This is a genomic window from Paenibacillus apii (genome assembly GCF_011043685.1).
Classification (GTDB): Bacteria; Bacillota; Bacilli; order Paenibacillales; family Paenibacillaceae; genus Paenibacillus_AQ; species Paenibacillus_AQ sabinae.
Window position 1 is genome coordinate 173015 of sequence record NZ_JAAKGU010000004.1, and the last position, 57671, is coordinate 230685.

Annotated in this window: 47 protein-coding genes, 1 riboswitch and 1 other annotated feature (1 of these 49 cut by a window edge); of the genes, 39 read left to right on the plus strand and 8 right to left on the minus strand. The window is 55.0% G+C overall.

Annotated elements, in window-relative coordinates:
* Positions 1–1639, plus strand: partial view of a peptidoglycan D,D-transpeptidase FtsI family protein gene (locus G5B47_RS11050; protein WP_165097834.1) — the 3' portion only. The gene continues 218 nt to the left of window position 1, outside the view; only the last 1639 of its 1857 coding nucleotides appear in the window; its start codon lies beyond the left edge, outside the window; the stop codon is at positions 1637–1639.
* On the opposite strand, the gene G5B47_RS11055 is transcribed toward G5B47_RS11050, so the two are convergent.
* Positions 1605–2798 (minus strand): AI-2E family transporter, encoded by a 1194-nt coding sequence (locus G5B47_RS11055; RefSeq protein WP_165097836.1) that lies wholly within the window; start codon positions 2796–2798, stop codon positions 1605–1607. The genes G5B47_RS11050 and G5B47_RS11055 overlap by 35 nt on opposite strands.
* A 348-nt stretch (positions 2799–3146) precedes the next feature.
* Between G5B47_RS11055 and G5B47_RS11060 the strand changes: the two genes are divergently transcribed.
* Both G5B47_RS11060 and G5B47_RS11065 read left to right on the plus strand, forming a co-directional pair.
* A complete protein-coding gene (locus G5B47_RS11060) occupies positions 3147–4529 on the plus strand; it encodes a polysaccharide deacetylase family protein (RefSeq protein ID WP_165097838.1) in 1383 nt (460 codons plus the stop codon).
* A gap of 276 nt (positions 4530–4805) precedes the next feature.
* Positions 4806–6143 (plus strand): GH1 family beta-glucosidase, encoded by a 1338-nt coding sequence (locus G5B47_RS11065; protein ID WP_165097840.1) that lies wholly within the window; start codon positions 4806–4808, stop codon positions 6141–6143.
* Between the two features lie 151 nt (positions 6144–6294).
* Here G5B47_RS11065 and ilvD read toward each other — a convergent pair whose 3' ends face one another.
* The gene (ilvD, locus tag G5B47_RS11070) at positions 6295–7980 is read right to left on the minus strand and encodes a dihydroxy-acid dehydratase (protein WP_165097842.1); all 1686 of its coding nucleotides are present in this window, start codon (positions 7978–7980) and stop codon (positions 6295–6297) included.
* 440 nt (positions 7981–8420) lie between these two features.
* On the opposite strand from ilvD, the gene G5B47_RS11075 reads away from it, so the two are divergent.
* The 4 genes from G5B47_RS11075 (at position 8421) to mgrA (ending at position 11897) form a co-directional block, all read left to right on the plus strand.
* Positions 8421–9170, plus strand: coding sequence for an alpha/beta fold hydrolase (locus G5B47_RS11075; protein ID WP_165097844.1), 750 nt, complete (start codon positions 8421–8423; stop codon positions 9168–9170).
* 83 nt (positions 9171–9253) lie between these two features.
* The gene (locus G5B47_RS11080; protein ID WP_328804514.1) at positions 9254–10021 is read left to right on the plus strand and encodes an HAD family hydrolase; all 768 of its coding nucleotides are present in this window, start codon (positions 9254–9256) and stop codon (positions 10019–10021) included.
* Between the two features lie 35 nt (positions 10022–10056).
* Positions 10057–10797, plus strand: a complete 741-nt coding sequence (locus tag G5B47_RS11085) for an NAD-dependent protein deacylase (RefSeq protein WP_206107327.1) — start codon at positions 10057–10059, stop codon at positions 10795–10797.
* Between the two features lie 95 nt (positions 10798–10892).
* Positions 10893–11897, plus strand: coding sequence for an L-glyceraldehyde 3-phosphate reductase (gene mgrA, locus G5B47_RS11090; protein ID WP_165097848.1), 1005 nt, complete (start codon positions 10893–10895; stop codon positions 11895–11897).
* Positions 11898–11912: 15 nt separating this feature from the next.
* Here the strand turns inward: mgrA and G5B47_RS11095 are convergent, their stop codons facing one another.
* The gene (locus G5B47_RS11095) at positions 11913–12770 is read right to left on the minus strand and encodes an AraC family transcriptional regulator (protein ID WP_165097850.1); all 858 of its coding nucleotides are present in this window, start codon (positions 12768–12770) and stop codon (positions 11913–11915) included.
* 267 nt (positions 12771–13037) lie between these two features.
* Between G5B47_RS11095 and galE the strand changes: the two genes are divergently transcribed.
* The 10 genes from galE to pulA all read left to right on the plus strand — a co-directional run bounded on the left by galE (position 13038) and on the right by pulA (position 27758).
* Positions 13038–14027 (plus strand): UDP-glucose 4-epimerase GalE, encoded by a 990-nt coding sequence (galE, locus tag G5B47_RS11100; RefSeq protein ID WP_165097852.1) that lies wholly within the window; start codon positions 13038–13040, stop codon positions 14025–14027.
* 44 nt (positions 14028–14071) lie between these two features.
* Positions 14072–15655 (plus strand): UDP-glucose--hexose-1-phosphate uridylyltransferase, encoded by a 1584-nt coding sequence (locus tag G5B47_RS11105; protein ID WP_165098291.1) that lies wholly within the window; start codon positions 14072–14074, stop codon positions 15653–15655.
* 152 nt (positions 15656–15807) lie between these two features.
* Positions 15808–16971: an iron-containing alcohol dehydrogenase gene (locus tag G5B47_RS11110; protein ID WP_165097854.1), complete on the plus strand. Its 1164-nt coding sequence runs from the start codon at positions 15808–15810 to the stop codon at positions 16969–16971.
* A gap of 213 nt (positions 16972–17184) precedes the next feature.
* On the plus strand, positions 17185–17700 hold the full coding sequence (locus G5B47_RS11115; protein WP_025334075.1) for a membrane protease regulatory membrane protein: 516 nt from the start codon (positions 17185–17187) through the stop codon (positions 17698–17700).
* 26 nt (positions 17701–17726) lie between these two features.
* On the plus strand, positions 17727–19241 hold the full coding sequence (locus tag G5B47_RS11120; RefSeq protein WP_165097856.1) for a flotillin family protein: 1515 nt from the start codon (positions 17727–17729) through the stop codon (positions 19239–19241).
* Positions 19242–19465: 224 nt separating this feature from the next.
* Entirely contained in the window at positions 19466–20335 is an 870-nt protein-coding gene (gene glcT, locus G5B47_RS11125; RefSeq protein WP_165097859.1) for a glucose PTS transporter transcription antiterminator GlcT, read from the plus strand.
* 313 nt (positions 20336–20648) lie between these two features.
* Positions 20649–22721: a glucose-specific PTS transporter subunit IIBC gene (ptsG, locus tag G5B47_RS11130; RefSeq protein ID WP_165097861.1), complete on the plus strand. Its 2073-nt coding sequence runs from the start codon at positions 20649–20651 to the stop codon at positions 22719–22721.
* 92 nt (positions 22722–22813) lie between these two features.
* Positions 22814–23089 (plus strand): HPr family phosphocarrier protein, encoded by a 276-nt coding sequence (locus tag G5B47_RS11135; protein WP_165097864.1) that lies wholly within the window; start codon positions 22814–22816, stop codon positions 23087–23089.
* On the plus strand, positions 23082–24794 hold the full coding sequence (ptsP, locus tag G5B47_RS11140; RefSeq protein ID WP_165097866.1) for a phosphoenolpyruvate--protein phosphotransferase: 1713 nt from the start codon (positions 23082–23084) through the stop codon (positions 24792–24794). The genes G5B47_RS11135 and ptsP overlap by 8 nt, the downstream gene beginning before the upstream one ends.
* A 594-nt stretch (positions 24795–25388) precedes the next feature.
* Positions 25389–27758, plus strand: coding sequence for a type I pullulanase (pulA, locus tag G5B47_RS11145; RefSeq protein ID WP_165097869.1), 2370 nt, complete (start codon positions 25389–25391; stop codon positions 27756–27758).
* Between the two features lie 104 nt (positions 27759–27862).
* On the opposite strand, the gene G5B47_RS26025 is transcribed toward pulA, so the two are convergent.
* Positions 27863–29476, minus strand: a complete 1614-nt coding sequence (locus tag G5B47_RS26025; RefSeq protein ID WP_165097871.1) for a diguanylate cyclase domain-containing protein — start codon at positions 29474–29476, stop codon at positions 27863–27865.
* An 866-nt stretch (positions 29477–30342) separates the two neighbouring features.
* Positions 30343–30620 (plus strand) — a binding site (T-box leader).
* Between the two features lie 56 nt (positions 30621–30676).
* On the opposite strand from G5B47_RS26025, the gene pheS reads away from it, so the two are divergent.
* From pheS to G5B47_RS11165, 3 genes are all read left to right on the plus strand, one after another.
* Entirely contained in the window at positions 30677–31711 is a 1035-nt protein-coding gene (pheS, locus tag G5B47_RS11155; protein ID WP_165097874.1) for a phenylalanine--tRNA ligase subunit alpha, read from the plus strand.
* Positions 31712–31762: 51 nt separating this feature from the next.
* A complete protein-coding gene (gene pheT, locus G5B47_RS11160; protein ID WP_165097876.1) occupies positions 31763–34207 on the plus strand; it encodes a phenylalanine--tRNA ligase subunit beta in 2445 nt (814 codons plus the stop codon).
* A gap of 200 nt (positions 34208–34407) precedes the next feature.
* Positions 34408–36498, plus strand: coding sequence for a cell division protein ZapA (locus G5B47_RS11165; RefSeq protein WP_165097878.1), 2091 nt, complete (start codon positions 34408–34410; stop codon positions 36496–36498).
* 115 nt (positions 36499–36613) lie between these two features.
* Here the strand turns inward: G5B47_RS11165 and G5B47_RS11170 are convergent, their stop codons facing one another.
* Positions 36614–37009 carry a cupredoxin domain-containing protein gene (locus G5B47_RS11170; protein WP_165097880.1) on the minus strand — a complete coding sequence of 132 codons (396 nt, stop codon included), beginning with the start codon at positions 37007–37009 and terminating at the stop codon, positions 36614–36616.
* A gap of 333 nt (positions 37010–37342) precedes the next feature.
* Here G5B47_RS11170 and G5B47_RS11175 point away from each other — a divergent pair, with 333 nt between their 5' ends.
* Entirely contained in the window at positions 37343–38443 is a 1101-nt protein-coding gene (locus tag G5B47_RS11175; RefSeq protein WP_165097882.1) for a GGDEF domain-containing protein, read from the plus strand.
* Positions 38444–38516: 73 nt separating this feature from the next.
* Here G5B47_RS11175 and G5B47_RS11180 read toward each other — a convergent pair whose 3' ends face one another.
* Positions 38517–38864 carry a phage holin family protein gene (locus G5B47_RS11180; protein ID WP_025334089.1) on the minus strand — a complete coding sequence of 116 codons (348 nt, stop codon included), beginning with the start codon at positions 38862–38864 and terminating at the stop codon, positions 38517–38519.
* 153 nt (positions 38865–39017) lie between these two features.
* Here G5B47_RS11180 and G5B47_RS11185 point away from each other — a divergent pair, with 153 nt between their 5' ends.
* From G5B47_RS11185 to G5B47_RS11200, 4 genes are all read left to right on the plus strand, one after another.
* On the plus strand, positions 39018–41387 hold the full coding sequence (locus G5B47_RS11185; RefSeq protein WP_165097884.1) for an endonuclease MutS2: 2370 nt from the start codon (positions 39018–39020) through the stop codon (positions 41385–41387).
* A 31-nt stretch (positions 41388–41418) separates the two neighbouring features.
* On the plus strand, positions 41419–41838 hold the full coding sequence (locus G5B47_RS11190) for a DUF350 domain-containing protein (RefSeq protein WP_025334091.1): 420 nt from the start codon (positions 41419–41421) through the stop codon (positions 41836–41838).
* A gap of 135 nt (positions 41839–41973) precedes the next feature.
* Positions 41974–42507 carry a hypothetical protein gene (locus G5B47_RS11195; RefSeq protein WP_235949831.1) on the plus strand — a complete coding sequence of 178 codons (534 nt, stop codon included), beginning with the start codon at positions 41974–41976 and terminating at the stop codon, positions 42505–42507.
* Between the two features lie 75 nt (positions 42508–42582).
* Positions 42583–43791, plus strand: coding sequence for an MFS transporter (locus G5B47_RS11200; protein WP_165097888.1), 1209 nt, complete (start codon positions 42583–42585; stop codon positions 43789–43791).
* A 130-nt stretch (positions 43792–43921) separates the two neighbouring features.
* On the opposite strand, the gene mscL is transcribed toward G5B47_RS11200, so the two are convergent.
* A complete protein-coding gene (gene mscL / locus G5B47_RS11205) occupies positions 43922–44296 on the minus strand; it encodes a large conductance mechanosensitive channel protein MscL (RefSeq protein ID WP_165097890.1) in 375 nt (124 codons plus the stop codon).
* Between the two features lie 192 nt (positions 44297–44488).
* On the opposite strand from mscL, the gene G5B47_RS11210 reads away from it, so the two are divergent.
* The 11 genes from G5B47_RS11210 to G5B47_RS11260 all read left to right on the plus strand — a co-directional run bounded on the left by G5B47_RS11210 (position 44489) and on the right by G5B47_RS11260 (position 53358).
* Positions 44489–44722, plus strand: coding sequence for a hypothetical protein (locus G5B47_RS11210; protein WP_165097892.1), 234 nt, complete (start codon positions 44489–44491; stop codon positions 44720–44722).
* 104 nt (positions 44723–44826) lie between these two features.
* Positions 44827–45213: a spore coat protein gene (locus G5B47_RS11215; RefSeq protein WP_165097894.1), complete on the plus strand. Its 387-nt coding sequence runs from the start codon at positions 44827–44829 to the stop codon at positions 45211–45213.
* Between the two features lie 341 nt (positions 45214–45554).
* Complete coding sequence (locus tag G5B47_RS11220) at positions 45555–46055, plus strand: Lrp/AsnC family transcriptional regulator (protein WP_165097896.1); 501 nt, start codon at positions 45555–45557, stop codon at positions 46053–46055.
* A gap of 18 nt (positions 46056–46073) precedes the next feature.
* Positions 46074–47300: an aminotransferase class I/II-fold pyridoxal phosphate-dependent enzyme gene (locus G5B47_RS11225; protein WP_165097897.1), complete on the plus strand. Its 1227-nt coding sequence runs from the start codon at positions 46074–46076 to the stop codon at positions 47298–47300.
* Positions 47301–47544: 244 nt separating this feature from the next.
* The gene (locus G5B47_RS11230; RefSeq protein WP_165097899.1) at positions 47545–47802 is read left to right on the plus strand and encodes an aspartyl-phosphate phosphatase Spo0E family protein; all 258 of its coding nucleotides are present in this window, start codon (positions 47545–47547) and stop codon (positions 47800–47802) included.
* Positions 47803–47998: 196 nt separating this feature from the next.
* Positions 47999–48562 carry a cob(I)yrinic acid a,c-diamide adenosyltransferase gene (locus G5B47_RS11235; protein ID WP_165097901.1) on the plus strand — a complete coding sequence of 188 codons (564 nt, stop codon included), beginning with the start codon at positions 47999–48001 and terminating at the stop codon, positions 48560–48562.
* A 2-nt stretch (positions 48563–48564) separates the two neighbouring features.
* Positions 48565–49581 carry an RluA family pseudouridine synthase gene (locus G5B47_RS11240; RefSeq protein WP_165097903.1) on the plus strand — a complete coding sequence of 339 codons (1017 nt, stop codon included), beginning with the start codon at positions 48565–48567 and terminating at the stop codon, positions 49579–49581.
* A 15-nt stretch (positions 49582–49596) separates the two neighbouring features.
* Positions 49597–49962 carry an arsenate reductase family protein gene (locus tag G5B47_RS11245; RefSeq protein ID WP_165097905.1) on the plus strand — a complete coding sequence of 122 codons (366 nt, stop codon included), beginning with the start codon at positions 49597–49599 and terminating at the stop codon, positions 49960–49962.
* A 15-nt stretch (positions 49963–49977) separates the two neighbouring features.
* The gene (locus tag G5B47_RS11250) at positions 49978–50958 is read left to right on the plus strand and encodes a 5'-3' exonuclease (protein ID WP_165097907.1); all 981 of its coding nucleotides are present in this window, start codon (positions 49978–49980) and stop codon (positions 50956–50958) included.
* A 244-nt stretch (positions 50959–51202) separates the two neighbouring features.
* Positions 51203–52084, plus strand: a complete 882-nt coding sequence (locus G5B47_RS11255) for an ROK family protein (RefSeq protein ID WP_165097908.1) — start codon at positions 51203–51205, stop codon at positions 52082–52084.
* 245 nt (positions 52085–52329) lie between these two features.
* Positions 52330–53358, plus strand: coding sequence for an HRDC domain-containing protein (locus tag G5B47_RS11260; protein ID WP_165097910.1), 1029 nt, complete (start codon positions 52330–52332; stop codon positions 53356–53358).
* An 86-nt stretch (positions 53359–53444) separates the two neighbouring features.
* Here G5B47_RS11260 and corA read toward each other — a convergent pair whose 3' ends face one another.
* Complete coding sequence (gene corA / locus G5B47_RS11265; protein WP_165098293.1) at positions 53445–54380, minus strand: magnesium/cobalt transporter CorA; 936 nt, start codon at positions 54378–54380, stop codon at positions 53445–53447.
* 44 nt (positions 54381–54424) lie between these two features.
* Here corA and G5B47_RS11270 point away from each other — a divergent pair, with 44 nt between their 5' ends.
* From G5B47_RS11270 to G5B47_RS11280, 3 genes are all read left to right on the plus strand, one after another.
* Entirely contained in the window at positions 54425–54619 is a 195-nt protein-coding gene (locus tag G5B47_RS11270) for a hypothetical protein (protein WP_165097912.1), read from the plus strand.
* 229 nt (positions 54620–54848) lie between these two features.
* Positions 54849–54976, plus strand: a riboswitch (SAM riboswitch).
* A gap of 116 nt (positions 54977–55092) precedes the next feature.
* Complete coding sequence (gene metA / locus G5B47_RS11275) at positions 55093–56010, plus strand: homoserine O-acetyltransferase MetA (protein WP_165097914.1); 918 nt, start codon at positions 55093–55095, stop codon at positions 56008–56010.
* A 137-nt stretch (positions 56011–56147) separates the two neighbouring features.
* Positions 56148–57332, plus strand: coding sequence for an aminotransferase class I/II-fold pyridoxal phosphate-dependent enzyme (locus G5B47_RS11280; RefSeq protein ID WP_165097917.1), 1185 nt, complete (start codon positions 56148–56150; stop codon positions 57330–57332).
* The last annotated feature ends 339 nt before the right edge of the window (positions 57333–57671 follow it).

Genomic DNA, 57671 nt, shown 5'->3' on the forward strand with positions numbered 1-57671 from the left:
TCATGGACTGCCGCTGGCCGGAGAGACAATATGGGCGGCGGCTTTTTATCCGCAGGAGGCAGGAAAGCGCGGAGAGAGTGGCGCCGGGACTGCAGATTCGCTTCAAGCGCTTCGCCGTTTGGCCCTGGTACTGGGCGTGCCCTATAAACAGCTTCAGGAAAAAAGAGAGAAGCTGGTCCAGCCCTTCCTCTGGCCCGCCAAGTCTGGCGGCGGCCCGCTTGCGCTTACGCCGGTGCAAGCCGCCGAAATCGGCCGCCTTCGGATTGACGGCGTCCGTGTGCTGCCGTACGCCTGCAGACCGGGCGGCAGTCTGACCGGGCGCCAGTGGCTCGGCCATTTGTCCGAAGCCCGGCCGAAGCAGATGAGCCGCGCGGCGGGCGGTAATGCGGCATCCGTCGGAAACGGCGGAAATGGCGGCTCCGGTCTGCGCGTGACGATGGAAGGAACGACGGGACTTGAGAAGACGCTGGAGCCGCTGCTTCGCGGGGTCGGGCATACCGAGGTCGTTGCGAGAGTCGACGCCGAAGGGAAGCGTCTGCCGGGCAGCGGATTGACGGTGCGGACGCCGTCCAATCCCTATTATCCGCTGAAGCTTCAGACCACTGTCGATCTGAAGCTTCAGGACAAGATTGAGAGGCTGGCTGCCGAAAGCGGCGTCAAGGAAGGAGCGGTCGTCGTGCTGGAGGCCGGGACCGGCGATGTGGCGGTGATGGTATCGCTGCCGTTCTATGATCCCGGCAATGTCTCGCCCGAGGGAGGCGAGTGGAATAACCGCGCGCTCCAGGCGGCGGCGCCCGGCTCGATCTTCAAAATCGTTACCGCCGCCGCCGCGCTGGAAGCCGGCGTGACTTCGCCGGGTGAGACGTTTCACTGTCATGGCGCCTATGGCAAATACGGGCTGTCCTGCCATAAGAAAGCCGGACACGGCGCGCTGACTCTGGAGCAGGGCTTCGCCCTGTCCTGCAACAGCGTGTTCGCCGCGCTCGCCGAGCGGCTGACGGCGAGCCAGCTCCAGTCCGCGGCGCTGGCGCTCGGCCTCGGCCGGGACATCGGCTGGCGGCAGGAGAAGGTTCTCGGCCTGCCGCTGCTCCAGCCGCTCTCCGGCGAACAGCGGGGGACCGTCTTTCGGACGCTGATCCCGGGCGACGGGGGAGCCCGCGTGCAGACGGCCATCGGCCAGCGCGACGCCATGGTCACGCCGCTGCAGGCGGCGAATCTGGTCGTCACGCTGCTGCACGGCGGCGAGGTGCGCGCGCCGCGAATCCTGCGCGAGGTCGATTTCGCCAATGGGCAGAAGCTGATGGACCTGCCCCCGCATCTGGCGCCCGCCCCGGAAGGGCGCATCTCGGAGCGTACCGCGAAGCTGCTGCGGTCCTGGATGCGCCGGGTGGTGACGGATGGCACGGGCCGGTCCCTCAGCGGCGCGCGCTGGTCGCTTGCCGGCAAGTCCGGCACGGCGGAGACGCTGGTCCGGAGAGCCCCCCGGACCAATCAATGGTTTATCGGCTTCGGTCCGGCAGAGAAGCCAGAATATGCGTTGGCGGTGCTGGTCAAGAACGCGGCTCCGGAGAGCCCCCACACCGCCACCCGGCTGTTCGGCGAGATCATGGACCTTCTTGCGGAGCCTTCCGGCGGCTGATCTCCGCATCGCTGCCGGCGGCTGATTCGCCCGGCTCATCTCCGTTTCCGTCACCGTAAGCGAACGGAGAAACGATGAATTCCTCCTGCGGCAGGGAAATCCACTTCTTAAGATAGCCCTGCTGGAGCAGCTCCTTGATCAGAATCAGCAGAATCGGCGAGAGAATCAGCCCGGCGACGCCGAAGGCGGAGGTTGACAGGATGACAAAGGACAGCATCAGGAACGCCGAGGAGACGCCAATGGAATTGCCGGTGATCTTCGGCTCCAGCAGCTGGCGGACAAGCAGCACAACGGCCAGCAGGACGAGAAGTCCGATCGCAAGCGGCGTGCTGCCGATGATGAACAGATAAATGATCCAGGGGACCAGAATCGTTGTTACCCCCAGAAGCGGCAGAATGTCGAACACTGCACAGACGAGCGCCATCGTGATTTCATTTCCGGTCTGCAGGATGAACAGGCCCACAAGTACAATGACGAATGTAATGGAAATCAGGATCAGCTGCGCTTTTAAATAGGAGCCGATGGCTTTGAAGACGTTGCCCTGCAGGAAGCTATAAGCCGTCTTGAACGTCTTCGGCATTTTATCATGCGCGACCCGCCGCCAATCCTTGATCTCCATGCTCAGGAAGAACGCGAGGATGATGGCGACCCCGAAATTGGCCATAAACGAGGAGAACGTGCCCAGAAGCCGGATCATATATTTAAAGAACACAATCAGCCAACTTGACAGCAGATCGGTAGCCGTTTTGAAATAGCTGTTCAGTTTGTCGGTGATATCGGGCGGGAGATTCGCTATTTTTTGCTGAAGCCAGGTCGTCAGCTCAATAAATTGCTGCTGCACCACATATGTATAATGGGGGAGATTTTCCTGAAGCTGCAGCGCCTGCGATGCAATCAGCAGTCCGGCGCCGAACAGCGTGCCGAGCAGCAGAATCAGGAACAGCAGCACGGAGATAGCGGAAGCGAACGGCTTGGGCAGCCCCCTGCGATTCAGGAAGCGCGCCAGAGGTTCAATCAGCATAAATACGAAAAAGGATAAAAACACGGGAGCGGCCAACTGGTACAGCTTGCTGAAGGCGAGCATGACCAGATAAACGGTAAGCACGAGCAGTCCGATATCGAAAAAGGTACGCCAATATTTTTTGTAAAGCGGCAGCATGAATTTAACGACTCCTTTGCGATTGGGATGGCATTTCTTTCACAGAACTGATTTCCATTGTACACGATTTTACCAAAAAACCATCTTTTTCTTTGACAGCTGTGGTAAAATGGGGAGTAACGGTTTTTAAAAGGATGCGGCTCGTTCAGCCCAGAAACAGATATTCACAAGACTCTGCACGCATCGCTGCATAGAAAGCGCAGGCTCTACAAATTCGGCGCTGCCGCTTCTTCATGCCTTGTCGCCGCTTAAGCCGGCATTCACCTCTATTTGGCCGTTTTCCGCCTGTCAGCTAACAGACGTAAGAGCGGCTCTCAAGTCAACTCTCGAGAAAAGCGGGGAAGAAAAATGGAGACTTTGCTGCTCTGGTTGTTTTACATCTCAACATTTTATGCGTTTATTCCCGGCATCATCAGCCGGATCTTCGGTTACCGCGTCTTTCGAAGAGGAATCGGAGTCAAGGATTTTGCCCTTACCTTTGACGACGGTCCTGACCCGAAGTACACGCCAATTCTGCTTGATTTGCTGAACAAGTATAACGCCAAGGCTACCTTTTTTGTCGTCGGCTCCCACGCGGAGCGCTGCCCCGAGATCATCCGCCGCATGCATGCGGAGGGGCATCTGATCGGTATTCACAATTATATCCACAAGAGCAACTGGCTGATGCGTCCCAGCACGGTCCGCAAGCAGATTCAGCTTACTGATGATATTATTTACGGAATTACCGGCGAGCGCAGCACGTACTACCGTCCGCCTTGGGGGATCGTTAACCTGTTCGATTTCTCGAAGCGCCGTCATGTCAAAATCGTACTGTGGTCCGCCATGTTCGGCGATTGGCGCAAGAAGCTCGGCGTGGATCGGCTGACGGAAAAAATGCTGGCCCGTCTGAATCCCGGCGAAGTGATGCTGCTGCATGACTGCGGCTTGACGCTCGGGGCCGATCCCGAGGCGCCGGAGCAAATGCTGGCTGCGCTGGAACGCACGCTGGAAGAAGCCAAGGTCAGGGGGCTTAACAGCATCCGGGTTGACGAGATGATCAAGGCGGCCGAGAAATCCTCGCTGGCCCGGATGTCCTTCGGCAAGCGTCTGCTTGTCGGTCTGTGGCTTCTTTGGGAACGGTGCTTTCACTTCCTGTTCCGTCTGCGGACGGTATCACCGGCGCTTCCGTTCCTCCATTACCGTCTGCGTGCTTATCAAGGCCATTCGGTTTCACTTGATGACGGAACGACGCTGAGCAAGGGCGACCAGGTCATTGAGCTTCATATCGACAATCACCAGCTGTTCGAGCTCGGGATGCAGTCTCGTTCGGCGGCCCAGCTCGCGATCCGGATGATTCGCCGGATGGATAAGGATATGCCGTATCTTGCGGAAATCATCGCCGGAGACGACGCCCTGTCGGAAGCGAAGGCGCTGTACGGCATCAGTATGATCAACCGGGGGCCGGAGAAGTTTGGCTTTACCGTCAAGGATATGCCGAAAGGGCTCTTTGCAAGCCTTACGAAATTTTATCTCAGCATTCTGATGAGTGTCATTCATCCGGCAGGCGGGGCGCGACTGAAGGAACGAAGCGAGGCGCTGGTTCCCAAGATCATCGTGATGCCGGTATCTCAGCTGCTTGATTCCTATGGGCAAAAATGCACCGGAGCCAAGCTACACAGACGGCAGGCCGCTGGTCCGGAGCATGAAGAAGATATGGCCGAAGCTGAGCTTCCCGGCGCTCACGCTCATTGATTTGGCAATTATCCGCGTATGGAAAATCCCTTTCTTGAAGACGCTCAGTCAGAACCCTTTGGCGGGATTTGGCGGTGTCCGACGGAAAGGGCTTTTTATTATGGCAACAGCTGGCACGGCTGCCCCTTTGTATTACTTGTTTGTACGAAGGACTTAAGTACCCGTTTCAAAAAAACAAAATGAGCTCCTTTCTCATTGACGCTTCAAAAAGGTAATATAGAAGTGTGGAAGTCATCATTTTTTTGTCACCCTAACGATAACAGGAGGTTCTTGCCAATGAAACCCGTACAGTTTCCGCAGGATTTTATCTGGGGCGCGGCTACCGCTTCGTACCAAATCGAAGGCGCTTACGATGAAGACGGCAGGGGGATGTCCATCTGGGACACGTTCGCCCGGATTCCCGGAAAAGTTGAGAACATGGACAACGGAGACGTCGCCTGCGACAGCTATCACCGGTTCCGCGAGGATATCGCCTTCATGAAGGAGCTCGGCCTGAAAGCTTACCGGTTCTCCATTGCCTGGCCGCGGATTTTTCCGGAAGGCACGGGGGAGCTTAACCCGGAAGGGCTTGCTTACTACGATGCTTTGGTTGACGCACTGCTAGAGAACGGAATCGAGCCCGTATGCACGCTGTACCACTGGGACCTGCCCCAAACGCTGCAGGATGCGGGAGGATGGGAGAACCGGGCGACTGTCGATGCATTTGTCGAATATGCGAAGACGCTGTTCCGCGCTCTGGGAGGCAGAATCAAGACATGGATAACGATTAACGAGCCTTGGTGTGTGTCGTTTCTGTCCAATTACCTTGGCTTGCATGCGCCTGGCAACAAGGATTTGCAGCTCGCCGTAACCGTTTCCCATCATTTGCTGCTGGCACACGGAAGGGCCGTTCGAACCTTTCGGGAATTGGGAATCCCCGGAGAAATCGGCTTTGCCCCCAATGTAACGTGGATGGAGCCATACAGCAGCCGGAAAAAGGATGCAGATGCCTGCAAACGGGAGAACGGCTGGTACATGGAATGGTTTATGGACCCGGTATTCAAGGGCGAGTATCCGTCCTTTCTGGTCAAATGGTTCCGGGAGAAGGGAGCGGAGGTTCCCGTACTGGAAGGCGATATGGAGCTTATCCGTGAGAAGATCGATTTTCTTGGCATCAATTACTACTCCGGCTCCGTGGCAAAATACGGCGAACAAGCGGGTCTTATGGCATGCGAACCGGTGGACATGGGGTATACCCGGACGGATAACGGCTGGCCGATTTACCCGGAAGGCTTTTACAAAGCGCTGAGCTATATAGGCGGCCGTTACGGCGATATTCCGATCTACATTACGGAGAATGGGGCCTGCTACAACGACGGACCGGACAGGGGAATCGTGGCGGATCAGAAGCGGATTGATTATCTGTACCAGCATCTGCTCCAGCTTCACCGCAGCATCGGCAACGGTATTCCGGTCAAAGGATATTTTGCCTGGTCGCTGCTCGACAATTTCGAGTGGGCTTTCGGATACAGCATGCGGTTCGGACTGATCCATGTGGATTACGATACGCTTGTCCGTACGCCGAAAGACAGCTATTACTGGTATCAGGATGTAATCGAAACGGGCGAGGTGTAAGGCAGGAACGCTGAGCGGAAACTGCATAAATGAGGATTCGCCTCAAAAAAAACAGCCCGGAAGGCTTTCGTCGATTAGACGATGCCTTCCGGGCTTGTTTGTTGAATGGCCGCAGCCAGTATCACAATCTGTTCCGCTGGCTGCGGGAAAATTAAATTTTGAGTACGCCGCCTTTGCTGGCGTTCGTAACAAGCTTGGAGTAGCGGGCCAGGTAGCCCGTCTTCACTTTGGGCTCGAACTCCACCCAGTCTTTGCGGCGGTCCGCCAGCTCCTCTTCGCTGACATGCAGCTCGATCTTGCGGTTGTTCAGATCCAGCTCGATGATATCGCCGTCGCGAACGAAGGCAATCGGTCCGCCTTCCGCCGCCTCCGGCGAGATATGGCCGATGCTGATGCCGCGGGAAGCGCCCGAGAAGCGGCCGTCGGTGATCAGGCCGACTTTGGCGCCAAGGCCCATGCCGACGATCTGCGAGGTCGGGGCGAGCATTTCCGGCATACCCGGTCCGCCTTTCGGACCTTCGTAACGGATTACGACGACATGGCCTTCTTTAACCTTGCCGCCCGCGATGCCTTGCAGCGCTTCTTCCTGGGAATCAAAGCAGATAGCCGGGCCTTTATGGTAGCCGCCCACGGATGGGTCTACCGCTCCGACTTTGATGATGGAGCCTTCCGGCGCCAGGTTGCCGTACAGCACGGACAATCCACCGACCGGAGAGTACGGGTTGTCCAGCGTATGGATAACGCTCGTATCCTGAATTTCATGTCCGGAAACATTCTCTGCAAGTGTCTTTCCGGTAACGGTCATGCAATCGCCGAACAGCGTGCCCGGCTTCTTCAGAAGCTCGTTCAGCACGGCGCTGACGCCGCCCGCCCGGTCCACGTCCTCGATGAAGATGTCTGAAGCGGGAGCCAGCTTGGACAGATACGGCGTGCGGTTGGCGACTTCGTTGATCCGCTCAAGCGGGTATTCGATGTCGGCTTCCTGCGCGAGCGCAAGGGTGTGCAGCACCGTGTTGGTGGAGCCGCCCATCGCCATGTCGAGGGCAAAGGCGTTGTCGATCGACTCTTTGGTCACGATATCGCGGGGCTTCAGGTCCAGCTTGATCAGCTCCATGAGCTGTTTAGCGGACTTCCGTACAAATTCCTTGCGCTCTTCCGCTACGGCCAGAATCGTACCGTTGCCCGGCAGGGCGAGGCCCAGAGCTTCCGCCAGACAGTTCATCGAGTTGGCGGTGAACATGCCCGAACAGGAACCGCAGGTCGGACAACCGTATTGTTCCAGCTCTGTCAGCTCTGCGTCGTTGATCTTGCCGACCTGATACGCGCCGACGCCTTCAAAGACGGAGGTCAGCGACAGTTTGCGGCCCTTGCTGTCCACGCCGGCCTTCATTGGTCCGCCGCTGACGAAGATGGTCGGGATGTTGACGCGCAGCGCGCCCATCATCATGCCCGGCGTAATCTTGTCGCAGTTCGGAATGCAGACCATGCCGTCGAACCAGTGCGCGGATACGACCGTTTCCAGGGAATCAGCGATAATCTCGCGGCTGGGCAGAGAGTAGCGCATGCCGATATGTCCCATGGCGATGCCGTCGTCAACGCCGATTGTATTGAATTCAAAAGGAACGCCGCCCGCTTCGCGGATCGCTTCCTTGACAATTTTGCCGAATTCCTGGAGATGCACATGGCCCGGGACGATATCGATATACGAATTGCAGACCGCGATGAACGGTTTGCCGAAATCCTCTTCCTTAACGCCTGCGGCCCGCAGCAGACTGCGGTGCGGAGCCCGGTCAAAGCCCTTCTTGATCATGTCTGAACGCATTTTCTTGGCTGCCATATTAAACAATTTCCCCCTTATTAATCAATTGTGATTCCGTATTTTGCCGCGTTAACGCGCTGCTCTCCGAAGAGCCGCGAGCCCGCGGTTTATAGAAAGAACAGGGTCCAGCTCTATACAAGAGGGTGGTCGACGCCGTTTCTATAAAAATATAAAGGCTGCAAACCGCCTGAAGGTCAGGCTAGGCTCATTTATTAGTAGAGTCTATCATAAAGGACCGCTTTTTTCTACCGGACGATGTTAAGTTTATCACAAACGGCGGCTAAAATATTTACCGTTTGCCTGCAGAGCTTCGGGTTGCAATAATCCGCTGCAACTTCATTCATTATAGCAAAGCTGATGGGCTGTCCGATTGTGGGAAATTGTAGAAGGTTGTTTGCTTGTAGCGATTCCTCTATAATTTTCCTTAAGTACAAGCGACGCATGCGGTAAATCCGGGAGTGGACAAATTGACTGAGACTCGTACGAAGCGCGGTTTCGCATTGTTGGTGCTGGCGTTCATCGCGGCTGTAGCGCTGGCTCTCTGGGTTTATTTGAAGCCTTACGCCTTGACAGGCCAGGCCGAAACAGCCCTGGTATCCGGCAAGGGAATCACCGTCGAGATGAATGACAACTGGATTTCCCTCAAGCCTTTGGCGGCAAGCGGTGCAGGCGTTATTTTTTATCCGGGGGGTCTCGTAAAAGCCGAAGCGTATGCGCCGCTAGCCAGAGGATTGGCTGCAGCCGGGCATCCGGTCTACATCGCCCGCATGCCGCTTAATCTCGCGATGACCCGCAGCGATGCGGCGAAGGAGATCATTCGCGTGCATCCGGGCCTGTCCTTTGTGCTGGGCGGGCACTCGCTGGGAGGTGTGATAGCGGCGCGGTATGCCGCAAGTCATCCCGACGAGCTGGCCGGTGTGTTCTTCCTTGCTTCCTATCCGGATGAGAAAGGGAGCCTGAAGTCGACAACGCTGGCTGTCCTGTCGGTGCTGGGTACGGAAGACAAGGTGGTCGATCCGAAAAAGTACCGCGAGGGCAGAGCCTACCTGCCGGACAGCACCGTGTACTATTCGCTGGAGGGCGGGAACCACGCCCAGTTCGGCAGCTACGGCCCCCAAAAAGGAGACGGAGAGGCAACGATAACCGAGAATGCCCAGCAGAAGGAGACCGTTCGCGCGCTGCTTGATTGGATGAGCAATTTACGCTGATCCCGGATGTATCCGCCAGGCGCCGGCTGCGGCCCTCCGGGATGCGAAGGCCGCAGTACATAAGGACGAAGGGAGATACGAAAGTGCCTCTACTGCATGCAAACGGCATTTCCGTGCCCTGCAAAGCCATCCTGTTCGACAAAGACGGCACACTGCTGGATCTGATGGAAATGTGGGGGACATGGGCAGAATCGGTGCTTCTCGCGATGGAGACCCATTTGGCCCTGGCCGGGTCCGGCTTTACCGGCGGTAAAAACCTGGTGCTCGGCACCGTCCAGAACGCCGAAGGCCGGATCACCGGCTACGATCCCGGCGGGCCGCTGCCGATGGCGACGGTGGAGCAGACCTACGGCATTCTGGCTTGGCAGCTCTATGCCGCAGGTGTTCCCTGGAACGATGCGGTAACCCGGGTGATGGGCATCGCCAAGGATGCGATGAGCGTGCTCCGGGAGCGACGCTCCGCAAGTCCTCTGCCCGGGCTGCTTCCCTTTTTAAGGCAGTGCGAAGCGGCTTCGCTGAGGATGGGTGTCGTTACATCGGATGAATCGAAGATGACTGCCGAGCATCTGGAGTGGCTCGGAATTGCCGGGTACTTCGGCTCGGTTGTAACGAGGGACAGAGTAAGCAAGGGCAAGCCTGCTCCGGAAATGGCAGAAACCGCCTGCCGGGAGCTTGGCGTTCTGCCCGAAGAGACGGTTGTCATCGGTGACAGCAACGCCGACATGCAGATGGGCAGGGGAGCCGGACTCCGGCTGACCATCGGTATATGGCCAGGCGCGGAGACGGCGGAGCATTTGACGGATGCGGATATCGTCGTCCGCGATTTTACCCGGTTGTCCGTCTCTATATAGCTCTATAAAATTTGAAAGAAAGGAAGATGCTAGCTATGGAAGATTTGGAGACTTTGGCTTCGTGGATACGGGAAAGCCGCAGCATCGTCTTCTTCGGCGGGGCGGGAACGTCCACGGAAAGCGGGATTCCCGATTTTCGTTCCGCGGCGGGACTGTACCTGACGGAGAAGCATTCGCCGTATCCGCCCGAGCAAATGCTTAGCCACAGCTTTTTCATCTCCAAGCCGGATGTCTTTTTTGACTTTTACCGCACCAAGATGCTCCATCCGGGTGCGGAGCCGAATGGCGCCCACCGTCTGCTGGCCCGCCTGGAAAGCGAAGGGCGCCTGAGCGCGGTCGTGACGCAGAATATCGACGGGCTTCACCAGAAGGCGGGCAGCCGCCGCGTGCTGGAGCTTCACGGGTCCGTGCACCGCAATCACTGCATGAATTGCTCCCGTTATTACGGGCTGGACGCCATTACAAGCAGCGCCGAAACCGTGCCCCGCTGCCCGGCCTGCGGCGGCATTATCAAGCCGGATGTTGTGCTGTATGAGGAACAGCTGGACGATCAGGTGCTGAATGACTCCGTCCAGGCGATTGCAAACGCCGATCTGCTTCTCATCGGTGGAACCTCGCTGACTGTTCAGCCTGCCGCGAGTCTGATCCAATTTTTCCGTGGCAAGCATACGGTGCTGCTTAACGGCGAGTCGACGCCCTACGATTCCCGGGCGGATCTGATTATTAAGGATCGGATCGGCCAGGCGATGGAACGCATAGGGGAGCTGTTGTCCTGACCGTTCTCTTAGGCTTTGTCGGCCAATGGCGATTCTGACGGCCCGCGTCAGTTTAAGAACAAGGTAGACACTTGACAAAAGAGGCAGGGATACGCATGGTATATGTGGCAAGCGACGAGCGGTATGAGGCTATGAGATACAACCGCTGCGGTAAATCCGGACTAAAGCTCCCGGCCATCTCGCTCGGATTGTGGCATAACTTCGGGGGCATCGACACTTACGAGAACGGCAGGGACATGATTACCCGGGCCTTCGATCTGGGCATTACCCACTTCGATTTGGCTAACAACTACGGTCCTCCTCCGGGTTCTGCGGAGGAGCTGTTCGGAAGGGTACTCGCCAGAGATTTGGCGCCGTACCGTGACGAAATGGTGATCTCGACCAAAGCCGGCTTTTATATGTGGCCGGGCCCGTACGGAGAATGGGGCTCGCGCAAATATGTGCTGTCGAGCCTGGACCAGAGCCTGAAGCGGCTCGGACTGGATTATGTGGATATTTTTTATTCCCACCGTCCCGATCCGGAGACGCCTCTGGAAGAGACGATGGGCGCGCTGGACCAGGCCGTCCGCTCCGGCAAGGCCTTGTATGTCGGGTTGTCTAATTATTCCGCCGAGCAGACGGAAGCCGCCATCGCCATCCTGCGGGAGCTTGGCACTCCGCTGCTGATTCACCAGCCCAGATATTCCCTGCTGGACCGCTGGATCGAGAACGGGCTGCAGGATGTGCTGGAGCGGCATGGCGTCGGCAGCATCGCCTTTACGCCGCTGGCGCAGGGAATGCTGACGAATAAATACCTGAACGGCATTCCCGGCGATTCCCGGGCGGCCAAGCCTTCAACCGCGCTAAGCGAGAGCCAGATCACGCCGGACACGCTGCGAAAGGTGCGGCTGCTGAATCAGATGGCCGCGGCGCGCGGCCAGAGCCTGGCGCAGTTCGCGCTGGCCTGGGTGCTTCGCAGCGGCAGAGTCACTTCCGCGCTGATTGGCGCGAGCCGGGTCAGCCAAATCGAAGACAATGTCGCTGCTTTGTCCAATCTGGAGTTCTCGCAGGAGGAGCTGGAACGGATCGAAGTGATTCTGGGGGCGGAGAACGACGGTTAACTAGGAGACTGCTTGTTAGCGGTCCTGCTGACGGGCCGTGACGGCGCGGTAAGCCGTCGGCGACAGCCCGCAGAAGCGCTTGAACTGGCGCGAGAAATACAGGGCGTCGGTCAAGCCGACCGAAGCGGCCACCTGCTCGACCGACAGCTCCGGCCGTTCGCGCAGCAGCTGGCGCGACTTGTCGATCCGCAGCTTGAGCAGGTAGGTAACGGGGGACAGGCCCGTCTCCTCTTTGAAAATGCGCGACAGATAAGCACGATTGTAGCCGAGACTCGCGCACATCTGCTCAATGGAGACAGGGTGGGCGTACTGGGAGGACATGTAATGGATCATCTGCTTAACGGTCCGCTTCACCTGTGAGTCCTTTCCCTGAGGGCCGGACTCGGCCTTCAGCTTTCCGGCCGCCTCACCCAGTGTGAGGTAGAGCAGCCCAAGCGAGGTTAAATGACCGCTCTCCCTGCCTTCGAAGAACGTTTCCATGATGCCGGCGAGCGCACCCGGAATGCCGCTTTCGCCGCCGCAGGCTGCGACCGGCTGCTCGGGAGAGAAGCCGGCTTCCCGGACAGTCCTGTCCGCCTCCTTGCCGGAAAAGGCCGCCCAGCGGTATTTCCACGGATTCTCGGGGTCGGATACGTAACTGACCAGCTGGCCGGGATGGATGAGAAAGCAGTCGCCGGGTCCAAGCTTATAAGTCCGCTGCTCTGTGCGGAACATGCCAGTCCCGGTTTCAATGCAGTGCAGCAGAAAATAATCGTAGATTTTTGGTCCGACCTGGTGCGTCGGGGGTGTCTGGCTTTCGCCCGCGAACAGGACATGAAGGTTCTGCTCTTCGTAATATACGGGGTTGGAAGCGACGGAGTAGGATTGTTCCATCCACGGATCCCTTTCTTTCTATACTCGGGTAAAGTCACATTTATCCATACTTTACACACATGATTGCATTACGGCAATAGTCTCCTTTAATTATACTATAAGCATAAAGGTGCTGAATATTCAGTCTGGAAGGAGATGCGGCAAAAGGGTGGATGCTATGGGTTTGCGGATACTCGGAGCTGCATAAAAAATGGTCCCTTAAGGGCCAAAATATATTACGTATGCGCATCGGAAACGGTGTTAGATAATCGGGAGGAGTGAAGGAAGATGGCTATTTTGGTAACAGGTGGAGCGGGTTATATCGGTTCTCACACGGTGGCGGAGCTGCTGGATCGCGGCGAAGAGGTGGTGGTGCTCGATAGTCTGGTGACAGGGCACAAGGAGTCCCTGCTGGGAGGCAAGCTGTACGTCGGCGATTTAAGGGACAAGGAGCTGCTGGCCAAGCTGTTTGCCGAGAACGATATTGAAGCGGTCATTCACTTTGCCGCAAGCTCGCTCGTCGGAGAGAGCATGAAGGACCCGGTAAAATATTACGACAACAACGTATACGGCACACAGTGCCTGCTGGAAGGCATGCAGAAGGCGGGAGTGGATAAAATCGTATTTTCCTCCACCGCCGCTACCTACGGAGAGCCTGAGAAGGTGCCGATCGAAGAGACCGACCGCACCGAGCCTTCCAACGTCTACGGGGAAACGAAGCTGACGATGGAGCGGATGATGTCGTGGTTCGACAAAGTGCTTGGAATCAAGTACGTGGCGCTGCGCTACTTCAATGCCGCCGGGGCCCATGCTAGCGGAAAAATCGGCGAGGATCACCGTCCGGAAAGCCATCTGATCCCGCTCGTTCTTCAGACCGCGCTGAAGCAGCGCGAAAGCATCGCCGTATTCGGCGACGACTACCCGACCGAAGACGGCACCTGCATCCGCGACTACATCCATGTCAGCGATCTGGCCGACGCCCATGTCCGGGCTGTAACCTATCTGCGCAGCGGAAGCGGAAGCAATTTCTTCAATCTCGGCAACGGCCTCGGCTTCTCCGTCAAGGAAGTTATCGAAACGGCCAAGGAAGTGACCGGTCTCGACATCCCGGTAGTCATCCAGGAACGCCGCGCGGGCGACCCCGCCGTGCTTGTGGCTTCTTCGGCCAAGGCCCGCAGCGTGCTGGGCTGGAATCCTTCTCGCGCCGACCTGAAGGAAATTATCCGCAGTGCCTGGAACTGGCATTCGTCCCATCCGCAAGGGTACGGAGAAGCCTGATGAACTCCCTTGGTACGGTATCCGCAATGAAGGAGTCGAACGTTATGGTTAGCGATAACACTGCAGCTTCCGCGGCCGATCGGGCGCTGCATGCCATTGAGCAGTTGGTGCTGTTCGCTGTAAGACGGCGCCTGATCGAGCCTGCCGACACTGACTACAGCCGAAATCTGCTGCTGGATCAATTCCGCTTCAGCGAACCGTATACGGGTGAAGTCGACGAGACGGAATTGAGCGGCCCGCAGGGTCCGCTTGATATCCTGATCGATTACGGCTTCGGCATCGGACTGATTCCGGAGAACAGCGACACGTACCGGGATCTGCTGGACGCCAAAATCATGGGGCTGCTCATGGCGCGCCCGTCGGAAGTGAACGCGGAATTTTACCGGCTGAGTGAAGAGCGGGGCGGCGCTGCCGCGACGGACCGGTTCTATCAGCTCAGCATTGATTCGAACTATATCCGCATGGACCGCATTTCGAAGAACGTCTACTGGCTGCAGCCTTCGCCTTACGGCGATCTGGAGATGACGATCAATCTGTCCAAGCCGGAAAAAAATCCGAAGGAAATCGCGGCGGCGCGCCTGCTTCCCCCTCCGGTGTATCCGAAATGCCTGCTCTGCAGGGAAAATATAGGCTATGCCGGGCGGCTCAACCATCCGGCTCGCCAGAATCTGCGTGCCATTCCGATTACGCTCAATGACGAGAAATGGTTTTTCCAATACTCGCCGTATGTGTATTACAACGAGCACTGCATCGTGTTCCATCACGATCATGTTCCAATGAAGCTGACGAAGGATACGCTGAAGCGGATGCTCGGATTTGTAAGCGAGTTCCCGCACTATTTTATCGGCTCAAATGCGGATCTTCCGATTGTGGGCGGCTCCATATTGACGCATGACCACTTTCAGGGCGGCCGCCACACCTTTGCGCTTCAAAAGGCGCCGATCGAAGAGACCTTCAACCATCAGAAGTATCCGGGAGTCGGCCTTGGGCTTGTCAATTGGCCGATGTCTGTCATCCGCCTTCAGGGCGATGAGCCGGACATCCTGCTTGAATGCGCCAACGACCTATACGATGCATGGAAAAGCTACAGCGACCCCGAGGCCGATATTCTGGCCTTCACCGAATTGGAGGGCGAACAGCAGCCTCATAACACGATCACGCCGATTGTCCGGCGCAGCGAAGGGGGCGGGTACGAGTTGGATCTCGTGCTGCGCAACAACCGGACCAGCGAGGAGCATCCCGAGGGCATTTTCCATCCGCACCGGGAGATGCACCATATCAAGAAGGAGAACATCGGCCTGATCGAGGTCATGGGACTGGCGATTTTGCCGGGAAGGCTCAAACAGGAGCTGGACGACATCGCAGACATTCTTGCCGGGAACTCGGCGGAGCTGGAAGCGGTTCGAATCGTTGCGGACCACCCTCTGGCCCAGCATGCGGACTGGATCGCGGAACTTACCGAACGATTTGGCACGGCAATGGATCGCGAGGAGGCCGTGCGGACGGTCCGGAATGAAGTCGGCCTTAAGTTCGCGCAAATTCTGGAGCATGCCGGCGTTTACAAACGCACGTCCGAAGGGCGCGAAGCCTTCCGGCGTTTCGTTAAGAGCTTTGGTGCGGTGGAATAAGTCAGACAGTAACGGCATGGCCGGTTTCTCTTAGCGGAGAAGCCGGTTTTTTGCTCTGACCGGGAGTGCGGACTTCCACCGGTTTGAACGGCAAAAATCAGAGGAATATAATAGAAAATGCAGGACCAATTCTAAAATGCGGAGGTCTACCAATGCGTAATTTCCAATTTTACAACCCGACGAAGCTTATTTTTGGCAAGGGCACACTGGAAGCATTATCTTCCGAAGTCCCCCAATACGGAAAAAATGTGCTCCTTCTCTATGGCGGAGGCAGCATTAAACGCAATGGCTTATATGACAAAGTCATATCGCAGCTTCAAAGCATCGGCGCGAATGTTACCGAGCTGGCCGGAGTCGAGCCGAATCCCCGCTTGTCCACCGTACATAAAGGCGTCGATCTTTGCCGGAGTAATGGCATTGAGCTGATTCTCGCCGTCGGCGGCGGCAGCGTGCTGGACTGCGGCAAGGCGATTGCCGTAGGCGCGAAATACGAAGGCGATATGTGGGACTTCGTAGAGCGCAAGGCTGCTCCGCAGGATGCACTGCCGCTTGGCACTGTCCTGACGATAGCGGCGACGGGCTCGGAGATGAATAGCAACTCGGTAATCACAAACGAATCGACGATGGAAAAAATAGGCTGGAGCAGCCCTTACGCTTACCCGGTATTCTCTATTCTCGATCCTGAGATGACCTTCTCCCTGCCGCGTGACCAGACCGTGTACGGTGTTGTGGATATGATGGTGCATGTCCTGGAGCATTATTTCCACACAGATGGCAACACGCCCGTTCAGGACGGCTTCTGTGAAGCGCTGCTGCGGACCATGATGGATGCCGGCTCTAAACTGGTAAACGATCTTGAGAATTATGAACTGCGCGAGACGATTCTGTATTGCGGCACAATGGCTCTGAACGGTATGGTGAGCATGGGCTTTGCCGGTGACTGGGCTACGCATAATATTGAGCATGCCGTCTCGGCTGTGTACGATATCCCACATGGCGGCGGCCTGGCGATTCTGTTCCCGCAGTGGATGAAGTATAACCTGGACGCCGGCCCTGAGCGGTTCCGCCAGCTTGCGGTAAACGTGTTCGGCGTAGATCATTCCGGCAAAACCGACCGCGAAGCCGGCCTGGAAGGCATCGAGGCGCTGAGCCGCTTCTGGAATTCCATTGGCGCTCCTGCCCGCCTGGCGGATTACGAAATTGACGGAAGCCATATTGGCGCTATGGCAGACAAGGCTGTCCGTTTCGGTTCGTTCGGAAATTTCCGCAAGCTACAGCGGGAAGATGTGGTTGAGATTTACAAATTGGCCTTATAAGCTCTCTTTCAGAGGAACCTGAATCTTTTTTCGAAATAGCTGATCGAATGCCAGTCTTTTACCGGAAGCAGCTGCTTCCGGTTTTTTGCGCTCCTTAAGCATGTCCTGCCACAACATCAATACTTTAGGTATTAATCCATAATTTGTGAAACCTTACACAACCTTTATGCGTTAATAAGATATGGAGTCGGGAACAAGATCGGAGGAGAAACAATGCAAACATTATACATAGGCTGCTTGTTTCTGGGGGTGTTATTTGCCCTGATCAGCTTGCTGGCCGGGGATTTGATCGGGCATGCGCTCGGAGGAATGCTTGATTTTCTGTCCTTTGACGCCTTAAGTCCGACGGTTCTGGCCGGGGGAGTGACCGTGTTTGGGGGAGCCGGGATTCTGCTCACGAGATACAGCGGGCTGGCGAACGAGGCTGTCCTCGTCCTGTCTTTGCTGATATCCGTTTTTATGAGCTTGCTGCTGTATCTCGGATTTGTGAGGCCAGCGAGTAAGAGCGAAGTATCGACCGGCTTCTCCATGCGGGAGCTTCCCGGCAAAATCGGCGAAATCACCGTTCCCGTTCCCGCGCAAGGCTACGGCGAAGTGATGGTGAAATTTGGCCCTGCCAATACGCTGCATACCGCCGCAAGCTTTGACCGCCGGACACTGCCCGCCGGGACAAAAGTGGTCGTGGTTGAAGTGATCGAAGGCGTGGCGCTCGTGTCCGAACTGGATTAACCCATGAGAAGAGGAGAGGATTCATAATGTTTGGTTTACCTGATTTTCTGTTGATACCCGCAGTCGTTATTGCCGTTTTGATTGTTCTTGGCCTGGCTTTTTGGGCTCGGTACAAAACGGTCGGTCCCGACAAGGCGATGATCGTAACCGGTTCTTTCCTTGGCAACAATCATATTTCAGATGATGGCTCCGGCAGGAAGATCAAGATCGTCCGCGGCGGCGGAGCGTTCATTTGGCCAGTGTTTCAAAAGGCGGAATTCATGTCGCTGCTGTCCCACAAGCTCGATGTCACCACTCCGGAAGTGTATACCGAGCAGGGTGTCCCCGTAATCGCAGACGGCGTGGCCATTATCAAGGTGGGCAGTGCGGTAGAGGATGTCGCAACGGCGGCCGAACAGTTCATGGGCAAGCCCATCGAATCGCTTCAGGCCGAGGCCCAGGAGGTGCTGGAAGGGCATCTGCGGGCCATTCTGGGGACGATGACGGTAGAGGAAGTGTACCGCAACCGTGACCGGTTCGCCCAGGAGGTACAGGGAGTGGCCGCGAGGGACCTTAAGAAAATGGGGCTGCAGATCGTCTCCTTCACCATTAAGGATGTGCGCGACAAGCATGGCTATCTGGAAGCTCTCGGCAAGCCGCGAATCGCCGCCGTCAAGCGGGATGCGGAAGTCGCCGAAGCGGAGGCGCTGCGAGACGCCAGAATCCAGAAGGCCAACGCGGAGGAGCAGGGCCAGAAGGCCGAATTGCTGCGCGATACGAATATCGCTGAGGCGTCGCGCGACAATCAGCTGCAGATAGCTTCGTTCAAGCGGGATCAGGACACGGCCAAGGCGGATGCCGATCAGGCCTACCATATCCAGGAAGCCCGCGCCAAGCAGATCGCGGTAGAGGAGCAGATGAAGGTAGAGCTGGTCCGCAAGATGCGTGAGATCGACCTTCAGGAGAAAGAAATCCAAATCCGCGAGAAGCAGTATGATGCGGAAGTGAAGAAGAAGGCCGAAGCGGACCGCTATGCGGTGGAACAGGCTGCGGAAGCGGAGAAAGCGCGGAAGATGAGAGAAGCCGACGCGCTGCAATACAGCATTGAGACGCAGGCCAGAGCGACCGCCGAGCAGAAACGTCTCGAAGGGCAGGCCGTCGCCGACGCCGAACGCGCCAAGGGTACGGCGGATGCGGAAATCATCCGGCTGCGCGGCCTGGCCGAAGCGGAAGCGAAAGAGAAGCTGGCCGAGGCGTTCCAGAAATTCGGCGAGGCGGCGGTGCTCGATATCATCGTGAAAATGCTGCCCGAGCTGGCAGGCCGCATCGCCGATCCGCTGTCGTCTATCGATAAGCTGACTGTAGTCGATACAGGCAGCGGTGAGGGAGCCGCCCGGGTGAGCAATTATGTGACCGGACTGATGGCGACCGCGCCGGAAATGCTGAAGAGCGTCTCGGGCATTGATCTGGAACAATTGATCAAAGGACTGACAAAGACCGGCACGCCCGGCAAGCAGGAGTCTCCGGCAGCCGTTCCGGTTCAAACTTCCCTTGCCGAATAAATAATTATCCGGTCCATGTTATGTTCAGAGCCGTTTCGCAAGCAAGGTCCTTTCCCCCCGCTCCGGCGGGGGGAATATTTCTGGACACAATTGCTTGAAAAATCGGCTCTCTTTTTTACAGATTTCTTGATGTTGAGAGCGTGCCAAAGTATAATTTAACCGTGCCGCTTCCATTTAAGCTGCTGCCAAATGATAGGGTATTCAGAAATAAAAGAGGTGTACACGTGAGCAGCATAACTGTGGCCAAGGTGTTGAATAACAATGTTATCATTGCAGATCATCCCCAATATGCGGAAGTTGTCGTGATTGGAAAAGGAATCGGTTTCAACCGCAAAAGCCGCGATCAGATCAACCTGTCCGCCGTAGAGAAGATGTTCATTCTCCGCAACCAGCAGGAGCAGGAACAATATAAACAGCTTGTGCCACAGGTTGAAGAGAAACTGATCGAAGCGATTCAGGAAATCGTGCTGTATATTGTGCAGCACAGCAATAAGCCAGTCAACGAGCATATCCATATCGCGCTGACCGATCACTTGTCCTTCGCGATACGGCGGTATGAGCAGGATGTCGCCTTTCATAATCCTTTTTTGTACGAGACCAAAGAGATTTACCCCGAGGAATATGCCATGGCCGAATACGCCATCGACAGGATAAACAAGGCCATGAACGTAACGATGCCGGCCGACGAGGTGGGCTTTGTAGCTCTGCACATTCACAGCGCGCTAAGCAACAGACATATTTCGGAGCTCAAGCAGCATTCGAAGCTGATCGGAGACTTGGTAAGCATTGTCGAGAACAGTCTCGAATATCGCGTTCCCCGGGATTCGCTGGATTACTCCAGACTGGTTACCCACCTGAGGTTCGTGCTGGAACGGCTGCGCCGCGGGGAGGCGGTCAGGGAAACGACCTCGCTTGACGGCTTGATGAAACGCGAGTACCCGGAAATGTATGCGCTCGCTTGGAAGCTGACCAAGGTGATCGAGCAGAGGGTGCACTTGTCCGTATATCCGGCTGAAGTCAGTTATTTGACGGTCCATTTGCAGCGTTTGGCGCAGAAAAAAGAGGACGAGGGCAATTTGAATAAATCGAAATAGCGCAATAGTGTTTTAGTCCATGGTTTTAGACCAATTTTGGAGTACGATTGAACGAATGTTTTTTAAGATTATGTATTGCAAGAAAACGTATTCAGTGCTACAATTATCAATGTCAATAAGTTGCAAAACAGAATACTAACGTGTAACTGATTCGATCAGGCATGAGTGATTTACGGTAACTTGGTTGTATTTCCCCTTGTCGGGGTAATCTAACTCTAGGGTTAGGGAACGACCGGTAGACTGTTTATACTCATGCCTTTTTTGTGCTCTGTTTTGCTTGTTGTTCATAATCGTCAAAGGAAGTGACTCTTTAATGTTTAAGAAGCTTTTCGGGGTTTTACAGAGAGTCGGTAAAGCGCTAATGCTTCCGGTTGCGATTCTTCCGGCGGCGGGCTTGCTGCTGGGGATCGGGAACATGCTGGTCAATCCGGACTTTCTGCAATATGTGCCGGCGCTTGAGAACCATACGGTTCAGGCCATTGCTAACGTATTGATGAACTCGGGGCAAATCGTCTTCAGCAACCTGTCGTTATTGTTCGCCGTTGGGGTGGCAATCGGACTGGCAGGAGGCGAGGGCGTAGCTGGCCTTGCAGCGATCATCGGGTTCCTCGTCATGAATGTGACAATGGGAACGGTCCTTGGAATCAACGATTACGTCCTGAGCAGACAGGATTACGCCTATGCCAGCGTATTGGGGATTCCGACACTTCAGACCGGGGTGTTCGGCGGTATTATCGTCGGCATATTGGCGTCATCCATGTACAAGCGCTTCTTCAATATTGAGCTGCCCTCGTATCTAGGTTTCTTTGCGGGCAAACGCTTTGTGCCGATCATGACGGCCGTTACATCCTTGATCCTGGGTCTTGTTCTGACCATTGTCTGGCCTCCCATCCAGCACGGACTGAACTACTTGTCCCAGAACATGATCAATACGAATTTGACGCTGTCGGCGTTCATCTTCGGACTGATCGAACGTTCGCTGATTCCGTTCGGATTGCACCACATTTTCTATGCGCCGTTCTGGTACGAGTTCGGAAGCTATGTCGACAAGGCGGGCGATCTGGTCCGGGGCGACCAGCGGATCTTCATGCAGCAGCTTCGTGACGGCGTTCCGTTTACGGCGGGTACGTTTACAACCGGTAAGTATCCGTTCATGATGTTCGGGCTTCCTGCCGCCGCTCTGGCTATCTACCATGAGTCCAGACCGGAGAACAGAAAGGTTGTCGGCTCCCTGATGGTATCCGCGGCCTTGACTTCGTTCCTGACGGGGATTACCGAGCCGCTGGAGTTCTCGTTCCTGTTCGTAGCACCGCTGCTGTTCGCGGTACACGTCGTTTTTGCTGGTCTCTCCTTTATGACAATGCAAATTCTTGGCGTCAAGATCGGCATGACCTTCTCCGGCGGGTTCATCGACTATACGCTGTTCGGGATTATTCCGAACCGCACCGCATGGTGGCTTGTCATTCCGGTCGGTCTGGTCATAGCCGTCATCTACTACTTCGGATTCCGTTTTGTGATCCGCAAGTTCAACCTGAAGACGCCGGGCCGCGAAGATGTGGTCGACAATGACGCCGACGGTACGGCTGCAGACGCGGCGGCGGTTTCCACCGCGGGCGACGATTTGCCGCGCAATATTCTTTCCGCTCTCGGCGGCCAACAGAACATTGTTCATCTGGACGCCTGCATCACCCGGTTGCGGGTTGAAGTTAAAGACAAAGTGAATGTCGACAAGAACCGGCTGAAGAAGCTGGGCGCGTCGGGTGTGCTGGAAGTAGGAAATAACGTACAGGCCATTTTCGGCACCCGCTCCGATACGATCAAGTCGCAAATTCAGGACGTCATCGCAGGCAGAACGCCGGCAGCAGCTCCTGTAGCCCTGGCTCCCGAGCCGGAAGCCGAGCAGAAGGCCGGTGAAGAGGGTCTGGCCATTATTCCTGAAGATATCGTTTCGCCGGTTAACGGTGAACTGCTGGATATCACTCAGGTTCCGGACGCCGTGTTCTCCCAGAAGATGACGGGCGACGGCTTCGCATTCCTGTCCTCCGACGGCAAAATCGCTTCGCCGGTCTACGGTAAAGTGTTCAATGTATTCCCGAGCAAGCATGCGATCGGCATTATGTCCGACGGCGGCAAAGAAGTGCTCGTCCATATCGGCGTCAACACCGTTAAGCTGAAAGGCCAGGGCTTTACCGTACTGGTAGAAGAAGGCGATCTTGTCGCCGCAGGCCAGCCGATTATGGAAGTCGATCTGGAATATGTGAAGGCTCACGCGCCTTCCGTCATTTCGCCGGTAATCTTCTCGAATCTGCCGGAAGGCTCTGCGGTAACGCTGAAGAAGCCGGGCAAAGTGTCCATTGGCGACAAAGACATCATCACCATCCAGTAAAAGTGCAAACCGGCTGCGCATCCTTTATAATATATGGAAGCGTTAGCCATTACCTTATACACTACAAATTAGAGAAAGCGAGTTGGATAATTATGCAAAAAACATTCAGAATCATCGACGAGGACGGAATTCACGCACGCCCGGCTACTGCCCTGGTAAACACTGCTACAAAGTTCAAAGGCACTGAAGCATTTGCAGAAGCAAAAGGCAAAAAGGTAACTTTGAAATCGATCCTCGGCGTTCTGTCCCTTGGACTGGAGCCTGGCGACAGCCTGACGCTGATCACGGAAGGCAGCGAAGAAACTGAAGCTTTGAGCGCGCTTCAGGAAGTGATGATCAAAGAAGGGCTGGGAGAGCTGAATGACTAAAATTTCAGGAATCGCGGCTTCGGCAGGTATTGCGGTAGCCAGAGCCTTTATCCTGGAACACCCCGACTATACCATCAAGAAGACCGCAGTAGCAGATGTAGAGGCGGAAGTTGCCAAGCTGGACCAGGCGCTTGAAGTATCGAAAGCGGAGCTCCAGCGGATTAAAGAGCGCACTTTGGCGGAGCTGGGCGAGAAGAAGGCTGAGATTTTCGAATCCCACCTGCTTATTCTGGATGACCCTGAGCTGATCAGCCCCGTCAAGGATAAAATCCGCGAGGAATCGGTAAATGCGGATTATGCATTAGACGAAGTGTCTGCCCAATTCATCGCCATGTTCGAGAACATGAAAAGCGCGTACCTTCAGGAACGCGCAGCCGATATGCGCGACGTGACCAAACGTGTAATGAATCATCTGCTGGGCATCCATTATGTGAGCCCTGCGGAAATCAGTGAAGAGGTTGTCGTCATCGCGGAAGACCTGACGCCGTCCGACACGGCTCAGCTGAACCGTCAATATGTCAAAGGCTTTACGACCAATATCGGCGGACGCACCTCCCACTCGGCAATTATGGCCCGCTCCCTGGAGATTCCGGCGGTTGTCGGCACCAAGAATGTGCTGTCCCAAGTAAAAGCCGGGGATCTCGTCATTGTAGACGGTCTGAGCGGCGATGTGCTCATTAACCCGAGCGACGCCGAGGTGGCTGAGTACACCACGAAACAGGAGGCCTATGCTCAGCAAATTGCGGAGTGGAAAAAGCTTCGGGACGAGCCGACGGTATCCGCCGACGGCACGCATGTAGAGCTGGCCGCCAACATCGGTACGCCGAATGATGTGGCGGGCGTAATTGAGAATGGCGGCGAAGCCGTAGGCCTGTACCGTACCGAATTCCTGTATATGGGCCGCGACAAGCTGCCTTCCGAGGAAATTCAGTACAATGCCTACCGGACCGTTCTGGAAAATATGAACGGCAAGCCGGTTGTTGTCCGGACGCTGGACATTGGCGGGGACAAAGAGCTGCCTTATCTGGATCTGCCGAAGGAAATGAACCCGTTCCTGGGCTTCCGCGCGGTTCGTCTGTGTTTGGACCGCCAGGATATTTTCCGCACGCAGCTCCGCGCTCTGCTGAGAGCAAGCGTTCACGGCAACCTGCGCATCATGTTCCCGATGATCGCAACGCTTACAGAATTCCGCGCCGCCCGCGATCTGCTGCTTGAAGAGAAAGCCAAGCTTCTGGCTGAAGGCCAGGAAGTTTCGGACAACATTCAGCTCGGCATTATGGTGGAGATTCCGTCCACGGCCGTACTCGCGGATCAGTTCGCCAAAGAAGTTGATTTCTTCAGTATCGGTACGAACGACCTTATTCAATATACAATGGCTGCCGATCGTATGAACGAACGGGTATCCTACCTGTATCAGCCGTACAATCCCGCAATCCTGCGTCTAATCAAGAACGTTATCGACGCGGCTCACGCCCAGGGCAAATGGACGGGAATGTGCGGTGAGATGGCCGGAGACGCAACAGCCATTCCGCTGCTGCTTGGCCTTGGGCTCGACGAGTTCAGTATGAGCGCCACTTCCATTTTGCCGGCACGCAGCCAAATTTCGAAGCTGTCTGTCGATGAAATGAAGACATTGGCCGCTAAAGCGCTGGATCTAGGCACAGCGGAGGAAGTAGTTGCTCTGGTGCGCGGCATCAGCAGCTAATCCGGCTATCGGCCGGGGCATTCCTTCGAGTTTACAATCAACCACTTTTCCAACAATGACTCAGCCGGTCCATCGGACCGGCCTTTTTATTTCTGCGGGGAAGCTCCTGAAAGAGGTGAATTTTTCCAAAAAATAAGGATTTTTAAGCTCTGCGCACTTATTATTTTGACTTATATTTCTACGAGAAATGGTACCGTCCTTAGAAGGTCGGCGAAGCCGTTTCTTCTTGTTTTGGCGAAGTTCGTGGCAAAATGGGGATGATGTTCGGAAATCTGCCATATTTCTTGGGCATTTGCATATATTTTCTAGTGAATTGCGTCTTTGTGCAGGGTATAATCATTAAAAATTGAAGATAATTTAGTTATTTATATACAGGAAATAGTCATTTTAACCGATAATAAAAGTAAGAGGTTTCATAAGAAAGCCAAAAACCCAAACCTGTGAACATACTGTTACATATTATATATTGGCAATGAGTTTTATGCCTTTATTATTCATCATTTGCCATGTATAAGGCATCCGGGTTTTGGGTATATCTGGATTTAAAAACTTCCGGCGGCTATAATGCACGGGAGCGATAGGATGGTGGATGCAATGAAAAACTATTATGTGAATGCGGAATCCGCAGCTGAAATATATGAGGGCAGAGATTTGGGCTTGAGCTATACTCCGGAAGGCAGCATCTTTAAGGTGTGGGCGCCGACGGCTTCGGCTGTGTCACTTGTGCTGTACAATTCGGGAGGAGAAGAAAGCGGAAATGCGGAGTGGTCGGAAGACGCCCGCTTGACTTATATGCTTCGCCGGGAAGGCGGGGTGTGGCAGACCAGAATTTCCGGCGATCTTAAGGGTAAATTTTACATGTACCGCGTTGTTTATGCGGATGGGACGATCCGGGAGGCGACCGATCCTTATTCATTCTCCGTTTCGGCAAACGGACTTCGATCGGCCATTATCGATATGAGAGAAACGAATCCCGAAGGCTGGGAGCTTGATGCATACCTCCCCTTGGAGCATCCGGCGGATGCGGTGATCTACGAGCTGCACGTTCGTGATTTCTCGATTCATGAAACTTCGGGCATCAGCGGAAAGGGAAAATATAAAGCGTTCACGGAGACAGGTCTTCGCGATTCGGAAGGGCATACGCTTGGAATTGATCATTTAAGCGAGCTGGGTATCACGCATGTTCATCTGCTCCCCGTGTTCGATTTTCAGACGGTGGACGAACTGCAGCAGAGAGACGCGGCTCCCGGAGAGAACAACTATAACTGGGGATACGATCCGCAGCACTATAATGCGCCCGAAGGCTCTTATAGCACGAATGCATCCGACCCCGCCGTACGCATCAGGGAATTTAAAGAGATGGTGCAGGCGCTGCACCGGCAGGGACTCTCGGTCGTTATGGACGTGGTTTACAACCATACGTATTCCGTGGATAAGGGACCTTTCGAAGCGTTCGCGCCGGGTTACTTCTACCGGCATGATTATGCAGGCCGTCTCTCTAACGGTTCCGGAGTCGGCAATGAACTGGCCACCGAACGGCCGATGGTGCGTAAATTCATCAAGGACTCTCTCCGGCACTGGGCTGCAGAATATCATATTGACGGTTTTCGTTTTGACCTTATGGGTCTTATCGACACAGCAACCATGCGTGAAATCACCGAGGAACTGCGTTTGGAGATTAATCCGAATCTGATTGTATACGGAGAACCATGGACCGGTGGCGATTCCCCTCTGGTCACCAAGACGCTTAAAGGCGCACAGCGCGGGAAGGGCTTTGCCGTCTTTAACGATAATTTCCGTTCAGCCATTAAGGGCGACAGCGACGGTTGGGGAAGAGGCTTTGTTACAGGTGAGATGGGCAAAGAAGGAGCGGTTGCGGCCGGAATTATCGGAGCCGTTCATGACTTTGCGGATTCTCCGGCAGAGACGGTTAATTATACGACTGCGCATGACAACTTGAATCTGTGGGATAAGATACTGGCGGTACAGGGAGTACGTCAGGATTGTCGGTTCCCCGATTTGGATAACGGAAGGCTCAAGAACGGCGGCAGTCTGGAGGAAGCGGTGACGAAAGCCGACCCGTATATTGGCATTACTGAAGAGAGCCTGCTTGATAATGAGACGGTGCGCCGTTCTTTGCTGGCCGGAGGAATTGTATTGACCTCCCAGGGCGTTCCGTTTCTGCATGCCGGTGACGAGATGCTTCGCAGCAAATTCGGCGACCATAACAGCTATCGGAGCGGCGACGCCATCAATGCAATCCGCTGGAGCAACAAGGCCAGATTCTTGCCGGTGTTTGAATACTACAAGAGTCTGATCGCGCTGCGGAAAAGTCACCCGGCCTTCAGGCTGCGCGGACGCCAGGAGATTGAGCGTTCGCTGGAAATTTACCGTTGTGACGGGGGCGTTGTTTCCTACATCCTGAAAAATCACGCCGGCGGCGACGTATGGAAAAATATCGTCGTTCTGTTCAACGCCAATCCGTGGGAAGTCATGACAGGTCTGCCCACATGCTCGGAACAATGGAATGTGGTTGTCGACCATACCCGTGCGGGCTTGGAAGCTTTCCGGAAGGTGGAAGGGACAGAAGTGCAGCTTGAAGGACTCTCAATGATGGTGCTCTATGACGAGTGTGGTGAGCCGCGTCCGCGTGCCAAAAGAGTCGAGGTGCATTATGAACGCGCCGACGGAGACTATAGCGGCTGGAATTTATGGGTGTGGGGCACCGGAATACAGGACGGTCAAATCAATTTCCGGTATATGGAGGACGGCCGGGCTGTCGCCGTGGTCGAGGTTCTGCCGGAGACGCGTTCCTTCGGTTACATTTTGCGGGTAAACGATTGGGAGGCACGGGACGGAAGCACCGACAAGTTCATCGATTGCTCGAAGAGCGACAAGGAGGTCAAGGTGCTGATCAGCGACACCAGCCCTGCCGTTGACAAGAAGCTCTCCATGACCAGTTGAACATTGAAGGACAAACCGATGCAAAAGGCTGCTGCAATCCGCCGTTCATCCCGGCGCTGCAGCAGCCTTTTTAAATTTAAAAAAAGTTTGCAGGGAAACAGGCTTTAATGCCTGGTATCCTCTTGCTCCGGGTATTCTTCGTCCATCCCTTTGACATACAGATTGGCTTCATTGCCGCCATGGCTTTTGGAACGATACATCGCCAGATCAGCTGCCCGCAGCAGTTCGTTAATAGTCTTTCCATGCTGGGGGTAGAGCGCGACGCCGATGCTTGCCGAAGTACGGAAACTCGATCCGTTATTCACCGACCATGACTTGTTGAACAGCTGGAGCAGCCGGTCCAGAATCTCATCCATTTTTTCGGGAACGGAGCCGAGATGAAGCACGACGGCGAATTCATCGCCTCCAATCCGGAATGCTTGCCCCAAGCCTTTTACGGCCTGCTGAAGCTCTCTGGACAACAGCTGCAAAAATTCATCGCCGGCCAGATGTCCCAGGGTGTCGTTAAGCTGCTTGAACCTGTCGCAATCGAGCAGAGCAAGCGCTAGCTTCTGCCTTCGGTCATCGGGATGGGAAATCAGGTTCTCCATATACATTTTAAAATGGGCCCGATTGGGGATCGACGTCAGATGATCATAGAAAGCCAGCTTGTGCAGCCTTTCCTCATACTGCTTGCGCTGCGTTATTTCCCGGGAAACAAGCATGAACCTCGCCGGAATGGGCAGGCTGCTTTTTACGGGAGAGACCCTCGTTTCCAGCCAGATCCAGTGTCCTTCAGAGCTCCTCATTCTCAGTTCCGCCATCTTCGGCGTGGCCTGAACTACACTTTTCAGTTTGGCCCAGGCAATTTCGGGCTCCCGGATGTAGAGGGAGAGGGGATCGCCCTTCTGGGGGATATAATTGAACCCTGCAAAATGCGACGGAGACGCATATAGAATCAGGCCGTTGGCATCCGTAAGCAAGATGAAATCGGACATCGTCTCCCCGATAAGCTGGTACAGCGCCTGTTCCTCCCGCATCTCGGTTTGCAGCGAGAGAATTCTTCGGCCCAGATAAATAATAAGGAGAACAAGCATGAACAGGATAAGGGAATAGAGCGCGAATACCGAGCTTTTCCGGCTCTGAAAATCGGCGATTACCTGCTCCGCATAACTGCCTAGCAGTTCTTCCGACCGGTTCAGATTCAGGAGCGCCTGTTTCAGCTGTACGCTGTCCGGAGCGGAAGAGAAGTTCTCCGGGACTTCGCCGCTCTTCGGCCTGCCGGTTAAGAGGAGCGCCTGCGCGTCTGCCCGCCATTCCCCGAAGGGTCCTTCAAAACCGGCAAGCTCCTGCCGGATATCAGCGAGCAGCTTTTCGCTCTTTTTCCCCCTCTGGTAGGGCTCCATCGAGTCCAGCTTCAGTCTAATGTCTTCTACATTCTGCTCGGTACCCATCAGATTGTTATCGAATTCCCGTCGGAAATCAGAGCGCTGCGCTTCGGGCAGCGAAGGGTTTAGAATCATCTGCAGAGCGATCGAGGCTTGATTCAAGTCCCGCTCGGCATTCCGGATAAGACCTGTGTTCCGGTTGATATCCTCGTAAAGGGTCGCCGAGAACCGGTTAATGGTATGGTTCAGATACAGCAAGGAGCCGATGCTTACGCCTATCAGAAGTATAGTTATAGCAGCGAACATGATGATTAATTTACGGGTTGTTTTAGCTTCGGTGAACCCAGCCACTGTCTTCCTCTCCTCGCAAAGACATAATAAAATCATACGATGAGCGCGCCCCATGACCGCCATAGAAGAAGTCGTTCCGAAAGATTGTCCGAGGCAGGGCAGCCCAGATTGTTGGATCTGTAATAGACTGATATTCGGTCCGTAAACTATGCTGATTCAAAACAAAAGGAGCGAAAAGCGGCAGAGATTTTCGAAAACCATCTTTGGCATCGGCAGGCGATGGTCCGCAGCTACACCACCGGGGGCATCGATCTGTTTCAGCCTTTGGGAGCCGGAGCAAACCTTCATCAAAATAAATGGAACCGATGCTTCTTCTCACAGAATTACGGGATATGTACATACACTTTCAGCCGGGCAGCATGCCGGGATCATTTGGCAAAGTCGGCTTTATTCAATATGTATTGAACTGGCGGGAAAAACCCTTGAGACTTATTACCCAGCTAAAGCCCGTTCGATACGTCCTTAGTGGAATCTGGCTGGCGTTTATTATTTATCTGTTTGCGGCTAACGCAATATGGCTCAAGGCACAGCCCTTTTAACTGACAGAAAATTATATTTCCGTTGACAACTGGGCAAAGGCGGTTTTTGTGGTAGGCCTGGTGCTGCTCCCTGTCCATTGTTCCTCTGCTGCTAGGGAAAAGAGCTACTTGTCTATATTTATGCCCAATGTCCGTCCTGAATACGATTGGTACCCGGATCGGCCGGATTCTTGGGCTGCTCGGACTAAGACTTAGAGCCGATGCTGCCAAATGCGTGCCAATGTGAATCCGTCTGCCGGAGCGGGGCGGTGTTCAGGCATTTTGGGCGGGCTGCTTGCCAAAATAGCTCGAAAACTCTATAATGAAGAATACTGTAAGAAGGAATAAAATAATGCGACGATGGAGAAGAGTACACAGCATCGGACCCACAGGGAGGATACGCCGGAGATTGAGAGCGTGTCCGGGAATCAGGGCTGTCGAAGTTCGCTCCGGAGCAGTTCTTTGAACATGACGCCCAGGAGGGTGATCATAAAGTAGAGGATACCGGCCGCAGACCGTTATTTCTGCATAGAGTGAGGCAGCATTTAGCTGATCGTTTATCCGTTTTACGGGAAACGTCCGCAGTTGCCTAACAAGGGTGGTACCACGGTCTTTTCGTCCCTTACGGGAGAAGAGGCTTTTTTTGTGCATGAATATTGAAGTGGAGGAGGCTGCTAAAGCCATGAAAGAAAAGCTGGAAGCATTGAAGGTTGAAGCGCTTGAGAAGCTGAAGGACGCTCAGGACCCTCAGACTCTGAATGATCTGCGGGTAAAATATCTCGGCAAGAAGGGCGAGCTGACGGAGGTTCTGCGCGGCATGGGCTCACTCAGCGCGGAGGAGCGCCCGGTCATCGGACAAGTGGCGAATACGGTACGGAGCGCCATAGAGGAGATTATCTCCGCGAAGCAGGAGGCTTTTCAGGAGCAGGAAACGCTGAAGCGTCTGCAGGCAGAGAAAGTCGATGTTACGCTTCCGGGACGCCGTCTGCCCCAGGGTGGTATTCATCCGCTGAACCGGGTGATTCAGGAAATTGAGGATATTTTCATCGGCATGGGCTACCATGTGGCTGAAGGTCCAGAGGTGGAGACGGATTATTACAATTTCGAGGCGCTTAACCTGCCAAAGAACCATCCGGCCCGCGACATGCAGGATTCCTTTTATTTGACGGAAGAATTGCTGATGCGCACCCAGACGTCACCGGTTCAGGCCCGCACCATGCTGGCAATGGAAGGCGAAGTTCCGGTTAAAATCATCTGCCCGGGCAAAGTGTTCCGGCGCGACGACGACGATGCGACCCACTCTTTCCAGTTCCATCAAATTGAAGGGCTGGTCATTGGGCCGAATATCCGCATGAGCGACCTGAAAGGCACGCTCCAACAGTTCGTTAAGGAGATGTTCGGGCCGTCCACGGGTATTCGCCTTCGTCCGAGCTTCTTCCCTTTCACCGAGCCGAGCGTGGAGGTCGACGTAAGCTGCTTCAAATGCGGCGGACACGGCTGCAGATTGTGCAAACAGACCGGCTGGCTGGAAATTCTGGGTGCCGGCATGGTGCATCCGAAGGTGCTGGAAATGGGCGGTTATGACCCTGAAAAATATAGCGGATTCGCATTTGGCATGGGCGTGGAGCGGATTGCGATGCTGAAATACGGCATTGACGATATCCGCAACTTCTATTTCAACGATATGGGCTTCGTCAAGCAGTTCCGTGGATTGTGAATTTCCCCGGGAGCGTAAGAAAATCAACATTAAATAAGGAAGTGAGCGGACATGAAAGTATCTACCGGCTGGCTGGCTGATTATATTTCGCTGGATGGTGTGACCGCAGAGGATCTGGCGGATAAAATTACGGACGCGGGCATCGAAATCGACAGCGTAGAGAAGCGGAACAAAGGGCTGTCCGGCATCGTTACCGGATATGTTAAATCCAAGGAAAAGCATCCCGACGCCGACAAGCTGAATGTATGCATTGTCGACGCCGGTCAGGAAGAGGACCTGCAGATCGTCTGCGGAGCGAAGAACGTGGCCGCCGGCCAAAAGGTTCCCGTAGCGCTCGTCGGCGCGAAGCTTCCGGGTCTTGAGATCAAGAAGGCCAAGCTTCGCGGCGTTCTATCCCAGGGCATGATCTGTTCGGCCAAAGAGCTGGGTCTGAACGACAAGCTGCTGCCGAAGGAGCTTCAGGAAGGCATCCTCGTACTGCCCGAAGATACGGAAATCGGGCAGGACATTACGAAAGTGCTCGGTTTGAACGACGAGATTCTTGAATTCGATCTGACTCCGAACCGGTCCGACTGTTTGAGCATGATCGGCGCAGCTTATGAGACCAGCGCCATTCTGGGACGTGAGCTGTCTCTGCCGAATCCGGGCCGGGATGTTATTGAGATCGCATCCCCTGCTTCTGAGCAAATAGCCGTTACGATTGAGAACGAGGAGCACTGCAAGCATTATGCAGTCCGGTATATCGCCGGTGTGAAGCCCGCTCCCTCTCCGCTGTGGATGCAGAATCGCCTGATGGCGGCCGGCATCCGTCCGATTAACAATATTGTGGACATCACGAACTATGTCATGCTGGAATACGGACAGCCGCTGCATGCTTTCGATGCCGACCGGCTTGAGGGCGGCGTCATCGGCGTCCGTCTCGCCCGCGAAGGTGAAATCCTCACCACGCTGGACGGCCAGGAGCGCAAGCTGGAGCCGCATATGCTGGTTATCGCGGATGCGGCCAAAGCGGTGGGGCTGGCAGGCGTGATGGGCGGCCTGAATTCGGAAGTCACCGATCAGACGGTGAATATCGTACTGGAATCGGCCCGTTTCGACGGCGGAACGGTCCGCAAGACCTCCCGCCAGCTCGGTCTCCGCTCGGAAGCTTCCCTGCGGTTCGAGAAGGAAGTGGACCCGCGCTCCGTTATCCCTGCGCTGGACCGCGCGGCCTCGCTTCTTGGCAGCATTGCCGGCGGCTCCGTGCATGGAGGGATCGTTCAGGCCGGAACAGACGACGTACAGGAGAGAGTCATCAAGCTCTCGCTCGACAAGGTTAACCGCCGCCTCGGCACGGACCTTTCGCTGCTGGAAGTGAAGACGCTGTTTGCGCGGCTGCATTTTTCATTCGGCGATGCGGAAGAAGGAGTGGTTGAGGTCAGCGTGCCTACAAGACGCGGCGATATTACGCTGGACGTGGATCTCCTCGAGGAAGTTGCCCGCCTGTACGGTTATGACAACATTCCGACCACGCCGATTGAAGGACCGACAACACCGGGAGGATTGACCGGACCGCAGGCGATGCGCCGCAATCTGCGCCGGCTGCTGGCCGACGGCGGGTACCAGGAAGTGCTTGGCTATTCCTTCATTCAGACCGAGCAGACGACGCTGTTCCCGGCATTGACCGAGGGCGGGCATGCGGTCAAGCTGGCTTTGCCGATGAGCGAGGAGCGCAGCGTGCTGCGGACCAGCCTTTTGCCGCAGCTGCTTGATATCGCGCAGTACAACTTGAACCGCCGCCAGAGCGATCTGGCGCTGTTCGAAATCGGTACCGTCTTTGTTACCGATGAGGAGCAGCTGACCCGTCAGCCTCGGGAGTTCCAGACCCTCGGTCTGCTGCTGACGGGAAGCCGGGCAGCGAAGCAGTGGAATGTCGCAGCCGAACCCGTCGACTTCTTCGATCTGAAAGGCGCACTGGAATCGGTGTTCGCCTACCTCGGATTAGAGAATGCCGTTGTCTTCGAAGGCGATTCGCCGCAGGGCTATCATCCCGGCCGCTCCGCATCGGTCTACCTGAACGCGGGGGGCGAACGGGTGAAGCTTGGCACCATAGGCCAGATTCATCCGGATCTACAGCGCAAGCAGGATCTGGAGGATACGTATGCGGCCGAGATTCTGCTGGCGCCGCTCTACGAAGCGGCCCGGACAACGCTGCAGTTCACGGACCTTCCGCGTTTCCCCGGTATGGAACGGGATATTGCACTCGTCGTCGATTCGGAAGTTCCGGCAAGCCGTCTGCTGGATGTCATCCGCGAACAGGGAGGCAGCCTGCTGCAATCGGCGCAAGTATTTGACGTCTATACGGGCGGGAAGATGGAAAGCGGCAAGAAGAGCGTCGCCGTTTCCCTGCTGTACCGCCATGCAGAGCATACATTAACCGATGAGGAAGTTTCGGAGGTGCACGCCAAGGTGCTGGACGCGCTCCAGCAAAGTTTTGGTGCAAACTTAAGAAAGTAGCAGGAATTGTGCAAAGCCGCAGCGAATCCAATTAGAACCCCGGATTCGCTGCGGCTTTTCTTTTGCATTGGAGAGGCTTCCGCGGCTAATCACGGCTAATAGATAAGCGCGCATTTTTGCCAAATGCTTGTGGATAACGTTACAATAGAGAGACGAGAGACCAACTTAGAATCCGCATACACATAAAGGAGGGCACAACTGTGGCAATGGACCGGACTCGTGTCGCCGTCGAAATTTACGGTACTTCCTATAAATTGGTTGGAAGCAGCACTGAATATATGAAACAGGTCGCCCAATATGTGGACGAGCATATGCGGGCGATTTCCAAATCCCATAGCCGGCTGGATACTCCGCGCATAGCGGTTCTTGCAGCCGTACATATGGCGGAGCAGGCGATCCAGGCGCAGGATCTCAAGAATGAAGTGAATATGCTGACCGGAGAACGCAGCCTGCTTCGCGCCGAGGTTGCCCGTCTGCTCGAGGCCCAAGGGGAGCAGGAGAGGGAACGGGAACGGCTGACGGCCTCGGCTCAGGAAGAGAAGCAGCGGCTGATCGCTGAGGCGGAAGAGGAGAAGCAACAGCTGATTGCCGGAGCCGAAGAGGAGAAGCAGCGGCTGATCGCCGGAGCCGAAGAGGAACGCAAGCGGCATCTGGAGGTCGAGGAGCGGGAACGCAGCGCTCATAGCGAGAGGCTGCGGCAGGCGGAGGAGACCGCAGCGAAGGTCCGGCAGGGGCTTGAGGAAGAGCTGAAGCGGCGGGATCTAGAGCTGGAGGAGCTTCGCGAAGCGCATGCTCGCGAACTGGAAGAGAGCCGCGAGAGCTACAGGCTCCAGCAGGAGCAGGCCGAGACGCTGCGTTTGAAGCAAGTGGAAGCGCTCAGCGCCGGGCACCGGACGGAGCTGGAGGAGCTTCGGGCTTCGCACATGTCGGAGCTAACGGAGATCACGGACCGCCTGGAGCGGGAGCTTACGGAGACGAAGGCGGCGCTCGGCAGGGAGCTGGAAGAGACGAAGAGCATCTTGACCCGTCAGCGGGAAGAAGCCACCGCGGCGCTGAACAAGGAACTGGGCCAGGAGCGGGAATCTTTGCAGCGGGAGCTTGCAAAGAATAAGGAGCTTCGGCAGTCCTTGGGCAACCAGGAGAACCGGCACAAGCAAGCGGCGCAGGAGATGGAGAAGCATCTCGGCGAGCTGCGCGGCACGATCAGCCAGCTTCAGGCGAAGCTGCGCTCCGAAGAGGCAGGCCTCAAAGCAGAGCGGGAAGCCCGGTCCGCGCTGCAGACTCAGCATAACGAGGCTCTTCTGCGCGAGCAGAAGCTGAGCGGCGAGCTGGAGGCGGCCACTGGTCTGGGAGACCTGCTGCAGCAGGAGCTAGCGGAGCTACGCCAGGACTATGAGCTGTCGGCGGGCCAGGCGGAAGAGCTGCGGAAGTCGTTGGGCGAGACGTCCAAGCAGCTTCATCGCACCGAAGAAGAGCTTGCGCGGATAACGGCCGAGCATGGCGAGTGGAAGACGGCGGCGGGCAAGCGGCAGGAGGAGATCGGCGAACTCGAAGTCAGCTTGCTTGAAGCCGAGGAGAAGCTCGAAGCGGTACAGGGAGAGCTTTACAGACTTCGGAGCGAAGCCGCAGAGCTGTCGAAGTCGCTGGAGCGGGAAGCGGCTCTCCGGCGGGAAGCCGAGAGCGCGGCAGAGGCGCTGCGTGTCCGCAGCGAGGAGACCGAGAGCGATCTGGCCGGTCTGCGTGAGCGTCATGAGGAATTGATCATGCAGTACGATGAAGTGCTGCAAAGCGGAGAACGGCTGGAGGAACGCTGCCGTTTGCTTGAAGAGGAAGCGGGGGAAGCATCCCTTCGGCTGGAGGAGCTGTCCGAAGCGGGCAGAGAGGCGGCGGCGGCGGCCGAGCTGCAGCGCGAACAGCTGAGCGAAGCGCGGAGCTACGGCGAATCGTGGAAAGTGAGCTACGAAGAGCTGAAGCAGGCGCAGCAGACGTGGGCCGAGACGGAATCGAAGCTCCGCGAAGAAATCGAAGTCTGGCAGCAGGAGGCCCAGGAGGGCGAGCAGCTGCGCGATTCGCTTAGCCAGGAGCGCAGCGACGCGCTCCGGAAGCTTGAAGAGATCGGCGAAAGCTACGAGCTTGCCCAGGGGCAGCTGCGGCTGCTGCAGGCCGAATTCAACATCCGGCAGAACGAGCTGGATCGTGTTGCGCAGGAGCATCAGAAGCTTCAGGCTGAATATGCGAAGCTGCAAAATGAGTATAATGAATGGATTCAGCTCATCGAACAGGATAGTTGAACATAACCGCACAAGAAGAAACGACGGGCAGCGACCGAGCAGGCCGCGACTGCGTTTCTTGCATTTGAAGGGCAGCCCCAAACTTTCGGGGCTGCCCTTTATCATTTTGACTAAGCTATTCCACGATGAGATCGGCGTTCATTTGGCTGTGACCGGAGCCGCAAAATACCGAACAGGTCATCTTGAACGTCCCCGCTTGTTCGGGAACGATTACCTGTGAAAGATGTTTGCCGCTTAATTGAAGCTCGAGCTCCGGAACCAGAATGCCGTGATTGCCGCTTGCGTTCTCGAGTGTAATTTTGACGGGAATCCCTTTTTTCAGATGGTACTCTTTTTGGTCAAAGCGGAAATTGGTTGCCTTGATGACGATTTCCTCCTGCGCCGAAGCCGTGACGGCCGTACTTCCGGTCCCGCTGTCCGCGGTGTTCCCGCCGTTGCTTGGTTTCCCGCAGCCACTGACGAGAGTAAGCAAAAGAGTGATGGATGTCAGGTACAATGCCGTTTTTTTCATGTGAACCCTCCTAAAAGTTTTGCGAAGATTATGGTTCAGGGCAAGACTACAGCAAAACTCGCATCGGAAGCGTACGCTTAAGTATTACGAAGTTTATGCACCGGGACTGGACTACAGCAAAACTAGCACAAAAAGAGCATATGCCTGATTTTACAATGATAACGCTTCCGGGCAAAGAAAATGGCACAACCGGTCTCGCAAGCTAAATCAGGAATCTAAAAACCGGATGCAAAAGCGATTCAAATTTATTATAATGAAAAGCACTATACCGCGCATATATTATAATACAAAGGTTAAAAGTAGGGGATTGTCATTAGTGGAGCAGCTGTTATAATGAACACGGAAGTCTGGCACCGAAAGATATTAAATTTGTATTGGACGCTGATAGCGATAACTTTAGTTGGGCAAATGGTCTATGCGATTGGCGGCTTGAAGCTGGCGCCCGATACCACTGTTCCGGAGCAGATCGGTTATTTTATACTCCCTTGCTGCCTGTTTATGCTGCTGATTATGATCGTGGCGGAAGTGTGGCTGCGGGCCGAATTCAGATTTCAGAAGCAAATTGTGATCGGCAGCGGATTGTTGGTGTCTTACCTGCTGTACTTTATAGTCGAACCGTATATCGACGGCGCCCAGATGGCATTGATGATACCGGTCATGGCCTCGCTTGTGTATTTTGACCTCAGGATGCTGTTTGCGCTTGGAGGGCTTAATCTCTTTATGTACGCCGGCATTTACTTCGGGCTGGAGCGAAGGCTGCTGGAGAAACCGCTGCTTGAATTTTTGATGATGGAATGTATTTATATTGTGTTTGTCGTGATGGCCCGGGGAGTTATCGTGAGAGCGTACGAAACGAGCCATTACCTGGAGCAAGTGACCAAGTCGGAGCAGGGGCTTCTGGTCGAACGGGCGCTTTCGGACAAGCTGCTCAAGATCGATGCGCTTACGGGGCTTTACAATCATAAGACCTTTCACGAATATCTGGATTCACTGCTGGAGCAAAGCGAGAAGAACGGGCTGCAGCTGCAGCTTGCGCTGTTTGATATCGACAATTTCAAGCAGGTAAACGATACCTACGGGCACTGGATCGGAGACATTGTGCTGAAAGAGGTCGCGGCGAAGATCGGCGGAACGATCAGCCTTAACGATTTTGCCGCCAGGTACGGAGGCGAGGAGTTCGCGGTCATCTTTACGGATAAAAGCCTGGAGGACGCATTGGTGCTGGCCGAAGCGCTTCGGTCCGGCATATCGGAAATGGAGCATCCTTATGCGGGAGGCAAACCGATTACCGTTAGCATCGGCCTTTGCCCTTACCGGGCAGGAGACGGCAAGGAGCTGCTGTTTCGAAGAACGGACGAAGCCCTCTACCAGGCTAAGCGCAGCGGAAAAAACCGGGTAATCACCGCCGGTGAACATCGGCTTGTGCCGGTCTGATCCATAACCTAAGATAGCCGTCCCTTCACTTATGTGCAGGGGACGGCTTCTTTGTGGGCTGCGCGGCTTCCTGTTATTTGCCGGCTTCGAACGGCGTTGAGACAGGCAGGAACAGGTCAATAATCCCGATGACCAGTGCCGCGAGGATTGCGCCGATGATGGACACGCTAACTCCGGCGACAATGAACTGCGCAAGCCAGATGACCAGGGCGCTCACCAGAAACCCTACAATACCGCGCCCGAACGGTGTTGTTTTGCGCCCGAAGATGCCTTCGGCGATCCACCCGAGCAGGGCGATCACCAAAGCAAGCATAAGGGCGCTCCAGAATCCGCCGATGCTGAAGTTTGGCACAATCCAGCCAACCACGAGAAGAACCAGCGCGGAAACGATAAAGCGGACTACATGACCTAAAAACCTCACTGTACAAGCCTCCTTTGCTTCAAGCTTAAGGATACGTGCAATCGTTATTGTACACAGAATCATTCTCCGTTATGTTGGAAGGCAGCACCCAAATAGCGGAAATGCTCTATATTCGGTATAATGATTTCTATATGAAGGGAGCTGTGACCGTAATTGGACGACAAGATATTGCATACGCTTGAATATCGAAAGATTTTAAATAAATTGGTGCAGTATACACAAACCCCGATGGGAGAAGCAATGGCGGAAGCCCTCAGGCCCTCGGGCGATTTTGAAGCCGTCAAGCTGTTGCTGCAGGCAACGGATGAAGGGGCAACGGTCGACCGCTTGAAGGGAATCCCTTCCTTCGGAGGCATCACCGACATTAAATCGGCGCTGAAACGGGCCTCCATCGGCGGAATGCTTGGCACGCACGAGCTTCTGGCCGTCGGTAACACGATTGGCGGCGGGCGCCGGGTCAAGCGCTTCCTTGCGGCCATGCATGAAGAAGAGCAGATTCCGATGCTCTTCGATCTAAGCGATTTGATCTCGGAGCAGAAGCCTGTCGAGGACGCGATTCGCTCTGCCATCGACGAGAATGCGGAGGTGCTTGATTCCGCCAGCCCCGAGCTGTCCGCCATCCGCAGAGAGCTGCGAAACGGTGAGACGAGAATCCGCGAGAAGCTGGATTCGATGATTCGTTCCTCCTCCGTGGCGAAGATGCTGCAGGACCAGCTCGTTACGATCCGCGGCGACCGGTTCGTTATTCCGGTTAAGGCGGAATACCGCTCGCACTTCGGCGGCATCGTTCACGACCAGTCGGGCTCGGGGGCGACGCTGTTCATCGAGCCGGAATCAATTGTCGCGATGAACAACAAGCTCCGGGAGACGAGACTGCGCGAGGAGCGAGAAATCGAAATCATCCTGCGTAAGCTGACCGCCCTTGTCGGTGAAATTGCCGAGGAGACCGCTTATGATGTCGATATTCTCGGCCAGCTTGACTTTATATTCGCTAAAGCCCGTCTGGCCAGAGAAATGAAAGCGTCCAGGCCGCGAATGAACGACCGCGGCTACTTGAAGCTGCGCAAAGGGAGACATCCGCTGATTCCGGCAGAGTCTGTCGTTCCTCTGGATGCGGAGCTTGGCAACCAGTACAGCTCCATTATTGTGACCGGCCCGAATACGGGCGGCAAGACCGTTACACTGAAGACCATCGGGCTGCTCAGCCTGATGTCGATGTCCGGACTCTTTATTCCGGCAGAAGAAGGCAGCCAAATGTGCGTGTTCGACGGCATATTCGCTGACATCGGAGATGAACAGAGCATAGAGCAGAGTCTGAGCACATTCTCGAGCCATATGACCAATATTATATCCATCCTTAAGCGGATGACTCCCAAAAGCCTGGTTCTGCTTGACGAAGTCGGCGCGGGTACGGACCCGGCCGAAGGTTCCGCACTGGCCATTGCCATATTGGAACATATCCACCGGACGGGCTGCCGGATGGTGGCGACAACGCACTACAGCGAACTTAAAGCTTACGCTTACGAACGTAATGGCGTCATCAACGCCAGCATGGAATTTGACGTGCAGAGCCTTCGTCCGACGTACCGCCTGCTGATCGGCGTTCCCGGCCGAAGCAATGCCTTCGCGATCGCCGAGCGCCTGGGACTGCCGGAGGCCATTCTGGAGCATGCGCGGGGCGAGGTCAAGGAAGAGGATCTGCGCGTCGAGCATATGATCGCTTCCCTGGAAGAGAACCGGCTCGGCGCGGAGAACGAGCGCGAACGGGCCGAGATGCTGCGGCGCGAAGCGGAAGAGCTGCGCGGCAGACAGCGCCAGGAGCTGGAGAAGCTGGAGAACCAGCGGGACAAATGGCTGGATAAGGCGGAGAAGGAAGCCGCAGCGATTGTCGACAAGGCCCGCAAGGAAGCCGAACAGATTATCGGCGATTTGCGGCGACTGGCTCTGGAGGAAGGAGCGTCGGTCAAGGAGCATAAGCTGATCGAAGCCCGGCGGCGGCTCGATGAAGCGCAGCCTTCGCCACGAAAGAAGGAGCCTGCACGCGGCGCGAAGAACAAGCCGGCGCGCCAAATCGGCCCCGGAGATGAAGTGGCTGTGAACAGCCTGAATCAGAAAGGACATGTCGTCGAGCTGAGCGGAAGCAAAGAAGCCGTCGTACAGCTCGGCATTATGAAAATGAAGGTGCGGCTGGACGACCTGGAGCTGCTGTCTTCCGCGAAGCCATCTGTGCCCCAGCCGCTCCGCCAGGCCACGACCTTGAAGCGCACCCGGGACGATAATACCCGCAGCGAGCTCGATTTGCGGGGAGCGAATCTGGAGGAGGCGCTGATCGAAACGGACCGTTTCATTGATGAAGCGTTCCTTGGCAACCTTGGACAAATTTATATCATCCACGGCAAAGGAACCGGTGTCCTGCGTTCGGGAATCCAGGAATATTTGCGCAAACACAAGCATGTCAAGAGCTACCGCCTCGGCAACTATAATGAAGGCGGAGCAGGCGTAACGGTTGCTGAGCTGAATTAGCGGCGTTTCCGGCGGAAAGAAGGAGGAACCCATGGAACACACAATCGATGCTTTGCTGAATCATCCGCTGGGAAGCGTGCTCGGCTACTTTGCGGTCGCCATACTGGAGCTGGTTGTCTTTTTGTCCATATTTGAAATGGTGACGAAATACAACTGCTGGGAAGAAATCCGAAAGGGTAACGTGGCGGCTTCAATGGCAACCGGCGGCAAAATATTCGGTATCTGCAATGTGCTCCGCTTCAGCATTCAGGCGCAGGCCTCGATTTATGACACGATGAAATGGTCCCTCATCGGTTTCGTTCTCCTTCTGCTCGCCTACTTCATGTTTGAATTTCTGACGCCCGTCTTTTCGATTGACAAGGAGATTGCGGCGGATAACCGGGCGGTCGGACTTACGGCGATGCTGATTTCCGTGTCGTTGTCCTATGTCATCGGGGCCTCGATTTTGTAAAGAACGATCTAAGCGCAGAGGGAGACTTGAGGGCGGCATGAAAATTCTGGTGCGCGTGCTGTTTGTTTCGGCGGTTCTTTTTTTGGCGGCCGGAATTATCTACTTAATGATGAAATGATGAAGGAGACTGGAGAGATGGATACAACTGTGTGCCCTTGGTGCCATACGGAAATCGTATGGGATGAGGAACTTGGATCGGAGGAAAACTGCCCGCATTGCGGCAACGAACTGAGCGCTTACCGAACGGTCAACATCAGCAGCGAGGTTCTGGAGGATGAGGAAGACGACGACGAGCATGAGCATGAACATGGGGACGAGGATTTGTGGGGAGAAGACGGACAGGACGGCATTGTTCCCGTCTTCAATCTGCTCGACAGCTATCGTGACACTTACGATCTGGAGCGCTATGACAGTAACGTGGCGGCCATTCTGGATGAGCAGGCCGAGGTTCCGGAATGTCCGCAATGCCATGAGTACATGCTGCTCGCTGGTACCACTCTGGTAAAAGATTTCAAAGCTGCCGTACCCGCCGCTGTCGGCGTGCCGCTGCTAAAGGCGCCGGTTTCCCTGAATATGTATGTCTGTCCGTCATGCTTCCAGATTCAGCACAGCCTGGCTGAAGAAGGCCGAGAGCAGTGGGTGCGGGGTATCGGGGGCCTTCGGAAATAAATTCCCGCCGGTAAGAATCCCTTCGTTTGGGGCATGCTATCAAAGGCATGTCTCAAAGGGTAAGGGGGGAGCATCATGAATAAATCGCTGCGGGGACAACCGCGGCTGCTCTTGGCTGTGAACGGGTTATTCGTACTGTCGGGGGCACTTGCGGGAACTTTTTTAAATGTATACTTATGGAAAAGCCGCCAGGACTATATCATGATTGGCTGGTTTACGGTGGCTCAACAAATTGCTCTGGGCCTCAGCTTTTGGCTGGGCGGCAAATGGGTGAAGGAGTTTAATAAAATGAATGCCCTGCGGCTTGGCATCGCCGTTTCGGGCCTTTTTTATCTATTGGTGCTGTGGCTGGAGAGCCGGGTGGTTGATTATGTCTGGTCGCTCGGCGTTCTGCTGGGAGTTGCTTTGGGGCTGTTTTGGCTTGCCTTCAACATCGTTTTTTTTGAGACCACGGACCCCGGTAACCGGAACGCTTTCAACGGCTGGGTTGGACTACTCGGCTCCTTGGCCGGTATCGTCGGTCCCTGGCTGTCCGGGTGGCTGATCTCCGCGATGAACGGAAACCGGGGGTACCGGGTGGTGTTCATCATCTCGCTTTGCATTTACGGGGTGGCGGCGGTGCTGAGCTTCTTTCTGAAAAAGCGGAAAACACCCGGCGAGTATCAATGGCTGGAGCCCTGGCATGAGCTTCATTCCGAAGATAGAGATTGGCGTGTAATGGGAGCGGGACTTGTATTCCAGGGGCTTCGGGAAGGCGTATTTTCCTTTTTGATCGGCCTGCTCGTATACATAGCGTCTCAAGAGGAAAGCAAGCTGGGGCAGTTTACGCTGATTACCTCGGCGGTATCGCTTGTCTGTTACTGGGCGGCAGGAAAATGGCTTAAACCGAAATACCGGTCGGCCGGGATGTTCTGGGGCTCGCTGCTGCTGGTGGCGGTTATCTTCCCTCTGTTATGGAAGGTTAACTACGGCACTCTGCTGATTATGGGGATCGGAACGTCGCTGTTCATTCCGCTTTATATGCTCCCGATGGTTTCGAGCAGCTTTGATCTGATGGGCGAGAGCAAGGAGAGCGCGGGGATGCGGGTTGAACTGATTGTGCTGCGCGAACTGTGTCTGATGACCGGGAGGCTTGCGGGGACATTTATTTTTATCGGCGTTCTGTCGGCCAGCGCCGCCCCGCGAACCGTTACTCTGCTGATGCTGGGCCTTGGCGTCGCGCCGCTCGGAAGCTGGCTGTGTCTGCGCCGGATGCTGCGGAAAAATATAGTGCCCGAGCGATAACCGCAAAAATTAGCGATACGCCGAGCCGCTGCTGGCCTGGTGCACACTTAAATGAAAAGCCGTTTCCCTTGCCCTATGCGGGCAGGAGAGACGGCTTTTGGCATTGTTTTGCTTCAGGATCGTTAGCGCACTATTTGTTCTTCAGCAGATCGCGGATTTCCGATAGCAGCACCTCTTCGCGCGTCGGCGCGGGCTCGGCTTTGGGCGCTTCCTCTCTTTTGCGTTTAAACTTTCCGGCAATCCGGACCAGCAGAAACAGAGAGAAGGCGATGATAAAGAAGTCGATCACGCTCTGAAGAAAAACCCCGTATTTCAGTACGGCGCTGCCGTATGTATACTGCAGACCTTCAAGATCAATCCCGCCGCTCAAGAGTCCGATCACAGGCGTGATAATGTCGCCTACCAGCGAGGTTACGATTTTGCCGAAGGCGGCCCCGATCACGACAGCGAATGCGAGATCAAGCACGTTTCCCTTCAGCGCGAAGTTTTTGAAATCTTTCCACATAATGTGAGCTCCACCCTTCCCGGTTTAATACCCTAACCCATTATTACAAATTGAAAGAAATGCTGCAACAAAAGTTAATGGCCGCCTGGATTTTCAGAAGAAGGCTTTTTGCTTGCGAAATTATGCACATAAATGGCGGAAGGAAAGGCATACTAAGAGCGGTTGAACCATCCCAAGAAAGGAATGAATGCAATGCAATCCACTCAAATGCAACCGCTAAGCAGCAAAGAACTGGAATATATTTCCGACTCCATTTCCAATGAGGAAATGCTTATCAAGCAGTACGCCGCCACGGCCGGGTTGACACAAAACCAAGCCGTTCGCCAAATTTGCGAGCAGCATATCCAAAATCACAACCACCATATGGACATACTGATCCAGCTTCTTCAGCAGCACCAGCAGTACGCTCCTTCCCAGCCGCAATAACTTTGAACCGGTCCGGACCGGTTTACGCGAAGGTTCCAAAGCGAGTTTTGTTGATGTTTTATCTTGGAAGCTGCTCAGCACAAAACTTTTAGGAGGTCACTTACGTGTACGCACAAAACACAAATGCTTTTATGCAAGAAGAGGATTTGCTCAACATCATTTTGGCGGATTTGAAACGGACGGTTCGCGAATATGCGACAGCCGCAACGGAGTCCAATTGTCAGACGGTTCGCCGCGCCTTTAATGACTTGACGATGAATACGCTCCGCATTCAGGGAGATCTTTACATGCAAATGTCGCAGCTGAACATGTACCAGGCTCCTTCCAAGGCGCTCCGCCAGGAGCTGGACAAGCAAATTCAAAGCGCGCATCAGACCCAGCAAAAAGCCCGGCAGTTCGCTCAGCAAAAAATGGGTGGACAAGGCATGTATGCCCAGGCACCGAACGTGTCCCAGCATCAACCTAACGTGAGTAACCCTTACTATATGTAAATCGGCCATACCCGGGTGAAGCAGCACCAGCAGCCTTGCGGCCGCTCCGGCGGTGTCATAAGAAGCGTCCGTTCTTCGCGGGTATCCGTGAAAGGGCGGACGCTTTTTTTAAAATATAAGACTTTATAGCGGGCGCTTATCATTTTGTCTTATATTTCTACGAGAAACGCACCTGCGTCTTAAAAAGACGCCGTCAGGCGTTTCTTCTTGGACGAGTCATTTTTGTTTGCAGACACAACCTTTTCATGTCATATTATTAATAAACTCTTATGTAACCAATTCTTTCGCGGGAGGCGCCGGCAGCGGCGAACCGTCCCTTGCGAAGATTCCGGAGGGAAGTCATGGAACAAATGAATGAGTTGAAGAGAAAAGTGCTGGAGCTGTTAAAAGAAGATGCGAGAAGAACTCCGGCGCTTATGGCAACGCTGCTCGGGGCCGAAGAAGAAGACGTGAAGACGGCGATCGAACAAATGGAGCAGGAGCACGTAATCGTGAAATACGCGACCGTGGTCAATTGGGATAAAGTCGACGACGAACGGGTTACAGCGCTGATTGAAGTGCAGATTACGCCCGAGCGCGGACGCGGATTTGAAGGCATCGCCGAACGGATTTATCTGTATCCGCAGGTGAAATCGGTCTATCTGATGTCCGGCGCCTACGATTTGCTGGTGGAAGTGGAGGGCCGGAATTTGCGCGAGGTTGCCAACTTCGTTTCCGAGAAGCTGTCTCCTATTGATTCCGTACTGTCGACCAAGACAAATTTCACGCTGAAAAAATATAAACAGGACGGGATTATTTTTGAAGATCATGAAGAAGATAACCGTCTGATGATCTCCCCGTAAAGGAAGAGATGAACTGATATGATTACGAATAAAACACAGTTGGCCGGAGAACAAAGCAAATCAATGACATCTTATCTGTCCCCGCTGGTTCAGCAAATTCAGCCCTCGGGCATCCGCAGATTTTTTGACATGGCCGCGGGAAGCAAAGACATCATTTCTCTCGGGGTCGGCGAGCCGGATTTCAAGACGCCTTGGCATGTCCGGGAAGCCTGCGTCTATTCGCTGGAGCGCGGATTTACGGGATATACCTCGAATGCGGGGATGCCGGAGCTTCGTGAGGGGATAGCCAATTACCTTCATACCCGATTTAACCTGGACTATGATCCCGCGAACCAGATTATCACGACCATTGGCGGCAGCGAAGCGATTGATCTGGCGCTTCGGGCGCTGATATCGCCGGGAGACGAGATTCTCATTCCGGAGCCTTGCTATATTTCCTATTCCCCGATCACCTCGATCGGCGGCGGGGTTCCGGTTGGCATCGAGACGTTCGGCAAGGACCGGTTCAAGCTGACGGCCGATGGGCTGGAAGCAAAAATTACGCCGCGGTCCAAAATTCTGATCCTGTGCTATCCCAGCAACCCGACGGGAGCGATCATGAGCCGGGAAGACTGGGAGCCTATCGCCAAAGTGGTGGAGAAGCATGACCTGATCGTCATTTCCGACGAAATTTATGCCGAGCTTACTTATGGCAGCAATCATATCAGCTTTGCCTCTCTGCCGGGTATGATGGACCGGACGATACTCGTCAGCGGATTTTCCAAAGCTTTCGCTATGACGGGCTGGCGGCTGGGCTATGCCTGCGGACACCCCGATCTGATCGCGGCTATGCTCAAAATTCACCAGTACACCGTGATGTGCGCGCCCTCCATGGGCCAGGTGGCGGCGCTTGAAGCGCTGACGAACGGCATGGAGGAGAAGGACCGGATGGTGGATTCCTATAATCAGCGCCGCCGTCTGATCGTCAAGGGGCTGCGTGATGCGGGACTGGAATGCCATGAGCCGCAAGGGGCGTTCTATGCCTTCCCAAGCATTGCCGGTACAGGTCTGACCTCCGACGAATTCGCCCAGCGCCTGCTGCGGGAGTTTCGGGTGGCGGCCGTTCCGGGCAGCGTATTCGGGCTGGGCGGGGAAGGCTATCTGCGCTGCTCCTACGCCACATCGGTGAGCCAATTAAACGAAGCGCTGGAACGGATTGGCGCGTTTGTTGCTCTTTTGAAGAAAGAGAAAGAAATTAAGGCTTAATACGGCAAAAAACTGATAAAAATCACAAAAATTGACGCAAAAGTTGAAAAAGTTATAGCAAATCATCCAGTCACATGGTATAATTTTACTCTGAATACAGATTATTTATATGTTCCTTAATCTGATTATACATTGATAATCTGGATGATCCGACTCCGCGCATTGTTTTGCTGTTGATTCAGGCGAGGCAGACCATACGATGACGGAAGCAGTGGAGTTACGCTCCGTACAGTTTTTAGGGGGGATGATGTTGCTTTATAGCGATTACTACCTGTGGTCCTTTGGCGGGAACCGGTTCCCGGAAAGCGGGAAAGCTTCCGCGAGGGATGATGCGACCTCGCGCAGCCTCTCCCTGGAAGAGGAGATCCGCATACTCCGCAATCGAATGGAGCAGTTGTTTTTGCAAGAGAAATCATTCACCTCTGATAACGTGGTGGAAATCAGCAGCAAGCTGGATTTGAAGATCAACGAATATATGAAGAGGCGTTCCCGCAAGAATTAGCGGGAGTGCCTTGGTGAGGGTCCTTGGGGCCCTCTTTTTGTTTGTGTGGCTCCTACATTTGCGGGCCTGCTGGAAACAATCGATGGCCTTGCAAGCCGAAGTTAATATGTTAAAGTATGATTATGCCGGATGAGATGCCGGAAGGACGGTCGCTTGTTAGTAAAGAATTCCACAAAAAGAAGCGGAGGGTTGGACCATGTCGATTTATACGCGAACGGGGGACCAGGGCGAGACCTCGGTTATCGGCGGCCGGGTCTCCAAAGATGATATCCGGGTTGAGGCCTACGGCGCGATCGATGAGCTGAACGGCTTTGTCGGGCAGGCGCGCAGCATGATGCATGACGAAGTATTCGCCGATGTCCGGGAGCAGCTGCTTGAAATTCAGCACGAGCTGTTCGACTGCGGCTCCGATCTGGCGTATGCGAGGCTGGACGAAGGCAAGATGAAAGTAACCGGCGACATGACGGAGCGGCTGGAGCGGTGGATTGACGATCTTCAGGCCGGGAATCCGCCGATTGAACGGTTTATTTTGCCGGGAGGAACCGGGCTTGCTTCGGTCCTGCATGTCTGCCGGACCGTATGCCGCCGTGCCGAACGCCGGACCGTTACGCTAGGGCGCAGCCAAGAGATTAACGGCATGACCGTGGCTTATCTGAACAGGCTGTCGGATTATTTCTTCGCGCTTGCCCGCACGGCCAATACGCGGCTCGGGGTGACGGACGTTGAATATATCCGCGGCGCCAAGGTGTTTCGGGACTAAAGATGACAACGTACTATCTGCCCATCGCCTACACCGTTCCTGCCGAAGAGGACGGCATGCTGCTTAAGACAATTCTGCAAAAGCGGATGGATGTCTCGCGCAAGCTGCTGTCCCGTCTCAAACTGACCGAGCGGGGAATTACCCTGAACGGGGAAAGGGTCTATATCAGCGTGCACGTCCGTGCCGGCGATCTCGTGGAAATCCGGATGGAGACGGAGATCTCGGAGGATATTTTGCCGCAGCCGATCCCGTTCCCTATCCTGTATGAAGACGAGCACCTGCTGGTCGTCAGCAAGCCCGCGGGCATGATCGTGCATCCTACCCACGGCCACTATACCGATACGCTGGCTAACGGAGTCGTCCATTATTGGGCGCAAAAAAACGAGCGCTATCGCTTTCGACCCGTCCACCGGCTGGATCAGGAGACGTCCGGCGTCCTCGCCATCGCGAAGAATCCGTACAGCCACCAGCACATCTCGGAGCAGATGCTGGCCGGCACCGTGGACAAACGCTATATTGCGCTTGTCCATGGTGTTCCGGAGCCGGAGAAGGGCGACATCGACGGTCCGATCGACCGCGATCCGGGCGAACCGCACCGGCGGATTGTGACGCCGGACGGTTATCCGTCGCTGACCCGCTACGAGGTCAGGGAGAGGTACCCCTATGCTTCCAAAGTGGAACTGAAGCTGCTCACCGGGCGCACGCATCAAATCCGTGTGCATATGACCTCCATCGGCAAGCCGCTGATCGGGGACCGGATGTACCGGCATCCGGTATATGAAGCGGCTGATCCGGGCGCGGCGCCCGCAGCGGCCGCGAAGCTTGCCCGGGTGGCAGAGTTGGACGCCGCCATCGGCCGACAGGCGCTGCACGCGGCGCGGCTGTCCTTCACGCATCCGATTTTTCGCCGCGAGATGACGTTTGAAGCTCCGCTTCCTCCGGATATGTTGGAACTGGAAGCAATACTGAGGACTGGAACAAGAGACGTCGCAGACATTAACGAAACGGATTTGAAATAAGGAGAATCGTACACAATGAGTCAATTGATTGTATATCATTATCCGAAGTGCGGCACCTGCCGTTCGGCGGTAAAATGGCTGAAAGAACAGGGACATGAGCTGGAGCTGCGCCATATCGTGGAGCAGACGCCGGGAGCGGACGAACTGTCCTCTCTGGCCGAGGCAAGCGGCCTTGAGCTCAAGAAGTTTTTCAATACAAGCGGCGAGGTCTACAAACGGGAAAACCTGAAGGAGAAGCTGCCAAGCCTCGATGACCGCGAGAAGCTGGAGCTACTGGCCGGGAACGGCATGCTGATCAAACGCCCTATCGTTGTCTCGGAGGACAAGGTGACGGTCGGGTTCAAGGAAGAGGATTACCGCAAAGCCTGGGGAAATGAGTAAAGGAGGAGAACGGCGATGAGTGGAGAAGGAAGAAGCCGCGTAATGATTGTGGACGGCATGGCGCTGCTGTTCCGGGCCTATTATGCCACTGCATACGGAGGCTATATTCGCAAGACAAGCGCCGGACTGCCGACCAATGGCGTCTACGGCTTTTTGCAGTATTTTTTCGACGCGGTGTCAACCTTTGAGCCTTCCCACGTTGTATGCTGCTGGGATATGGGCAAGAGCACGTTCCGCACCGAGAAATTTGATGCTTATAAATCGAACCGCGCGGAGCCTCCGCTGGAACTGATTCCGCAATTCGACCTGGTCAAAGAGGTGGTCGCCGAGCTCGGCGTTCCGAATGTGGGCATTCCTGGCTACGAAGCCGACGACTGCATCGGTACCTTGGCTTCCTGCTTCGGCGGGGAGTCCGAGGTGTACATTTTGACAGGAGACCATGACATGCTTCAGCTGGTGAATGATCAGGTCCGGGTCGTTATTATGAAAAAAGGCCGGTCCAACTATAAAGTATACGATCCGGGTTCGCTGCTGGAGGAAAAAGGGCTTACCCCTTCCCAGGTCATCGACCTGAAGGGATTCATGGGCGATACGAGCGACAATTACCCCGGTGTCCGGGGAATCGGAGAGAAGACAGCGCTCAAGCTGCTGGCTGAATACCGGACAGTGGAGGGCGTAATCGAGAATCTCCATCTGCTGCCCAAAGGGGTGCGGAGCAAGATCGAAGCGGATCTGGACATGCTTCATCTGTCCCGGGAGCTGGCGGAAATCCGCTGTGACGTTCCGCTCGTCTGCACGCTGACCGAGTGTCTCTGGGAACTGCAGCGGGATTCGGCCGCGCGCAAATTCAAGGAGCTGGAGTTCGGCAGCCTGATGTATCTCATTTCGGCGGCAGAGGAAGAGCAGCGGGAGGAAGGAATCGTGGAGATTGTGCTTCCGGACCGGCAGAGCCGCTCTACCGCAGCTGGGGCCATAAAGGCTGACCCGTTTGCCTGATCGGATGGTCAGCGGAATCTGATTAAGACTGTTTCACATGGAGCGCGTACAAAGCGTCCTGTGGAACAGTCTTTATTCGTAAGGCGGAAGCGCAGCGGTCTTTCGCTCCTATTGTGTCCGAATGTTACCAGCCGGCGAATGGCAGGGATTTGCTTGTTATTCTTTTGGCGCGCAAAGTATAATAAATAGCGGATATGTGCTTATGGATTGAAAGCGCATGCAAGAGTAGAGGGGAGACAGGCCTGTGAGAGTACTAGGTGCAATTGAAGCGGGAGGAACAAAATTTGTATGCGGGATTGGGCATGAGGACGGCAGTATTATCGACCGGGTCAGCTTCCCGACGACCCGTCCGGAAGAGACGATGGCAGAGGTGTACCGCTATTTTGAAGGTAAAAATGTCGAAGCGATCGGCATAGGCTCGTTCGGGCCGATCGATCCGATTCCCGGAAGCCCGACATACGGCTATGTTACGACGACGCCCAAGCCGTATTGGGGCCAATTTAATCTGGTCGGCGCGGTCCGGGACAAAATCGACGTGCCGATCGGCTTCGATACCGATGTCAACGGCGCCGCGCTTGGTGAATACACCTGGGGCGCGGCACGGGGGCTGGACAGCTGCCTCTACATCACGGTAGGAACCGGTATCGGAGCCGGAGCCGTTGTGGGCGGCAGGTTGATCCACGGGCTGTCCCATCCGGAAATGGGACATATTTATGTCCGCCGCCATCCGGACGATGCTTTTGCGGGGACATGCCCCTACCACGGGGACTGCCTGGAGGGGCTGGCCGCAGGCCCCGCGCTTGGACAGCGCTGGCAGGTGCCGGGAGCGGAGCTCGGCCCGGATCATCCTGCTTGGGAGATTGAGGCCCATTATCTGGCCCATGCTCTGATGAGCTATGTGCTGATTCTGTCGCCGCAGAAAATTGTCATGGGCGGCGGCGTCATGAAGCAGAGCCATCTCTTCCCGCTGATCCGCGCCAAGCTTCAGGAGCTGTTGAAGGGCTACGTGCAGCATGCTTCGCTGACGGCTGATATCGACAGCTATGTGGTGCCTCCCGGTCTCGGGGACAATGCGGGTCTGGCCGGTGCGATCGGGCTGGCAGCCATGGCTCTTGCCCAGGAATAATAGACTTTCTTGATCCGGCTCTGATCCGTCTTTTGAGCAAAAGGGATTGACTGTTCGGAAATATATGGTATTGTATGAATTAACAGTATAGCCGTTCGGGAGGAAGCGCCTCTTTCACGTTACCGTGGGAGAGGCGCTTTTTTGTGTTCGACCGAGGGGCTTCCGCCTGGAAGCCGAAGACACGCGCCTTTACGGCGCGGAATTCCGAATACTGACCATTAAAAAAGTAAAGGCAGGGAAGCAAAATGCAAATCGTATTCATGAACCGGTTATCCAAACAATCGGGGGATTCCGCCGGGGAATTCGCCCAGCTGTGGATTGGCGAGGAGGAGGGGAATTGGCGCCTGGGCTGGCGCGAATTCGGCGAAAATCAGGAAAGCGCCGATTCTTTATGGTATGAGGGAACCTCCTGGAACGAAATGCTCGGTGTGTACAGGCATGAGCTGGCGGTCAAAATGGGGGAGGGCTACCGGCCGCTTATTGACGGTGTCTTCCACGAAGAAGAGAGCCCGACAGGACGGAATCAGGAGCAGCTGAAGCTTCAGTATTACAGCGAGCAGCATGCAAATGAGTCCGTGTACGAAGAATTATGCGCATGGCGGCGCCGGAAAGCCGCTTCAGAACGCAAAGCGCCCTATTTGCTCGCAAGCAATCGCCTGCTGCGTTTATTGGGCACCTTCCTCCCCAAGACCGAGGAAGAGCTTCTGCAAATTCCAGGTGTGGGAGAGACCAAGGCCGCGCAGTACGGCCTGGAGATACTGGCCATTACCTCTGCGGCGGAGCGCAGCCATTCTTTTCCGCTGAGCTGGGTCGGCGCCGAGGTTGATGAGGAGTCCTTCACCTCCTGGCTGTACAAGCAGAAGGAGATCAAATACAAGAAGCAGCTGGAGCGCCTGCGCCTGCGGCGTGTGCTCCTTGAGGGCATTGCGGACGGCTGCGGGATTGAGGAGCTCAAAGAGCGAAGCGCCTCTTCGCGAAGAGAGATTCTGGAAGCCATCGAGGAGCTCGAGAAGGACGGCTATATTGTCGATTCGCTGATCGACAGGGAACTGGCAAGCATGTCCGGCGCGGAGCAGGAAGCGGTTTGGAATGCTTACCAAGAGCTTGGGGATACGCTCCTGAAGCCGGTGCTGCATAAAGTCTACGGCGAAGAGATCACGTCCGCGGGCAGCCTGGATCTGTATTACGAGCGCCTGCGGCTGATACGGCTCCGATTCCGCAGGGAGAACGAGGGCACGCAAGGACTTGCGGCTCACCCGCAGGAGCAGGCATAAGCCCGCTCAAGCCAAAAGAAGGCCTCCCGGCGCCCGGAGGCGTTAGGGAGACCTTCTCTATATAACGGAAATTGCGGGCCGGCTGTTCACAGCCACTCTTTTTTGCGGAACACGTACAGCATCCCGCATCCCAGCGTTACCATAACGCCGATGACGCCATAGTAACCGTATTTTGTATGAATTTCGGGAATGTTGTCAAAGTTCATCCCATAGATACCCGTGATCACGGTCAGCGGCATGAATATGGTCGTAATCGCCGTAAACACCCGCATGATTTCATTGGCGCGGTTGGCGATACTGGACTGATAAGCTTCTCGTAAGTTGCCCATCAGATCGCGGTACGTTTCGAATGTCTCGGAAATTTTGACCGCGTTTTCGTAGATGTCGCTGAAATATTTCTGCAGCTGGTCGTCGATCAGCCGGAGATCTTTTTTGTTCAGGGTGTTGACGACTTCCTTCTGCGGGCCAAGCATTTTCTTCAGCCACAGAATTTCGCCCCGCAGACCGATAATCTCGCTCAGGTGCGATTTCTTGGTATGCATCAGTATATCTTCTTCCAGCTTCTCGATCTTGACTTCGATCCGGTCGCCGACGGCGAAATAATTGTCCACGACAAGGTCTACCAGAAGGTAAAGGAAGCGGTCCGGGGTACTGACCTCCTGCTCCCACAAAACGGGCTTCAGGGTGCGCAGCTCGTGAATTTTCTGCTTCGTGACGGTAATAATATAATGCCGCCCGAGAAAAACGTTAAGGGCCCGGAGGAAGATTTCCTCGTCATCAAAACGGATGCTGTTAACTACAATAAAATAATGGCTCTCGTAAATTTCAATTTTGGGACGCTGTTCCTCATCGCTGAGACAGTCCTCCACTGCCAGATCATGAAGATTAAATACAGGCTGCAGCAGCGCCAAATCCTCCACGTCTGCATCAATCCAATAGAACCCTTCCGCCGGAGGGGCGAGGGTCAGGTCAATATCGTCAATAGGCGTAAAGATGCCTGCGTTAACCAGCCGGATTTTCATCTGATTCACTCCTTCTCTCCCTAGCTTGCCCAGGGAATATGCTTATGAAAGCACAGGAAAACAAATCAGCTTGGCCGGCTGTTTGTGACGATAGGGGCCGCTTATTTTCCGAAGGCATGAAGAAGAAGTGCTCCCGCCGCCGGCAAGCTGATGTTAATCCTGTACGGTTGTTCCTGATCAGCGCTGTGCTGGGTACTCGGGTCGCCTTCCATTCTTCTTCTCACCTCTTTATTCATTAAATTAGGTTTTGGGTTTACCTCTCGCAAAGCGCCTGCCATAGGCTCGGAAGCCAAGGCTTCGCTTATGAGCGATCTTCGGAAAACACTTGTCTAGTATAACGCCGGGTATGGGCTCTTTCAAGCTAAATTGTTGTCATAATCGGGACTCTATAAATAGTGTATGGACTTGACGAAAGTTAGGTTCATTGATTATAGTGATCTATAAGAATTTAAAATTGAATATGACCAAATCTTATCAAGAGCAGGTGGAGGGACTGGCCCAATGAAACCCGGCAACCGGCGTATGACGCACGGTGCTAATTCTTGCAGAGACGCGTAGGTATAATGATCTGCGGCGCGTTGTCTGACAGATGAGAGAGTATCATATGTGTATAAATATGACCTTTCTCGTGCTGCGGGAAAGGTTTTTATTTGTTCTATTTTAACTTAGACCGCGGTCTGCGGTTTGCACTTTAATGAAGGAGTGAGACACAATGCCAATCAAGATTCCCGACAGTTTGCCCGCCAAGGAGGTGCTTTCAGGGGAAAATATTTTCGTAATGGATGAAAGCCAGGCCTTTCACCAGGATATCCGCCCTCTCCGAATCGCTATTCTGAACTTGATGCCTACAAAAGAAACCACGGAAACGCAGCTGCTGCGTCTGGTAGGCAACTCGCCGCTTCAGGTTGATGTCACGCTGCTTCATCCGAGCTCCCATACGTCGAAGAATACATCCGCGGAGCATCTCAAGAGCTTCTACAAGACCTTTGACGAAATCAGCCACCGCCGGCTGGACGGCATGATTGTGACCGGCGCTCCGGTGGAGCAGATGGACTTCGAGGACGTGAATTACTGGGATGAGATGAAAAAGATTTTTGAGTGGAGCAAGGACAACGTCACTTCGACGATGCATATATGCTGGGCGGCGCAGGCTGGTTTGTACTATCACTACGGGGTTCGTAAAGTCGGGCTGTCCGAGAAGTGCTTCGGCGTATTCCCGCACTGCACTACTGCGCCGAATACGAAGCTGCTTAGGGGCTTTGACGAGCTGTTCTATGTGCCTCACTCCCGTCATACGGACATTTCCCGCGAGGATGTCGAGAATACGCCGGATTTGCAGATATTGGCGGAATCGGAGGAGGCCGGCGTTTATCTCGTCGCCACTCAGGACGGCCGGCAGATTTTTGTAACGGGTCATTCCGAGTACGATCCGTTCTCCCTGAAATGGGAGTATGAGCGCGATATCGCCAAGGGGATGGACGTCGCGCTGCCGAAGCATTACTACCCGAATGATGATCCGGGCCGAACACCGCCGGCTGTATGGCGCGCCCATGCGAATCTGCTGTTCTCCAACTGGCTTAACTATTACGTCTACCAGGAAACGCCATACGATATCGGACCTACGATATGATTGCCTTCCGGATTGGACAAGCTTAACTTTGAAGGCCGGGATGTTGCCGGCAACAGATCCGCAGATATAACGGAAGCCGAAAGGCTCCGTCAGCAAATAGGGAGGCAAATCCCGCACTAACTTTCTGGAGGTAAATCATGAACGACAAACTCAGGATTGAAAGCAGGCTGGCCCAAATCGGCTCTCAGGAGGACCCGGCGACGGGCGCAGTGAATTACCCGATCTACCAATCGACCGCATTCCGTCATCCCCGGCTGGGACAAAGCACAGGCTTTGATTACATTCGCACCAAAAACCCTACCCGTTCCGTGCTGGAGCGCGCGGCAGCCGAGCTGGAATCCGGTGACGCGGGCTTTGCCTGCAGCTCCGGGATGGCCGCGCTGCAGACCATTTTCGCCCTGTTCGCGCAGGGGGATCACCTGATCGTTTCGCTGGACTTGTACGGCGGCACTTACCGGATGCTGGAGCGGATTATGTCCAAGTTCGGCGTCACCGCTTCCTATGTGGATACGAACGATCTTGACGCTCTGGAATCGGCCCGCAGAGAGAACACGAAGGCTGTCTTTATTGAGACACCGACCAATCCGCTGATGATGATCACCGATATTCAGGCCGTGTGTACGTGGGCCCGCCGTCACGACATGCTTACGATCGTGGATAATACGCTGCTGACGCCGTATTTCCAGCGGCCGCTGGAGCTGGGCGCCGACATCATCATCCACAGCGCGACCAAATATTTGGGCGGGCATAACGACGTGCTGGCAGGCCTGATTGTGACGAAGGGCAAGGAACTGTCCGAAGAGATGGCGATACTCCATAATTCAATCGGAGCCGTCCTGAGTCCAAGCGACAGCTATCAGCTGATGAGGGGCATGAAGACGCTGGCGCTGCGCATGGAACGCCATGAGAGCAACTCGCTGACGATTGCCCAGCATCTGCAGGGGCATCCGGCGATTGCGGAGGTCTTCCATCCGGGCCTTACGGGTCATCCCGGATTTGACATTCAGCAGCGGCAGTCTAGCGGCAACACCGGCATTTTCTCCTTCAAGGTGAAGGATGCAAAATATGTGGAGCCCCTCCTGCGCCATGTCAAGCTGATCGCGTTCGCGGAAAGCCTTGGCGGCGTCGAGTCACTGATGACCTACCCGGCGGTGCAGACCCATGCCGACATCCCGGTCGAAATCCGCGATGCGGTCGGCGTCGACGACCGGCTGCTGCGTTTCTCGGTCGGCATCGAGCATGTCGACGATCTGATCGCCGACCTGAATCAGGCGCTGGAGGCCGCGCGGGCAGAGCTTGAAGCGAATAACGTCCAAGCTTAGGAGGTTGATATAAGAAAGGCGGATTTGCCGAAGTTGCCAGGGGGCATGCCCCCTTTAGTGCTGGCAAGCAATAAGAGAACGGAGAGACATGAATAGAGACGGCGCCGCCCCAGGGAGGCGGGCCGTCTTTTTTGTTTGATTGATGAAACTTTTTCACGAATCCCCTCGAAATTTCCAACAATAATGCGAATTATGAGCGTATTTTATCGTTTTTTTTGCAGCTAACAGGGTATGAAAAGAAAAAAGACGTTTTTCAAGCACAGCGGATTATGTTACGATGAATGAACGAATATATTCCTTTGTCATATAAATTTTATGGATTGATTAGGATGGTTGTAA

What these genes read in the sequence shown, in the direction of transcription:
- G5B47_RS11055 (WP_165097836.1), bottom strand. Translation starts at nt 2,798, where the DNA reads ATGCTGCCGCTTTACAAAAAATATTGGCGTACCTTTTTCGATATCGGA.
- G5B47_RS11060 (WP_165097838.1), top strand. Translation starts at nt 3,147, where the DNA reads ATGGAGACTTTGCTGCTCTGGTTGTTTTACATCTCAACATTTTATGCG.
- G5B47_RS11065 (WP_165097840.1), top strand. Translation starts at nt 4,806, where the DNA reads ATGAAACCCGTACAGTTTCCGCAGGATTTTATCTGGGGCGCGGCTACC.
- ilvD (WP_165097842.1), bottom strand. Translation starts at nt 7,980, where the DNA reads ATGGCAGCCAAGAAAATGCGTTCAGACATGATCAAGAAGGGCTTTGAC.
- G5B47_RS11085 (WP_206107327.1), top strand. Translation starts at nt 10,057, where the DNA reads ATGGAAGATTTGGAGACTTTGGCTTCGTGGATACGGGAAAGCCGCAGC.
- mgrA (WP_165097848.1), top strand. Translation starts at nt 10,893, where the DNA reads ATGGTATATGTGGCAAGCGACGAGCGGTATGAGGCTATGAGATACAAC.
- G5B47_RS11095 (WP_165097850.1), bottom strand. Translation starts at nt 12,770, where the DNA reads ATGGAACAATCCTACTCCGTCGCTTCCAACCCCGTATATTACGAAGAG.
- galE (WP_165097852.1), top strand. Translation starts at nt 13,038, where the DNA reads ATGGCTATTTTGGTAACAGGTGGAGCGGGTTATATCGGTTCTCACACG.
- G5B47_RS11105 (WP_165098291.1), top strand. Translation starts at nt 14,072, where the DNA reads ATGGTTAGCGATAACACTGCAGCTTCCGCGGCCGATCGGGCGCTGCAT.
- G5B47_RS11110 (WP_165097854.1), top strand. Translation starts at nt 15,808, where the DNA reads ATGCGTAATTTCCAATTTTACAACCCGACGAAGCTTATTTTTGGCAAG.
- G5B47_RS11115 (WP_025334075.1), top strand. Translation starts at nt 17,185, where the DNA reads ATGCAAACATTATACATAGGCTGCTTGTTTCTGGGGGTGTTATTTGCC.
- G5B47_RS11120 (WP_165097856.1), top strand. Translation starts at nt 17,727, where the DNA reads ATGTTTGGTTTACCTGATTTTCTGTTGATACCCGCAGTCGTTATTGCC.
- ptsG (WP_165097861.1), top strand. Translation starts at nt 20,649, where the DNA reads ATGTTTAAGAAGCTTTTCGGGGTTTTACAGAGAGTCGGTAAAGCGCTA.
- G5B47_RS11135 (WP_165097864.1), top strand. Translation starts at nt 22,814, where the DNA reads ATGCAAAAAACATTCAGAATCATCGACGAGGACGGAATTCACGCACGC.
- ptsP (WP_165097866.1), top strand. Translation starts at nt 23,082, where the DNA reads ATGACTAAAATTTCAGGAATCGCGGCTTCGGCAGGTATTGCGGTAGCC.
- pulA (WP_165097869.1), top strand. Translation starts at nt 25,389, where the DNA reads ATGAAAAACTATTATGTGAATGCGGAATCCGCAGCTGAAATATATGAG.
- pheS (WP_165097874.1), top strand. Translation starts at nt 30,677, where the DNA reads ATGAAAGAAAAGCTGGAAGCATTGAAGGTTGAAGCGCTTGAGAAGCTG.
- pheT (WP_165097876.1), top strand. Translation starts at nt 31,763, where the DNA reads ATGAAAGTATCTACCGGCTGGCTGGCTGATTATATTTCGCTGGATGGT.
- G5B47_RS11170 (WP_165097880.1), bottom strand. Translation starts at nt 37,009, where the DNA reads ATGAAAAAAACGGCATTGTACCTGACATCCATCACTCTTTTGCTTACT.
- G5B47_RS11175 (WP_165097882.1), top strand. Translation starts at nt 37,343, where the DNA reads ATGAACACGGAAGTCTGGCACCGAAAGATATTAAATTTGTATTGGACG.
- G5B47_RS11190 (WP_025334091.1), top strand. Translation starts at nt 41,419, where the DNA reads ATGGAACACACAATCGATGCTTTGCTGAATCATCCGCTGGGAAGCGTG.
- G5B47_RS11195 (WP_235949831.1), top strand. Translation starts at nt 41,974, where the DNA reads ATGGATACAACTGTGTGCCCTTGGTGCCATACGGAAATCGTATGGGAT.
- G5B47_RS11200 (WP_165097888.1), top strand. Translation starts at nt 42,583, where the DNA reads ATGAATAAATCGCTGCGGGGACAACCGCGGCTGCTCTTGGCTGTGAAC.
- mscL (WP_165097890.1), bottom strand. Translation starts at nt 44,296, where the DNA reads ATGTGGAAAGATTTCAAAAACTTCGCGCTGAAGGGAAACGTGCTTGAT.
- G5B47_RS11210 (WP_165097892.1), top strand. Translation starts at nt 44,489, where the DNA reads ATGCAATCCACTCAAATGCAACCGCTAAGCAGCAAAGAACTGGAATAT.
- G5B47_RS11220 (WP_165097896.1), top strand. Translation starts at nt 45,555, where the DNA reads ATGGAACAAATGAATGAGTTGAAGAGAAAAGTGCTGGAGCTGTTAAAA.
- G5B47_RS11225 (WP_165097897.1), top strand. Translation starts at nt 46,074, where the DNA reads ATGATTACGAATAAAACACAGTTGGCCGGAGAACAAAGCAAATCAATG.
- G5B47_RS11230 (WP_165097899.1), top strand. Translation starts at nt 47,545, where the DNA reads ATGATGTTGCTTTATAGCGATTACTACCTGTGGTCCTTTGGCGGGAAC.
- G5B47_RS11235 (WP_165097901.1), top strand. Translation starts at nt 47,999, where the DNA reads ATGTCGATTTATACGCGAACGGGGGACCAGGGCGAGACCTCGGTTATC.
- G5B47_RS11240 (WP_165097903.1), top strand. Translation starts at nt 48,565, where the DNA reads ATGACAACGTACTATCTGCCCATCGCCTACACCGTTCCTGCCGAAGAG.
- G5B47_RS11245 (WP_165097905.1), top strand. Translation starts at nt 49,597, where the DNA reads ATGAGTCAATTGATTGTATATCATTATCCGAAGTGCGGCACCTGCCGT.
- G5B47_RS11250 (WP_165097907.1), top strand. Translation starts at nt 49,978, where the DNA reads ATGAGTGGAGAAGGAAGAAGCCGCGTAATGATTGTGGACGGCATGGCG.
- G5B47_RS11260 (WP_165097910.1), top strand. Translation starts at nt 52,330, where the DNA reads ATGCAAATCGTATTCATGAACCGGTTATCCAAACAATCGGGGGATTCC.
- corA (WP_165098293.1), bottom strand. Translation starts at nt 54,380, where the DNA reads ATGAAAATCCGGCTGGTTAACGCAGGCATCTTTACGCCTATTGACGAT.
- G5B47_RS11270 (WP_165097912.1), top strand. Translation starts at nt 54,425, where the DNA reads ATGAAAGCACAGGAAAACAAATCAGCTTGGCCGGCTGTTTGTGACGAT.
- metA (WP_165097914.1), top strand. Translation starts at nt 55,093, where the DNA reads ATGCCAATCAAGATTCCCGACAGTTTGCCCGCCAAGGAGGTGCTTTCA.
- G5B47_RS11280 (WP_165097917.1), top strand. Translation starts at nt 56,148, where the DNA reads ATGAACGACAAACTCAGGATTGAAAGCAGGCTGGCCCAAATCGGCTCT.